This window comes from Cellulosimicrobium sp. 72-3 (assembly GCF_013127315.1).
In the GTDB taxonomy this organism is placed as follows: domain Bacteria; phylum Actinomycetota; class Actinomycetes; order Actinomycetales; family Cellulomonadaceae; genus Cellulosimicrobium; species Cellulosimicrobium funkei.
In genome coordinates this window covers 3,269,905-3,327,325 of record NZ_CP053419.1, presented here as the reverse complement: position 1 = coordinate 3,327,325, position 57,421 = coordinate 3,269,905, and the positions used below count along the sequence as shown (strand labels likewise).

Here is a 57,421-nt window from a genome sequence, read left to right as displayed (position 1 = left end):
ACGAGGTCCGCGGGGAGAAGGGCGGCGTGGTGCGCAACCTCGCGACGACGCACCTGCTCGACCGGCTCGCGGCGCACTTCGGCGAGGAGTCGCGCGAGGTCAAGGTCGGGTTCAAGCACGTCACCGCGGGCATGGCGGAGATCGGCGCCGTGCTCGGCGGCGAGTCGTCCGGCGGCCTGACGATCCGCGGCTGGATCCTCGGCAAGGACGGCATCTTCGCGTGCGCCCTCGTGGCGGAGATGCTGGCGCGCACGGGCAAGCGGATCTCCGAGCTGCGCGCGATGCTCTACGAGATCACCGGTCGCCTGTACACGCTCGAGGCGGGCGTGCCGGCCACCCCGGAGATGCGCGTCGAGGTGCCGCGCCGGCTCGAGGCGCAGCCCCTCACGCACGTCGGGCCGTACCCGGTCGTCTCGGTCTCCCACCTCGACGGCACCAAGATCCTCCTCGAGAACGACAACTGGGCGCTCCTGCGGTTCTCCGGGACCGAGCCCGTCCTGCGCATGTTCGTCGAGGCGGACACCCCCGAGAAGGCCGCCGAGCTCCTCGAGTGGCTGCAGGGGTTCGTCACCGCGGGCGTCTGACGCCCGCGCCCCCACCCGGCACCCCGCCGCACCCAGCCCCACCCCAGGACAGGAACCAGAGCAACGATGCGCTACGGCCACTTCGACACCGCGCACGACGAGTACGTCGTCGAGCGCCCCGACGTCCCCGTCTCGTGGACGAACTACCTCGGCACCCGGGACATGTGCACGGTCCTGTCGCACCACGGCGGCGGGTACTCGTACTACAAGAGCTCGCAGTACGGGCGCATCTCGCGCTTCCGCCAGAACGGGGTGCCGCTCGACCGCCCCGGGCACTACGTCTACCTGCGCGACGACGCGGACGGCGACTACTGGTCGGTGTCCTGGCAGCCGGTCGGCAAGCCGTTCGTCGGGCCGGACGAGGAGCTCGACCCGGCCGGCGGCGCGGGGCGCTGGACCACGCGCCACGGCCTGAGCTACACGACCTTCCGCTCCGAGTACAAGGGCATCGACGCCGAGCAGACGGTCTTCATCCCGCTCGACGACGACGTCGAGCTGTGGGACGTGCGCGTCACCAACACGACGGACGAGGTGCGCGAGCTCACCGTCGGGTCGTACGTGGAGTTCTCGTTCCACACGATCACGATCGACAACCAGAACCTGCAGATGTCGCTCTACGCGTCCGGCTCCTCGTACGAGGACGGGATCATCGAGTACGACTTCTACTACGAGCCCTGGACGTACCACTACTTCGCGTCGAGCGAGACGCCGTCGTCGTACGACTCGCTGCGCGACAGCTTCATCGGCCCGTACCGCACCGAGAGCAACCCGGTCGCGATCGAGCGGGGCGAGGGCTCCAACGCGAGCGCGACGACGCAGAACCACTGCGGCGCGCTGCTGCACAAGGTGACGCTCGCGCCGGGCGAGACCAAGCGCCTCGTCTTCATGCTCGGCTACGGCTCGCGCGACGCGGCCGGTCGCGCGATCCAGGCGAAGTACTCGGACGTCGCGGCCGTCGACCACGAGCGCGAGCGCCTGCGCGACTACTGGCGCGCCAAGCAGGACAAGCTGCGCATCCGCACGCCCCACGAGGGCATGAACACGATGATCAACGCGTGGACGCTGCTCCAGGCGGAGACGTGCGTCGTGTGGTCGCGGTTCGCGTCGTTCGTCGAGGTGGGCGGACGCGCCGGGCTCGGCTACCGGGACACGGCGCAGGACGTCATGAGCGTCATCCACTCGAACCCGACGAAGACGCGGCAGCGCATCGTCGAGCTCCTGCGGGCCCAGACGGAGGCCGGCTACGGCCTGCACCTGTTCGACCCCAAGGCGTTCGACCCCGACGCGGAGAAGCTGCCCGACGTCCCGTCGCCGACGATCGTCCCGACGGTCGACCCGAAGGACCTCATCCACGGCCTCGAGGACACGTGCTCCGACGACCACCTGTGGCTCGTGCCGTCGGTCGTGGAGTACGTCAAGGAGACGGGCGACCGCGCGTTCCTCGACCTGGAGATCCCGTTCGCCGAGGGCACGCCCGCGACCGTCTACGACCACCTCGTCCGCGCGCTCGAGTTCTCCGCCGAGCAGGTGGGCCAGAACGGCGTCGCGCTTGGCCTGCGCGCCGACTGGAACGACTGCCTCAACCTCGGCGGCGGCGAGACGTCGCTCGTGACGTTCCTCCACGCGTGGGCGATCGGCGCGTTCCTCGAGGTCGCGGAGCCGCTCGCGGCGGCGGGCGACGAGCGCGCCGAGGCGGACGTCGTGCGGTTCACGGCGGAGCGCGAGCGCATCGCGAAGGTCGCGGACTCGCAGCTCTGGGACGGGCGCTGGTGGATCCGCGGGTACACGCGCGACGGCGTGAAGATCGGCTCGGCGCAGAACGACGAGGGCAAGATCTTCCTCGAGCACCAGGCGTGGCCCGTCATCGCGGGCATCACGAGCCAGGAGCGCGGCGAGGCGTCGATGGACGCGGTGCGCGAGCTCCTCGGTTCCGAGTACGGCAACCACCTCAACTGGCCGGCGTTCACGAAGGTCGACGACACGGTCGGCTTCGTGACGCGCGTGTACCCGGGCATCAAGGAGAACGCCGCGATCTTCTCCCACCCGAACGCGTGGCCGATCATCGCCGAGGCGATGCTGGGCCGCGGCGACGAGGCGGTGCAGTTCTACGACGCGATCCTGCCGTACCACCAGAACGACAACATCGAGATCCGCGGGGCGGAGCCCTACGCGTACGTCCAGTTCCTCTACGGCCGCGACCACGAGTGGTTCGGCAAGGCGCAGAACCCGTGGCTCACGGGCACGGCCGGCTGGATGTACACCGCCGTGACCAAGTACGTGCTCGGCGTCCGCCTCGCGCTCGACGGCCTGGTCGTCGACCCGTCGATCCCGAAGGACTGGGACGGGTTCGAGGTGCGTCGCGAGTGGCGCGGCGCCGTCTACGACATCGAGGTCCGCAACCCGGACCACGTGTCGAAGGGCGTGCGCTCGGTGACGGTCGACGGCGTCGAGCACGACCCGGCGACCCCGATCCCGGCGCTGCCCGCGGGCACGGAGGCGAAGGTCGTCGTCACGCTGGGCTGAGGACGGGCCGAGCAGGGGTCTGAGCAGGGGGACACCACCGGATGCCCGCGTCACCGGTCGGTGGCGCGCGGGCGCCCGGTGGTGTCACCCTGTGCACCGAGGGCCGGGCGCACCGCCGGTCCTCGTCGCCAAGCCCACCGACAGGCCGAGGACGGTACACCGCCGCATGACCCACAAGATCGCGCGCGGCTGGACCGTCGCCAAGCCGTGGCCCGTGACGCTGCGGGACGACACCCTGGGCGGGTCCGTGGTCCTGCGTCCGCTGCGGCGCCGGGACGCGAACGCGTGGATGCGCCTGCGCGCGCGCAACGCGGACTGGCTGGAGCGCTGGGAGGGCACGTCACCGCGCCCCGGCACGCCGGGCGGGCCCCCGACGTTCGCGGAGTACGTCCGGGTCCTCTCGGCGCAGGCGCGCGCGGGGTCCTCGCTGCCGTTCGCCGTCGAGCTGGACGACGAGCTCGTCGGCCAGCTCACCGTGTCGTCCATCACGTACGGCTCGCTGTGCGGCGCGAGCATCGGCTACTGGGTGAGCGAGCACGTCGCGGGCCGCGGCGTCATCCCGACCGCCGTCGCGATGGCCACGGACTACTGCTTCACGATCCTCGGCCTGCACCGGATCGAGATCAACATCCGCCCGGAGAACGGCCCGAGCCTGCGCGTCGTGGAGAAGCTGGGGCTGCGCGACGAGGGGGTCCGCGAGCGCTACCTGCACATCCAGGGGGAGTGGCGCGACCACCGGACGTTCGCCGTCACGAGCGAGGAGGTCCCGGACGGCCTCCTCGCGCGCTGGCAGGCGACACGCCGCGAGAGCATCTGAGCCGCCCGACACGCCGGGGCGCGTGCGGAGCGTGGCCGCAGGCCTCGCCTACGGTCGTGATGTGGAATCGGCCTCGGGGATCGTCGCGCTCGCGGTGTTCCTGCTGTGGGTCGGCTTCTACGTCCCGCACCGGGTGCGTCACCGGCAGCAGCTGCTGGACGCGCGCACGGACGACCGCTTCTCCGGCTCCCTGCGCGTCCTGGCCGTCGCCGGCCCGGGCGGCGGGGGGTTCGACCGCTGGGACGCCCGGCTCGACGGCGTCACGACCGTCGCGGCGATCGCCTCCGGTCCCGCCGGAGCCGGCGGGCGCCCCCTGCTCGGGGCAGCCGGGACGCAGAGCCGGCCCGAGGGCCGGACGCACGACGAGGAGGGAACGCACGCCATGGGGAGCACCGTCAGCGCGTCACCCTCGCGCGGGGCACCGCCGCGCCGTCAGCCGGCCTCCGAGCAGTCCCGCCTCGAGCTCCTCGAGCGGCGCGCCGCCGCCGCGCGCCGTCGTCTCGCGCTCACGGTCGTGCTGCTCCTCGCGACCGTCGGGGTGTGGGTCGTCGTCGCGCTCGGGCTCGTCCCGTGGTGGGCGGGCGTGGTCCCGACGGCGTTCCTCGGGCTCGTGCTCGTGCTCGGCCGTCGTGCGGTGCTCGCCGCCCAGCGGTCCGACGCCGCGTGGCTGGCCGAGCGTCGTGCCGCGGCCCGCGCGGCGCGCGGCGCCGTGCTCGGCGCACCGCCCGCCCCCCGGGGTGCGCGCCCGCGCGTCACCGGGCGCGCCGTGCACGGGTCGCAGGTGAGCACGCAGATGATCCCGCGCGTCACGCCGCAGGACCTCGCGCGGGCGAACGCCGCGGCCTCCGCGGACGCCGGCGCGCCGACCACGACGGGCGCGTCGTCCCGCGAGCGGGCCACCGCGTCCGGTCCGGCCGAGGGTCCCGCGTCCGAGGAGCCCGCCCCAGCGGCCGACGACCCGACCACCGTTCGCGAGACGACCCCGGTCGTCGAGGTCGAGGCCGTCGACGCGGAGCGCGTCCCGACGGGCCGCGCGTGGGACCCCGTGCCCGTGCCCCCGCCGACGTACACCATGAAGCCCACGGCGCCCCGCCGCGAGCCCGCCCCGCTCACGGACGACGACGTCGTCTCGCCCACGGTGCCGGCCCGCGTCGAGCCGGTGGTGGCCGCCGACGCCCGGTCCGGCGCCCCGACCCCGGCCGCGGGCGACGAGCGCAAGCCGTCCACGGAGACGCTCGGCCTGGACCTCAACGAGATCCTGGCGCGCCGTCGGGCGGCAGGGCAGTAGACCCCCTGGGGGCGGCCGGTTTGCGAGACCCCGCCCTCGGGGTGCTAATCTGTTCCTCGCTTGAGGGGCTATGGCGCAGTTGGTAGCGCGTCTCGTTCGCAATGAGAAGGTCGGGGGTTCGAATCCCCCTAGCTCCACCGGAGAGACCCTCGCCAGACCAGGTCGACGACCTGAGACGGCGAGGGTCTCGTCTTTTTCTCGGGGCCCCCTGCCCTGATCGCGGCCCTCGCGCTGCCGCCGACGTCGAGTGGACCTCGCGGCGCGCGAGCGAGGCGAGCGCGGTGGCCGCCGTGCCGCCGGTGCGCGCCGCACCTATCCTGGCGACGTGACCCTCACCGTGCTGGTCCCGGTCCCCGGCGGGACGTTCCGCATGGGCTCGGACCGGCACTACCCGGAGGAGGGTCCGGCCCACGACCGGCAGGTGGAGCCGTTCCTCCTGGAGCGGCACGCGGTGACGAACGCGCAGTTCGCGGCGTTCGTCGCGGACACCGGGTACGTGACGGTCGCGGAGCGTCCGCTCGACCCGGCTGACTTCCCGGGGGCCGACCCGGCGGACCTGGTGCCCGGGGGTCTCGTGTTCACCCCGACGGCGGGCCCGGTCGACCTGCGCGACTGGCGGCAGTGGTGGCGGTGGCAGCCCGGGGCGTCGTGGCGGTCGCCGCAGGGGCCGGGGTCGGGCGTCGACGACCGGCCGGACCACCCGGTGGTGCTCGTCGCGTTCGAGGACGCCTCGGCCTACGCGGAGTGGGCGGGGCGGCGTCTGCCCACCGAGGCCGAGTGGGAGCGCGCCGCACGGGGTGGTCTCGACGACGCGGAGTACGCGTGGGGCGACGAGCTCGCACCGGGCGGACGCCTGATGGCCAACACGTGGCAGGGCCGGTTCCCGTACGACGACGCGGGCTGGGGCGGGACGTCGCCCGTCGGCTCGTACGAGCCGAACGGGTACGGGCTCGTGGACCTGATCGGGAACACGTGGGAGTGGACGGCGGACACGTTCACGCCGCGCCACGCCGTCCCGGGCACGCGCGGGCCGGACGCCGGTGGGCGACCGAACCTGCTGGCCCCCACGACGTCGCCGGAGGTCCTGCGCGTGACGAAAGGCGGCTCGTACCTGTGCGCGCCCGAGTACTGTCGCCGCTACCGGCCCGCGGCGCGGTCCGCGCAGTCCGACGACAGCGCGACGACGCACCTCGGGTTCCGCTGCGCCGCGGACGTCCGCTGACCGCGGGTCGGTGACCCGCTGGCGCCCCGGGCACGACGAAGGCCCCCACCGAGCGGTGAGGGCCTTCGCGGAGCGGCGTGGCCGCGACGAGGTCAGGGGCAGGTGACGGGCTCGCCACGCACCTCGACGACCGTGCCCGAGGGCACGCCGGAGCACGCGTCGAGGACCTCCTGCGTCACGGCGCCGACGGTGCTGAAGAACACGATCGAGCCGATGATCGTCAGGACGAGCACGATCGCGCCGACGATGATGCCGGCGAGCGCGAGGCCGTTCTTGTAGCCCGCCTTCTTGGACTTGTTGAAGGCCACGATGCTGAGGATCAGGCCGACGATCGAGAGGCAGCCGAGGAACGACAGCACGAGGCCGACGATCCCCATCGTCTTGCCCGGGTCCTGGCCCGGGGCGGAGTACGACGGGGCGCCCGCCTGCGGTGCGCCGTACTGGGGCGCCTGCGGGGCGCCGTACTGCGGGGCCTGCGGGGCGCCGTACTGCGGGGCCTGCGGCGGCTGCTGCGGCTCGCCGGGCTGCGGCGCGCCGTAGGCGGGCGGGCCGGACGGCGTCCCGCCGGGCTGCTGCGGGTTCTGGTCGGGCTGGTCGGGGGTCGACATGCGATCTCCTCGGCGTTCGGTCAGGGCCTGCCCAGTATGCCGGTCGGGGGCGCCGCCCGCCCTGTGATTCCGCGGCGCGCCCGGCGGCTGGTCCGGGTGGCGGGGGTCACGCCACCCCGCGGCCGGTCGGGTCCGACCATCACGAGTCCCTCACATCCCTCGGTCGGCGAGCCGCGCCGGGTGCGCGATGATGGGGGCGTGAACACTCGGAAGGTCCGATTCGTCCCTGTCGCCCTCCCCGTCGTCCTCTCGCTCGGTGCCGTCGTGGCGCTGGGCGGCTGTGCCGCGGAGACGGCGAAGGCCGACGGGCCGTCCTCGGGTGAGACCGGGCTCGTCGCCCGTGCCGCCGAGCCGAGCGACGGCGTCCTCGTGCTCGGCTCGACCGAGCCGGCGGAGCTCGCGCTGACGAGCAGCCAGGCGTTCTTCACCAACGCGCCGGTCGTCGTGCTCGCCACGGCGGACGACGAGGCCGCGCGCGCGACCGCGGCCGCGGCCGCCGTCGAGCTCGCCGCGCCCGTGCTGCTCGTGGGTGGCGCCATCTCGGACGGCGGGCTGCGCACGGAGCTGGGCCGGCTCGGCACGGTCGCCGTCGTCGAGGTGGGCGAGCCGCCCGCGCCCCCCGGCCAGGAGGACGCGGGCGAGGAGCCCGCGCGCGCGACCCTGGGCGACGTCGACGGCGTCGAGCGCGTCCTGCTGGAGGTCGGGGCGCTCCTTCCCGACGGGACGCTCGACGAGCGCGACCTCGACGAGGTCCGCGCCGCGCTTCCCGATCGGGGCGAGCCGGAGACGCTGACCGAGGTCCTGGCCCTCACGGAGCCGGGCAGCCTCGCGGTGCCGGGCGGACCGCAGTCCGCCGCCATCGCGACCGCGCGCGCCGCGGGCGCCGTGCCGCTCGAGGTGCCGCAGGGCGACCCGCGGGCGTCCGCCGAGGTCGTGGACGCGATCTCGGCGGCGAAGGCGCTCGCCGTCGTCGGTATCGGCGCGAGCTTCGGCACGGCCGACGACCTCACGTGGCGGCTGCGGTCGGCCGAGGCGGGCGACCTGCTCCCCAGCGGTTCGCAGCTCGTCCTGGCCGACGGCGTCCGGTACGTCGCGGTGGAGGCCGACGCCGTGACGTCGGGCCTCGTCGCGGTGGGGGAGCGCTCGGCGACGGAGGCCGTCGAGCGTGCGCAGGAGGCGGCGGCGGCGTACGCGGAGGCCGCCCCGGGCGACGTGGTGGTCCCGGTGCTCGAGGTGCCGGCGACGAGGGCGTCGTCGAACCCGGGCGCGGACCGCGACTACTCGACCGAGATCCCGGCCGAGGAGCTCGTCCCGCTCGTCGACACCGCGGCGGCCGCGGGGGTGCTCGTCGTGCTGCGCCTGGAGCCCGGCCGCGCGAGCTTCGACGAGCAGGTCGCCGAGTACGCGGACCTGCTCGCACGCCCGGCCGTGGGCGTCGCGCTCGCGGTCGACGCGCGCCGCGCGGGCGAGGGGTCGCGGGCCGGCACGGTGGGCGCGGCGGAGCTCAGCGCCGCGATCGGCGCCGTCGGGGAGGTCGTGCGCACGCAGGGCCTGCCGCAGAAGCTCGTCGTCGTGCAGCGACCCGACGCCGAGGCGGTGCTCGACGCCGCCGCGCTCGACGTGGGCGCGGGCGAGGCGGCCGTCGTGCTGCAGCCGACGGGGCAGGCGGGGTTCGGCGCCCGCGCACGCGAGTGGGGCACGCTGCTCGACAATGTGCCGGCAGGCGTGGTGGGCGGCTGGACCACGGGTTCGGCGGACCCGGCGCGGGACGTCGAGGGCGTCCTGTCGCTCGACCCGAGCCCGCGCTACGTGGCGCCGTCGCGCTGACGATCCGCTCCGCAGGGCACTTGGTCGGTCCCGTGCGCGCGGGTTAGGGTGTGTCGCTCGCAAAAGCCGAATCGATTCGACCAGACCTAGACGACGAGGTACCTGATGGTCTCGATCATCCCCCAGCCCCTGCACGTCGAGCCCGGTGAGGGCCACGTGCCCGTCGGTGCCCTGGAGGTCCACGCGGTCGGTCTCGACGGCGCCGCCCCCTGGCTCGCCGACCTCGCCGCGAGCGTCCTCTCCGGCCTCGACGGCGTCACCGCGACCCATGACGACCCCGCCGCCGTCGCGGTTCCCGCCACGGACGGGGAGCGCACCGCGCTCGTCCTGCGCGTCGACGGGTCGGCCGGGCCGGAGGGCTCCACGAGCCCCGAGCGGTACAGCCTCGTCGTCGACGCCGCCGGCGTCACCGCGACGGCGCCCGAGCCGGCCGGGCTGCTCCACGCGGTGCAGACGCTGCGCCAGCTCGTCGTCGCGCCGGGTGACGGGGCGCCCGCGCGGGTGCCGCACGTCGTCGTGCACGACGCGCCGCGCTACCCCTGGCGCGGTCTCTCCGTGGACGTGGCGCGCACGTTCTTCGGGCTCGACGCGCTGCGGGCCGTGGTCGACGTCGCGGCGGCGTACAAGCTCAACGTGCTGCACCTGCACCTCACCGACGACCAGGGCTGGCGCATCGAGTCGCCGTCGCGGCCCGAGCTCGCCAAGCTCTCCTCGGGCGGCGACACCTCCGGCGGGACGGGCGGCCACCTGTCCCTCGCCGACTTCCGCGCCCTGCAGGACCACGCGGCCGAGCGCTTCGTGCGCGTCGTGCCGGAGATCGACGTGCCGGGCCACATCAACGCGGCGACCCACGTGTACGGCGACCTCATGCCCGACGGCGTCCCCACAGACGCCTACCACGGCATCGAGGTGGGCTTCTCGCGCCTGACGTTCGACCTCCCGGCCACCGAGCCCTTCCTGCGCGACGTCTTCACGGACCTCGCCCACGCGACCGACGGCGAGCACGTGCACCTCGGCGGCGACGAGGTGCTGAAGATGGAGCCCGCCGAGTACGCGCGCTTCGTCGAGCTGTGCGAGCGGCTGATCCTCGAGGCGGGCAAGAAGCCGGTCGCGTGGCAGGAGGCGGCGAAGGCGCCCCTGCGCCCGGGCACCCTCGTGCAGTACTGGGACACCCACCCCATGGACCTCACGTACCTCGTCGACGCGGCCAGGGCGGGAGCGCGCGTCATCATGTCGCCCGCGAACCGCGTCTACCTCGACATGAAGTACACGGCCGACTTCCCGCTCGGGCAGGAGTGGGCGGGGCTCGTCGAGGTCCGCGACGCGTACGACTGGGAGCCCGAGCAGGTGGTCCCCGGGCTCCCGGCCGACTCGATCGAGGGCGTGGAGGCCGCGGTCTGGACGGAGCGCATCCCCACGCTCGACGCGCTGTTCACGATGCTCCTGCCGCGCCTGAGCGCCGTCGCGGAGGTCGCCTGGACGGCCCCCGACCGCAAGGACTGGGACGACTACCGCCGACGCGTCGCCCGCGAGGCGCACGCGTGGCGCCGCTCGGGCACCCCCTTCCATCCCTCGGTGCAGGTCGACTGGTGACGCGGGCGGGCGACGCCCGCGGGGTGGTGGACGTCACCGGGGAAAACCCCTCCAGCTGTCGCGAGGCGGGCGGCCGCTGACGGACCATCGATCGATGGCCTTCGTGACCTTCTCCGCCGCCCGCCACGACGACCCGTCCGGAATTCCCTCCTCGACCCCACGCCCCGGCTCCCGCGCGCGCCGGAGCGGCCCGCGCCGTCGTGCGGCCGCGCTCGCCGTGACGCTGGCCCTGGCGACCGCGCTCGCCGCGTGCACGGGAGGCGACCCGGACCCCGCCGCGAGCAGCACGGGGCCCGCCGCCGCCGCCGAGGCCGAGCCCGACGGCGCCCGCGCCGCGACGCCCGAGGGCGTCCTCACCCTCACCGAGGAAGGCCCCGCCGCGCTCGCGCTCGCGGCGAGCCGCACGTTCTTCGCGACCGCGCCGGTCGCGGTCGTCGTGCCGGCCGACGCCGCCGAGGACGCGACCGCGGTCGGCGTCGCCACGGCGCTCGCCGAGCGGGTCGTCGCGCCCGTCCTGGTCGCGGGGGACGACGCGGCGCTCGCCGAGGAGCTGGCCCGCCTCGACGCCGCCGAGGCGGTCGTCGTCGCGCCGGAGGGGACGAGCGTCCCCGGCCTCGACGACGTGACCACGGTGCACGTCGACCCGGCGGCCGTCGCGCCCGACGGCGCCGTCGACGAGGAGTCGCTCGCGGGCGCCGCCGACCTCGCGGTCCAGGACCTCCCGGCGTCGGGCGACGCCGAGACGTCGACCGGCGTCCTCGCGCTGACGGACCCCGACGCCGGGGCCGCGGCCCGACCGGCGGCCGCGACGGCCCGCGCGTCGGGCGCGACGGTCGTCGACGCCCCCGGCGGCGACCCGCGCACCACGTCCGAGGCCGTCCAGGCGGTCGCGGGGGCCGAGGCGACGGCGACCGTGGGCCTCGGGGCGTCGTTCGGCAGCCCCGACGACCTCGGGTGGCGCGTCGAGGCGGCCGCGACGGGCACGGAGCTGCCCGGCGGCGGGCAGCTCGCCCTGCCCGGCAAGCGCTACGTCGCGCTCTACGGGTCGCCGGGGGCGCCGGTGCTCGGCGTGCTCGGCGAGCAGGACGTCGCCGCGAGTATCGCGCGCGCCCAGGAGCACGCGGCCTGGTACCAGGGCTTCACGGACGAGCCCGTGGTGCCGACGCTCGAGATCATCACGACGGTCGCGTCGGGGTCCGCGGGCTCCGACGGCAACTACTCGAACGAGCGCGCCGCCGACCTCGTGCGGCCCTACGTGGACGCCGCGCGCGAGGCGGGGGTGTACGTCGTGCTGGACTTCCAGCCGGGCCGCACGGACTTCCTCACGCAGGTGCGCGCGTACGAGGACCTCGTCGCGCAGCCGCACGTCGGCGTCGCGCTCGACCCGGAGTGGCGCCTCGGCCCCGACCAGGTGCACCTCGCCCAGATCGGCTCCGTCGGGGTCGACGAGGTGAACGCCGTCGGCGACTATCTCGCGGGCCTCGTGCGCGACCGCGACCTGCCGCAGAAGGTCTTCCTGCTGCACCAGTTCCGGACGTCGATGATCACCGACCGCGCCCGCCTCGACACCGCCCACCCCGAGCTCGCGACCGTCGTCCACGCCGACGGCCAGGGCGGCCAGGAGGCGAAGGCGGCCACCTGGTCGACGCTGCACCAGGACGCGCCGGCGGGGCTGTTCTGGGGCTGGAAGAACTTCTACGACGAGGACGCGCCCATGCTCACGCCCGAGCAGACGTGGGGCATCAGCCCGACCCCGGACTTCGTCAGCTACCAGTGACGCCGGCGCGGCTCGCTCCGGGGCGCCCGGTCGGCGCGCCGGGTCAGCGCGTCAGATCCACGTGGGCAGCCACATGTGCATCCGCCAGAACCAGTACGGGACCTGCCACGCCGTCCAGATCGGGTAGAAGAACACGCTCACGGCGCCGATCGTCGTGAGCAGCACCGTGATCCCGACGCGCACGCGGGCCCGGGCGACCGCCCGGCCCTCCGTGCGCTCGAGCGCGAGCGTGATCGCGTACACGAGCGTGAGCACGACCCACGGCAGGAACACGATCGAGTAGAACGTGAAGATCGTCCGCTCGGCGTAGAGGAACCACGGCGCCCACCCGGCGACGATCCCGCTGAGCACGGCGAGCGCGCGCCAGTCCTTGAGCCGCACGAGCGCGTAGAGCGCGACGAGGATCGCGAGCGCCGCCGCCCACCACAGGACGGGGTTCCCGAGCGACGTGATCGCCCGCGCGCACCGCTCGACCTCGCAGCCCGCCTCGCCGGCCTCGTACGAGCGCCAGTAGAAGGACGTGGGCCGCCACTGGAGGATCCAGCCGAGCGGGTGCGCCTCGTACGTGTGCTCGGACGTGAGCCCCGTGTGGAAGTCCCACATCTTCAGGTGGTACTCCCACAGCGACCGCAGCGCCGGGGGCAGCCACTGGACGCCCTCCCCGGGGTGCTCGACGGCCCACTGGCGCATGTACGCGCCGGGGGACCGGAACCACGACGTCCACGTCGCGACGTAGGTGAGCGCAGCGGTGGGGAGCATGACGAGCGCGGCCGGGATCGCGTCGCGCACGAGCGCGTCCTCCCACCAGCGCCCGACGCCCGCGGTGCGCCGCGCCGTCGCGTCCCAGAGCACGGAGACGACGGCGAGGACCGCGAGGAAGTACAGCCCGGACCACTTGACCCCGCACGCGAGCCCGAGCGCGACGGCGGCGGCGAACCGCCACCACCGCCACCCGAGCCCGGGGCCGTAGCGCCCGATGCGCCCGCCCGCGTCGAGGATCGCCCCGCAGCGCTCCGCGAGGCGTCGTCGGGCCTGCTCGCGGTCGAGCAGGAGGCACCCGAACGCGACGAGCACCCAGAGCATGAGCATGTTGTCGAGCAGGCCGGTGCGCGCGTGCACGATCGCCTCGCCGTCCACGGCCATGAGCGCGCCCGCGACGATCCCCATCGCCGTCGAGGCGAACAGCCGGCGCGCGATGCGCGCGACGAGCACGACCGCGACGACCCCGACGACGGCGGACGCGATCCGCCACGACCACGGGTTCTCGGCCCCGCCGAGCGCCTTCATGCCGAGCGCGATCATCCACTTGCCCAGCGGCGGGTGGACCACGTAGTCGGCCGTGGGCAGGAACGAGTTCACGTCCCCGGCCTCGAACGCCGGGTTCGGCTCCTCGGGCCAGTCGGCCTCGTACCCGACCTGGAGCAGCGTCCACGCGTGCTTGACGTAGTACGTCTCGTCGAACACGAGGGTGCCGGGCCGGCCGAGGTTCCACAGCCGCAGCACGGCCGCGACGACGGCGACGATCGCGACGCCGAGCCACCCCCACAGCCGGTCGTGCGCGGTCGCGCCGAGCGCGAGGCGCCGCGGGCCGAGCAGCGCGAGGAGGAGCCGATCGCGGTGGCTCGGCGCGGGGCCGTCGTCCGTCGTCACGTTCGACGGCGGTGCGCCGTCGTGACCCGCGGCCGGCTCGTCGACCGGCAGGTCGGGCGCCGGCCGGGGCCCGGCGTCGTCGCCCGGGCCGGGCGGCGCGTCGGTGGCGTCGGCCGGGGGGCGGGGGCCGGGGGTCGCGTCGGCGGGCGGCTGGGACACGCTGGCCATCGTAGGGCCGCGCACGTGTGGAACCCTGGGAGCCATGTCCTCCTCGACCGACGTGCCCGGCCCCGACGCGCCCACGACCCGGCGGGAGGCCGGGCACCTCGTGCTCGGCGGCACGCCCATCGGGAACGCGGAGGACGCGAGCCCGCGCCTGCGCCGCCTGCTCGCGGAGGCCGACGTCGTCGCGGCGGAGGACACGCGGCGCCTGCACGCGCTCGCGGGCCGCCTCGGCGTCCAGGTCGGGGGGCGGGTCGTGAGCTTCCACGAGCACAACGAGGCGGAGCGCGCCGACGACCTGCTCGACGTCGTCGACGGCGGCGGCACGGTGCTGGTCGTGTCGGACGCGGGGATGCCCAGCGTGTCCGACCCGGGCTTCCGCGTCGTGGGCCGCGCGGTCGAGCGCGGCCTCCCGGTGACGACGGCGCCCGGGCCGAGCGCGGTGCTCACCGCTCTCGCGCTCTCGGGGCTCCCGACGGACCGGTTCTGCTTCGAGGGCTTCCTGCCCCGCAAGGCGGGGGACCGCTCGCGTGCGCTCGCGGCGCTCGTCGACGAGCCGCGCACGCTCGTGTTCTTCGAGGCGCCCCACCGCGTGTCCGAGACGCTCGCCGCGATGGCGGGCGCGTTCGGCCCGGACCGGCCGGCCGCCGTCGCGCGCGAGCTCACCAAGACGTACGAGGAGGTGCTGCGCGGCCCCCTCGCCGAGCTCGCGGAGCGCGCCGCCGAGGAGCAGCTGCGCGGCGAGATCTGCGTCGTCGTCGGCGGGGCGCCGCCGCGCGGGCCCGTCCCGCTCGCCGAGCTCGTGCCCGCCGTCCTGGCGCGCGTCGACGGCGGGGAGCGGCTCAAGGACGTGGTCGCGGACGTCGCCCAAAGCGCCGGGGTGCCCAAGCGTGACCTCTACGCCGCCGCGCTGGACGCACGCCGCGGGTGACCGCGGTGCTCAGCGCCCGACGGCGTCGCTCGCCACGAGCGTGACGCCCGCCGCGGCGAGCTCCTCGCGCGCGGCGGCACCGAGCTCGGGCGTCACCGGCACGGTGAGGTCGGTGAGGACCCGCGTCGCGAGGCCGAGCGCGTGCGCGTCGAGCGCGGTCGCGCGCACGCAGTGGGACTCGGCGATGCCGACGACGTCGACCGCCTCGATCCCGGCGTCGCGCAGCAGGTCCGCGAGCGGTCGGCCCGCGACGTCCACGCCCTCGAAGCCCGAGTAGGCGGCCTGGTACTCGCCCTTCTTCACCCCGGCGTCGGGCGCGAGGTCGGCGAGCGCGGGGTGCAGCTCGGCGTTCGGGGTGCCCGCGATCCCGTGCGGCGGCCACGTGTCGACGAAGTCCGGGTCGGGGCTCCAGTGCTGTCCCGGGTCCACGTGCCAGTCCTGGGTCGTCACGACGAGGTCGTACGCGTCGCGGTGGTCGCGCGCGTGCTCGGCGATGCGCTCGGCGACGGCGTTCCCGCCCTCGACGCCCAGCTCGCCGCCCTCGCAGAACGTGGGCTGGACGTCGACGACGATCAGCGCGCGGCGCCGCGCGGGGGTGCTCTCGGTCATGCGCCCACTCTGCCACCCCGGCGGGCACCGGGGGAGCGCGGGTGCGAGAGTGGGGCCCAGCCGTGATCCGACCGGGAGGCAGCCATGACCGAGGACCAGGAAACGCCCACGACGACCTCCGGCACGGACGCCGGACGCCCCCTCGGGTACTGGCTCAAGCTCGTGGACCGGCTCATCGACGAGAGCCTCGACGCCGTGTTCCAGCACTCGGGCCTCACGCGCCGGCACTGGCAGGTGCTCAACACCATCCGTGACGGCGTGAGCGAGGAGACGAGCGTCGACGGCGTGCTGTCACCCTTCACGGGTGCCGGGGCGGGCGGCGCGAGCGCTGTGACGGCGGAGATCGACGACCTCGTGCGCCGCGGCTGGGTCGCGCGCGGCGACCAGGGCCTGTCCGTGACGGTCGCGGGCAACCATGCGTACCACGACCTGCTCGACGCGGTGTCGGTCGCGCGCGAGCGCGTCGCGGAGGGCGTGAGCCGCGAGGAGTACGCGCGGACGGTCGCGACGCTCGAGCGCATGGCGCGCAACCTCGGCTGGTCCGGCTGACCCGCGGCCGGTGAGCCGGTCGCGAGACGCGGTGTCACGTCGTCGGGCGGCAGGCGTACCCTGCGAGACCCGCGACCCGTGCGCACCCCCGCGCCCGGGAGCGCCGCACAGAGCTGGAGCACTGCGATGGAGTTCCGCCGGATCCCCGGTCTGCCGCCCTACGTCTTCACGATCATCGACGGGCTCAAGATCGAGGCACGCCGAGCGGGGCGCGACGTCGTGGACCTCGGGTTCGGCAACCCGGACCTCCCGAGCCCGCAGGTCGCCGTCGACAAGCTCGCCGAGGCCGCGCAGAACTCGCGCAACCACCGGTACTCCGCGTCGCGCGGCATCCCGAAGCTCCGCGAGGCCGTCGCGGGGCTGTACCAGCGCCGGTTCGGCGTGAGCCTCGACCCGGACACCGAGATCATCTCGACCATCGGCGCCAAGGAGGGCTTCAGCCACCTCATGTGGGTGCTGCTGCAGCCGGGCGACGTCGCGCTCGTCCCCACCCCGAGCTACCCGATCCACATCTGGGGCCCCTACTTCGCGGGCGCCGACGCGCGCCAGGTCCCCATCGGCGACGGGACCGACGCCGCCGGGTACATCGACCGCATCATCGAGGCGTGGGAGCTCGGCTGGCCCAAGCCGCGCGTCGTCGTGCTGTCGTTCCCGCACAACCCGACGACGACCGTGGCGACCAAGGAGGACCTCCAGCGCCTCGTCGACTGGGCGCGGGACAAGGACGTCGTGCTCGTGCACGACCTCGCGTACGCCGACATGACGTTCGACGGGTTCGAGCCGCCGTCGATCATGGAGTGCGAGGGCGCGCGCGAGGTCGCGGTCGAGCTGTACTCGATGACGAAGTCGTTCTCCATGGCGGGCTGGCGCGTCGCGTTCCTCGTGGGGCGCCGCGACGTCGTCGGGGCGCTCGCGAAGCTCAAGAGCTACCTCGACTACGGCACGTTCCAGCCCATCCAGATCGCCGCGACCGTCACGCTCAACGAGGCGACCGAGTTCCCGCAGGAGATCTCGTCCGTCTACGAGTCTCGTCGCGACGCCCTGTACGACGGCCTGCAGCGCATCGGCTGGGACATCCACAAGCCCGGCGGCACGATGTTCGCGTGGGCCCGGATCCCCGAGCCGTACCGCGACATGGGCTCGATCGAGTTCGCGACGCACCTCGTCGAGGAGTGCGACGTCGCGGTGTCCCCGGGCGTCGGGTTCGGCCCCGGCGGCGACGAGTTCGTGCGGTTCGCGCTCATCGAGAACGAGCACCGCATCGGTCAGGCCGTCCGGGGCCTGCGCCGCGGGCTCACGCGACTGGGCTAGGGACCGTCCCCGTCCACACGTCGTCGCCGCGCAGCACGGCGTCGGCGCCGCCGTCGTCGTAGATCGTCTGCCCCGTGACGTGCGTGTTCGCGACGTCGGTCAGCCACAGCAGGAGCGACGCGACCGACTCGGGAGACTGGTGCCCGTTGAGGGGCATCGGCACCGCGGCGTCGACCATCGCGACCGACTCCGGGGTCGACAGGAGCTGGGTCGTCATGGGCGTGAGCACCGTCCCGGGCGCGACGGCGTTGAGCGGGACGCCCCGCCCGGCCCATGCCGCCGTCACGCACTCGCGGCGCACCCAGCGCGACAGCGCGCGCTTGGACGACGGGTAGGCGAGGTACCCGACCTGCGGGCCCTGCTCGGCGAGCGTGCCGGCGACGCGCAGGGCCTCGTCCTCGTCGTCCGCGAGGCACGCGTCCACGATCGCCTCGGACACCGGCTGGAGCGTCGCCATCGACGACACGACGGCGACGCGCGGCGCCTGCGAGCGCTCGAGCGCGGGCAGGAGGCCCGTGAGGAACCGGGTGACGCCGAAGAAGTTCACCGCGACCGTCGTCGGGACGGGCGCGGAGATCCCGGCGCACGCGACGACGGCGTCGACCGTGCCGTCCGTCGCGGCGAGCACCTCCTCGACCGCACGCTCGCGGCCCTCGTCGGTGCTGAGGTCCGCCTGGACCTCGGCGTCGCGCAGGTCCACGCCGACGACCCGGTCGCCCCGCTCGCGCAGCAACCCGGCCACGCAGGCCCCCACGCCCGATGCCGATCCCGTCACCACGTACGTCCGCGACATGTGCACACGCCTCCTCGCCCACGTCCCCGGACCTCGGGGACACCTCCAGCATGCCTCGCCGTCCCGGCCCGGGTGGCCGCCGAAGGACCGGCGGCGCGGGCCGAAGGTCCGTCGTCCCCCGCCGGCGGTCACCCGGCGCGAGCCGCCGCCCCGGGTGACGATGGGCAGGTGCGACGCCACCACGGAACCCGGGCCGCCCGGCGAGGTCCCCCCGTGCCCGCGCGGGCCGGCGGGCCTGTGCTCGCCGTCGGGCTCGCCGTCGTGCTCGGCGCGTGCTCGGGCGGGGCGCCGGACGACGCGCCCGCCCCCGCGCCGTCGGTCACGACCGCCACGTCCGCGCCGGCCGACCCCGGCACGCCCGACGCGTCGGGCTCGTCGCAGGCACCGGCCGCCGACGGCCTGCTCGTCGTGCCGGAGGTGCGCGTCGACGTGGCGGAGGTCGCGACCGGGTTCCCGGCGCCGTGGGGGCTCGCGGCGCTCGCGGACGGCACGCTGCTCGTCTCGCTGCGCGACGAGCGCCGGCTGGTCGTCGTCGACCCGGCGACGGGAGCCGTCGAGCCGGTGACCGGGCCGGGGGCGGACGACCTGCGCGACGGCACGGTCGCGCGCGGGGAGTCGGGGCTCCTCGGCGTCGCGGTGGGCCCGGCAGGTGGCGCCGCGGCGGGGGAGGTGTTCGTGTACCGGACCGCGCCGGACGGCAACGAGGTGCTGCGGGGGACGCTCGCGGGGCGCGAGCTCTCCGCCCTGACGCCGGTCGTCGAGGGCGTCCCTGCGGCCTCCACGCACGACGGCGGACGGCTCGCGTTCGGACCCGACGGCCACCTCTACGTCACGACGGGCGACGCGCAGCAGCGCGGGGCGGCGCAGGACCCGGGTGCGCTCGCGGGCAAGATCCTGCGCGTCACGGCGGACGGCGACCCCGCCCCCGGCAATCCGGACCCGGTCTCGCCGGTGTGGAGCCTCGGGCACCGCAACGTCCAGGGGATCGCGTGGGACGCGACGGGCCGGATGCTCGCGTCCGAGTTCGGCCAGGACACGTTCGACGAGCTCAACGTCGTCGTGCCCGGCGGGAACTACGGCTGGCCCGACGTCGAGGGCACGGGCGGGGCGGACGCCGGGTTCGTCGACCCGGTGGCGACGTGGCCGACGTCGGACGCCTCGCCCAGCGGGATCGCCGTGACCCGTGAGGGTGTGTACCTCGCGGGGCTGCGCGGGGAGCGGCTCTGGCGCGTGCCGTTCGCCTCGCCCGACGGCGGCACCGACGCCGCGGCGTTCGGCGCGCCGCACGCGGTGCTCACGGACCGGGGGCGGCTGCGCGCGGTCCTCGTCGACCCGGCGACGCCGCCCGGCGACGACGGGAGCGCGGTGCTCTACGTGCTGACGAGCAACACCGACGGTCGGGGCGAGCCGCGCGACGGCGACGACCGGCTGCTCCGGGTCACGGTGACGCCGGCGGGGTGAGCGCCCGGGAGTGTGCGCGCCGGACGCGCGAGCTGACCAGGCGGTTTGGTGTGCGATAACGAATCGGTTACGGTCGAGTGTCTCGCGTAGCCGCTCACCGGGGACAGGTGTAATGGCCGGCCGTGGGACGCGGCCTCTCCCGGGCGCCCAGGGCGCCGAGGGCCGCAGGACGCCGGATCGGCTGGTCGAACCGGGTGCGCCCGCCACGCTGCGGAGCACCCCGCGGGCGCGTGCGCGCCGTCGACCCCCGTGCCCGGGAGCCCCCGACGACTTGGACCACTGTGCACAACCCCTTCCGTTCCCGCGCGCCCGAGACGGCCGACGTCACGGCGCACACCCCCCAGACCACGCCCGAGGCGGTGCCGACCGCCGAGAGCCCCGAGAGCCCCGAGAACCCCGAGAACGCCACCCGTCGGTCCGCCCGCGCGGCCCGGACCCTGCGCTCCACGCGCCGACGCCGCTGGTCGATCGTCACGGCGGCCACCGCCGTCGCGCTCGTCGGCTCCGGTGCCGTCGCCTACGGCGAGGCCAGCAAGACCGTGACGATCGACGTCGACGGCGAGACGACCACCGTCAGCACGCTCGCCGGCTCCGTCGGCGGCGCGCTCGACGCCGCGGGCGTCGAGGTCGGCGCGCGCGACCAGGTCGCTCCCGACCCCGGCTCCGCGCTCAGCGACGGCGACGACGTCGTGGTGCGCCTCGGCAAGAAGGTCACCGTCCAGACCGACGGCGCGCAGTCCGACGTCTGGCTCACCGCGCTCGACGCCGACGAGGCGCTCGACACCCTCGCCGAGCGCGGCGGCGACGTCCGCCTCGTCGCGTCGCGGTCCGGCGAGCGCGCGTCGCTCGACCTGCGCCTCGACGCCGACGGCCCCGTGAACGTGGTGGCCGACGGGCAGACGAAGGTCGCGCCCGACGGCAGCATCGGCGTCCCCGCGATCCTCGACCAGCAGGGCATCGAGCTCGGCGACCTGGACCGCGTGAGCGTCCAGCGCGTCGAGTCGCCCGAGCCGGGTGCGCCGGCGGTGTCGCTCGTCGTGCAGCGCGTCGTCGTCGAGCAGCAGCAGACCACGACCCCCGTGCCGCACGGGACCGTGCAGCAGCCCGACGATGCCAGGTACACGGACGAGTCGGCCGTCACCCAGGCGGGTGCCGACGGCGTCACCACGACGACGTTCGAGGTCACCCTCGTGGACGGCGTCGAGGAGTCGCGCGAGCAGCTCTCGCAGGAGGTGACGACCGCTCCGGTGGACGAGGTCGTCACGACCGGCACCAAGGAGCGCCCGAAGGACCCGCGCACGATCGGGCAGGCCATGGCCGCCGAGCGCGGCTGGACCGGCTCGCAGTGGACGTGCCTCGAGAAGCTGTGGACCAAGGAGTCCAACTGGAACCCGACGGCGGACAACCCGACGTCGAGCGCCTACGGCATCCCGCAGTCGCTGCCCGGCTCGAAGATGGCGAGCAAGGGCGCCGACTGGGCGACCAACCCCGCGACGCAGATCGCCTGGGGCCTCGACTACATCGCCGGCTCCTACGGCTCGCCGTGCGGCGCGTGGTCGCACTCGCAGGCCGTCAACTGGTACTGAGCACGCGCCTTCCCTCCGCCGAGCACGGGGTTGCCGACGTTCTGGAGCTGAGAACGTCGGCAACCCCGTGCTCGGCGGCGCTCGTTCTCCGCCGGTGGACGCCGCCGCAGGGCGCGGCGCTGCCCGACTAGGATCGGGCACCATGACCCACATCCTCTCGGCCGTGGCGTGGCCGTATGCCAACGGGCCGCGCCACATCGGCCACGTCGCAGGTTTCGGTGTCCCGTCGGACGTCTTCAGCCGGCACATGCGGATGGCGGGTCACGACGTCCTCATGGTCTCGGGCACCGACGAGCACGGCACGCCGATCCTCGTCCAGGCCGACAAGGAGGGCGTGAGCCCGCAGGAGCTCGCGGACCGGTACAACCGCGTCATCGTCGAGGACCTGCACCAGCTCGGCCTGTCGTACGACCTCTTCACGCGGACCACGACGCGCAACCACTACGCCGTCGTGCAGGAGATGTTCCGTACGGTCCACAAGAACGGGTACATGGTCGAGCAGACGACCATGGGCGCGATCTCGCCCTCCACGGGCCGCACGCTGCCCGACCGCTACATCGAGGGCACGTGCCCCATCTGCGGCTACGACGGCGCGCGCGGCGACCAGTGCGACAACTGCGGCAACCAGCTCGACGCGATCGACCTCATCAACCCGCACAGCCGCATCAACGGCGAGACGCCGAAGTTCGTCGAGTCGAACCACTTCTTCCTCGACCTGCCCGCGTTCGTCGACGCGCTGGGGGACTGGCTGCGCACGCGGACCGCGTGGCGCCCGAACGTCCTGAAGTTCTCGCTCAACCTGCTCGACGACGTGCGCCCGCGCGCCATGACGCGCGACATCGACTGGGGCATCCCGGTCCCGCTGCCCGGGTGGGAGGAGAACTCGAGCAAGCGCCTGTACGTGTGGTTCGACGCGGTGATCGGGTACCTCTCGGCGTCGATCGAGTGGGCGCGGCGCAGCGGCGACCCGGACGCGTGGCGCGCGTTCTGGAACGACCCGGAGGCGCGGTCGTACTACTTCATGGGCAAGGACAACATCACGTTCCACTCCCAGATCTGGCCGGCCGAGCTGCTCGGCTACGACGGCCGGGGGAGCAAGGGCGGGGCGCCGGGCCCGTACGGGAACCTCCAGCTCCCGACGGAGGTCGTGTCGAGCGAGTTCCTCAACGTCGAGGGCCAGAAGTTCTCGTCGTCGCGCGGCGTCGTCATCTACGTGCGCGACATGCTGGCCCGCTACCAGCCCGACGCGTTCCGGTACTACGTGGCGTCCGCCGGTCCGGAGACGCAGGACGTCGACTTCACGTGGGCCGACTTCCAGCGCCGCACGAACGACGAGCTCGTGGCCGGCTGGGGCAACCTCGTGAACCGCACGGCGAACCTCGTGCACAAGAACTTCGGGGCGATCCCGGAGCCGGGGCAGCGCCAGCCGATCGACGAGGGCGTCCTCGCGACGACGACGACCGCGTTCGGGCGCGTGGGCGAGCTCATCGCGACGCACCGCCAGCGCGCCGCCGTCGCCGAGGCCATGAAGACGGTCGGCGAGGTGAACAAGTACGTGTCGGACACCGAGCCGTGGAAGCTCAAGACCGACCCGGACCGGCTCGCGACCGTGCTGCACACCGTGACCCAGGCGGTGAGCGACCTCAACACGATCCTGTCGCCGTTCCTGCCGCACTCGGCGCAGCAGGTGCACGAGGCGTTCGGCGGCACGGGCACGTTCGCGGCCCAGCCGCGCATCGACGAGGTGACCGACCTCGACGACGACTCGCGCCACTACCCGGTCATCACGGGCGACTACCGCGCCGAGGGCCTGGCGACGTGGGAGCCGAAGGCCGTCGTGCCGGGCACCCCGGTCGGCAAGCCGACGCCGGTGTTCACCAAGCTCGACGACTCGATCGTCGAGGAGGAGCTCGACCGTCTGCGCGAGGGCGCCTGACGGTGGCCAAGCAGCGCGAGCGCGGCTGGCCGCCGGACCCGGAGCCGCTGCCGGTCCCGGTGGTGGACAACCACACGCACCTCGACTCGATCGCGCACGTCCTCCCCGAGGGCACCCCTGCCCCGACCGTCGCGGACCACCTGGCCCGGGCGGCGGCCGTCGGCGTGGACCGGGTCGTGCAGGTGGGCTGCGACCTCCCGGCGGCCCGCTGGACGGACGCCCTCCTGCGCGGCGACCAGGCGGTCTGGGGTCGCGAACAGGCGGATCCGGCGCGTGCTGAGGCGGGGACGAGCCAGGACCACCTGGTCGGCGGCGCGGGGGCGCCGGGGGTCGGGCGGCTGCTCGGGGCCGTGGCCATCCATCCGAACGAGGCCGTGCTGCACGGAGGGGTGCGGGAGGTCGGGCCGGACGGGCTCGATCCCGACCCGCGGCCGCACCACGACGTGCCGCTCGACGACGCGGTCGCGGAGATCGCGGCGATCGCGCGCGCGAACGACCGCGTGCGCGCGATCGGCGAGACCGGGATGGACCTGTTCCGGACCGGTGCCCGGGGCGAGGCCGTCCAGCGCGAGGCGTTCCGCGCGCACGTCGCGCTCGCGAAGGAGCTCGGCCTCGCGCTCCAGATCCACGACCGCGACGCCCACGCGCAGGTGCTCGACGTCCTCGCGCGCGACGGCGCCCCCGAGCGGACGGTCTTCCACTGCTACTCGGGCGACGCCGCGATGGCGAAGTTCTGCGCGGATCAGGGCTGGTACCTGTCCTTCGCGGGCCCGGTGACGTTCCGCGCGAACGACGAGCTGCGGGCCGCGCTGCGCGCCGTCCCGCTCGGGCAGGTCCTCGTCGAGACGGACGCGCCGTACCTCACGCCGCACCCGTACCGCGGGCGTCCCAACGCGCCGTACGTCCTGCCGACGACGGTCCGTACGGTCGCGGAGGTCGTGGACCGACCGCTCGCGGACGTGTGCGAGCGCCTGGCCGCGACCTCCGTCGCGGTGTACGGCCCCTGGTGACGACCGCGCACCCGGGCAGGACGACCGCGTCCGGTGCGCGAGGGCTGCGAGGTTTCGCCCCAGGTCACGTTTCGGCTACGGTCGGGTCCGTGCGTCGTGCGCCCCGCGCCGACGACGTCCCGCACCTCGCCCCCGGCGTTCGCCGGCGGGCGTCCTCCCGCAGAAGGGACCGCCCGCGTGCTCGCACCTGACGGAACCCGCCGGCGGCGCGTGCAGCGCCTCGCGGCCCAGGGCCTCGTCGTCGCGAGCCTCGTCGGGGTCACCGGCGCGTTCGCCACGCTCCACAAGGACGTCACGCTCGACGTGGACGGCGAGCTGCACCAGGTCTCCGCGTACGGGCGCACGGTCGCCGCGGTGCTCGACTACCAGGGCGTCGCGGTCGGCGAGCAGGACCTCGTCGAGCCCGCGCTCGCCGACCCGGCGCGCGACGGCGGCACGATCGTCGTGCGCACGAGCCACGACGTCACCGTCGAGATCGACGGCCAGGTGCAGACGATCCCGACGACGGCCCGCACCGTGGGCGAGCTGCTCACCTACCTCGGCCCGCGCGCCGAGGGCGCCGTGACCGAGGTGTCGCGCACGCAGGCCCTCGGGCGCGAGCCGATCCGGGTCTCCACGCTCAAGACGGTCCACGTCGCGGTCGACGGCGCGGTCATGCCCATCACGACGGCCGAGCCCACGGTGCGCGGGGTCCTCGCGACCGCGGGCATCGTGCTGGCCGAGGGTGACGGCACGTCCGCGCCGCTCGACGCCGCGGCGGTGGACGGGATGCTCGTGCTCGTGAGCCGCGCGGCGGCCACGGCGGACACGGTCACGGAGGTCCTGCCATTCGAGACGGAGGAGCGCGAGGACCCGACGCTCCCGCAGGGGCACCGCGTCGTCGTGCAGTCCGGTCGCGTCGGCGAGGCGGTCACGACCTACTCGGTGCAGACGCTCGGCGGGGCCGAGGTGTCGCGCACGGTCCTTACGCGCACGGTCACGACGGAGCCGCGGAACGAGGTCATCAAGGTCGGGACGATGGACGTCTCGGTCTCGGTGGACCCGGGCTCGGCGCGCGCCGTCGGCCGCTCCCTCGCCGCGCAGCGCGGCTGGGGCGACGACCAGTTCGTGTGCCTCGACAAGCTCTGGACCAAGGAGAGCAACTGGCGCGTCGACGCGGACAACCCGAGCTCGAGCGCGTACGGGATCCCGCAGGCGCTCCCCGGCTCCAAGATGGCGAGCGCGGGCTCCGACTGGCGCACCAACCCGGCGACGCAGATCACGTGGGGCCTCGGGTACATCGAGGGCCGCTACGGCACGCCGTGCTCCGCGTGGTCCCACTCCGTCGCCAAGGGCTGGTACTGACCGCTCCGCAGTCGCGCCGCTACCGCCCGAGCATCTCGAGGTAGTGCGGGTTCTGCATGATCCCGAGGACGTTGCCGAACGGGTCCACGACCGAGGCGGTGACGAAGCCCTCGCCCTGCCCGCGCTCGACGACGCCCTCGTACTCCGTCGCGCCCAGGGCGAGGAGGCGGGCGAACGCGGCCCGCACGTCGTCGACGTGCCAGTTCACGATCGCGCCGCCCGGCGTGCCCGGCTGAGGGCGCGGCGACCACGACCGGGCGATGATGCCCAGCTCGTCCTGCCGGTCGCCGACGCGGAACTCCACGTACCCGCCCGGCACCACGTAGTAGGGCTCGGTCCCGAGCACCTCCGCGTACCACGCGCCCGCGGCCTCGAGGTCGTCGGCCCACAGGTTCAGCGTCGCCATCCCACGCAGCATCGTCGTCTCCTCCGTCGTCGGGCGGTGCCCGGTGCCGTCCTCCCGTCGCCCCCGGCGGGGCCGACACGTCGACCGTAGACCCCGCTGCGGAACGTGCGGTTCCGCATCGTGCGGCACGATGGGGACGTGCTCGACACCTCGGTCCGGCTCCTGCGCCTCCTGGCGCTCCTGCCGGCGCGCGCGTCCTGGTCCGGGCCCGAGCTCGCCGACCGCCTGGGCGTGACGACCCGCACGGTGCGCAACGACGTCGAGCGCCTGCGCCTGCTCGGCTACGAGGTGCGGTCGTCCCCGGGGGCGGCGGGCGGGTACCGGCTGGGCTCGGGCGCGGCGCTGCCGCCGCTCCTGCTGGACGACGAGGAGGCGACCGTCGTGGCGGTCGCGCTGCGCGCCGCGGCCGCCGGGTCGATCGCCGGGGTCGAGGAGGTCGCGGCGCGCGCGCTCGTCAAGCTCGACACGGTCCTGCCCGCCCGCCTGCGCGTCCGGGCGGACGCCCTGCGCGCCGCCGTCGCGAGCGCACCCGGCGGTGGTCCCGCCGTCGGGGCGCAGGTGCTGGCCGACGTCGCGGCGGCGGTCGCCGCGCGCACGGGGCTGCGCCTCGACTACCGCGCGCACGACGGCACGACGACGTCCCGCGCCGTCGAGCCCCACCGCCTCGTCCACGTGGGGCGCCGCTGGTACCTGCTCGCGTTCGACCTCGACCGGGACGACTGGCGCACCTTCCGCGTGGACCGGCTGACGCTGCGCACGCCCGGCGGCCCACGGTTCGTCCCGCGCCCCGTGCCGGGCGGCGACGCCGTCGCGCACGTCGTGCGGGGCGTCGGCTCCGCCGCGTGGGCGCGGCCCGTGCGGGTGCGGCTGCACGCCCCGGCGGGCGTCGTGGCGGAGCGGCTCTCCCCGGTCGCGGGCGCCCTCGCCGACGACGGCCCCGACGCGTGCGTGCTCGAGACCGGGGGCACGTCGCTCGCCCAGGTCGCGGGGTTCCTGCTGAGCCTGGACGTGGACGTCACCGTGCTGGACCCGCCCGAGCTCGCGACGGTCCTGGCGCGGCTCGGGGCGCGCGGCGCGCGCGCCGGGCGCGCGCACGGGCACGAGCACGGGGAGGGGGAGGGCGCGTGAGGCGGCGTGCGGGACTCGTGGAGAGCGCACGACATTCACGCCGAAATCCGGACAGAACTCGCCAGCGTATCCCCCCAGGGGTTGGACTTCGATAACAGATCGGTTACGGTCGATCGTCGCTCGCGCGTGAACGGCGTGCTCCGACGGTCCACCCGGACCGGCGGGACGTGCCCGGACCGACGCGAGCGGTGCGCCGTCGACGGGCCCTGGGGAAGGGGTGCCGAGGGTGGCGCCGGCAGCCGGATCGGCCGCTCGAGACCCGTGGTCGCACGTGTGCGCCCGCCGCGGAGGACGTCAGTCCGCCGTGGGCCACGGGTGGTGCCACGCGCCGTCGAGCCTCCGTGCCCGGGACGCACGACGACTGGACCCGAGTGAAGAACCCCTTCCACCGGACCGCTGACGCGGCCGGCGCCCCCGAGGGCGCCGACATCACCCCCGACACCACCGAGACCCTCGCGGAGAGCCCCCAGAGCCCCGCGACCACCACCGCGCACCGTCGCCGCCGCTGGCCGCTCGTCGCCGGCGCGACCACCGTCGTGCTCCTCGCGACCGGTGCCGTCGCCTACGGCCAGGCGCGCAAGACCGTCGAGCTCGATGTCGACGGCCAGATCACCACCGTCACGACCTTCGCCGGCTCGGTCGAGGGCCTGCTCGCCGAGCAGGACGTCGCCGTGGGCGACCGCGACCTCGTCGTCCCGGACGTCGACTCCGCCCTGCGCGGCGGCGGCGACGTCGTCGTGCGCTACGGGCGCGAGGTGCCCGTGCAGGTCGACGGCTCCCAGTCCTCCGTGTGGCTCACGTCGCTCGACGCGGACGAGGCGCTCACGACCCTCGCCTCGCGCGGCAGCGACGTGCGCCTCGTGGCGTCGCGCTCCGGCGAGCGCGCCTCCCTCCCGATCCGCCTCGACGCGGACGGCCCCGTGAACGTCGTCGTCGACGGCGAGACCAAGGTCGCCCCCGACGGCAGCATCGGCATCGACGCGATCCTCGACCAGCAGGGCGTCCAGCTCGGCGAGCTCGACCGCGTCCACGTCGAGAAGACCGAGCAGGTCGAGGCGGCCCAGGCCGCCGCGGCCCCGGCCGAGGAGGCGGCCGCCACCGAGGAGCCGGCCGCCGTCGCGACGTCCGAGGACACCGAGGCCGCGGCGGACGCCGCGCCCGTCTCGCTCGTCGTGCAGCGCGTCAAGGTCGAGGAGGTGGCCACCGACGCGGCCGTCCCGTTCGAGACGGTCACCGAGGAGGACGCCGACCGCTTCAAGGACCTCGACCCGGTCGTCAAGCAGGAGGGCGCCGAGGGCGTCCACACGACCGTGCACCGCGTCACGACGGTCGACGGCGTGGAGGAGTCCCGCGAGCTCGTCTCCGAGGGCGTCACGACGCCGCCGGTGAACAAGATCCTCGTGCAGGGCACCAAGGAGCGCCCCAAGCCGGAGCCCAAGCCGGCGGCGCCGCAGCGCTCGTCGTCCTCGTCGTCGGGCGGCTCCTCGTCGGGCGGTTCCTCCGCCCCGGCGCCCGCCCCGGCCGCCGACCTCGGGTCGGCCCCGGCAGGGGTCTGGTCCGCGCTCGCGCAGTGCGAGTCCGGCGGCAACCCCGCGACGAACACCGGTAACGGCTACTACGGCCTCTACCAGTTCTCGCTCCCCACGTGGCGGGCGATGGGCGGCTCCGGCCTCCCGTCGGAGGCCTCGGCGGCCGAGCAGACGCAGCGTGCCCAGGCGCTCCAGGCCCGTTCGGGCTGGGGCCAGTGGCCCGCGTGCGCGCGCAAGCTCGGGCTCCTCTGAGCCTGCACGGCACGCACCCGGCCGCCTGAGGGCGGACCGGTGGACGACGACGAAGGGCGGGGCGCACGGCGTCCCGCCCTTCGTCGTCCCCGGCGAGGGGCGGTCGGCGCCGGGTCGGTAGGCTTGCGTCCCATGAGCGATACCCGAGGCGCCCTGCTGGGTCCGGCCGAGATCCGTGACCTGGCAGGGCGTCTCGGCGTCCGCCCCACCAAGACCCTCGGCCAGAACTTCGTGCACGACGGCGGCACCGTCCGCAAGATCGTGCGCGCGGCGGACGTCCGCCCGGGCGAGCGCGTCGTCGAGGTCGGGCCCGGGCTCGGCTCGCTGACCCTCGGGCTGCTCGAGGCGGGCGCGAGCGTCGTCGCGGTCGAGATCGACCCCGTCCTCGCGCGGCAGCTCCCGGACACGGTCGCGACGCACGTTCCCGACGTCGGCGACCGGCTCGAGGTCGTGGGCGCCGACGCGCTCGAGGTCACGTCGCTGCCCGGCGAGCCGCCCACCGCGCTCGTCGCGAACCTCCCGTACAACGTCGCGGTGCCCGTGCTGCTCACGTTCCTCGAGCGCTTCGACTCGCTCGAGCGCGTGCTCGTCATGGTGCAGGCGGAGGTCGCGGACCGGCTCGCCGCGCCCCCCGGGTCGCGCACGTACGGCGTGCCGTCGGTCAAGGCCGCCTGGTACGCCGACGCGCGGCGCGCGGGCACGATCGGGCGCTCCGTGTTCTGGCCCGTCCCCAACGTCGACTCGGCCCTCGTCGCGCTCGACCGCCGCGAGCCGCCCGCCACCGCCGCGACCCGCGAGCAGGTCTTCGCCGTCGTGGACGCCGCGTTCGCGCAGCGCCGCAAGATGCTGCGCTCGGCGCTGTCCGGCCTCGCCGGCTCGGCGAGCGTCGCGGCCGAGGTGCTGGAGGCCGCGGACGTCGACCCGCAGGCGCGCGGCGAGGTGCTCGACGTCGCGGCCTTCGCGCGCGTCGCCGAGCAGCTCGTCCGTCGCGTCGGACTCGCCGACCGTCCGGCGCGCGGCGCCGCCCCCGCCGCGGGGCGGCCCACCGGCCGACCTGGCACAGTGGACGCGTGACACCCCCGCGCCCGCCGAGCATCTCCCTCGCGCCGCCCCCGTCCGTCCGCGTGCGCGCGCCCGGCAAGGTCAACCTCTCGCTGCGCGTCGGGGCGGTGCAGGACGACGGCTACCACCCGCTCGTGACGATCTTCCAGGCCGTCGGGCTCAGCGAGGACGTCGTCGCGCACCAGGTGCCGCCCGGCTCCGGGGTCTCGCTCAGCGTCTCGGGCCTCCAGGCGGACGCCGTGCCGACCGACGAGACGAACCTCGCGTGGCGCGCCGCCGTCGCGCTCGCGGAGCACGTGGGGCTCGACCCGGACGTGCGGCTGGAGATCCACAAGGAGGTCCCCGTCGCGGGCGGCATGGCCGGCGGGTCGGCCGACGCCGCCGCCGCGCTCGTCGCGTGCGACGCGCTGTGGGACGCGGGCGTGCCGCGCGCCGAGCTCGTCGCCCTCGCGGCGGGGCTCGGAGCCGACGTCGCGTTCGGGCTCGTCGGGCACACCGCCGTCGGGACGGGGCGCGGCGACGTGCTCACCCCCGCGATGACGCGCGGGGAGTTCCACTGGGTGTTCGCGGTCCAGGCCGAGGGCCTGTCGACCGCGCAGGTCTACCGCACCTTCGACGAGACCGTGGGCGGTCCCGCCGAGCTGGACCTCGCGGAGGACACCGCGCTCATGCAGGCCCTGCGCGCGGGCGACGCCGTCGGGCTCGGGCAGGTGCTGCGCAACGACCTCCAGGGCCCGGCGCTCGCGCTGCGGCCCGAGCTCCAGCGGACGATCGACGTCGCGACGGAGGCCGGTGCGCTCGGCGCGATCGTGTCCGGCTCCGGCCCGACCGTCGCCGCGCTGGCCCGCAGCCGCCAGCACGCGCTCGCGATCGCGGCCTCGTGGACCGCGAACGACGCGTGCGACACCGTGTGGTGCACCACGGCCCCCGCGGCGGGCGCGCGCGTCGTCGCGCACTGACCCGGCCTGCTGGCGGAAGGCCCCGGTCCGGCGCCGTCCGAGCGGTACCCGCGGGCGGCTACCGGATGTGCTCGCGCAGCCAGGCGAGCTGACGGGCGAAGCGGTAGCCCTGGCCGCCCTCGTGCTCGTTGTAGCGGTAGACGTCGATCGCGCGCTCGGCGCCGGGCGCCGCCCCGGCGGCCGCGCCCCAGCCGTTGTACGCCGCGTAGACGGTGGACGGCGGGCAGACCTGGTCCATGAGCGCGACGGAGAACAGCGCCGGCGCGGTGGCGCGACGGCCGAGCACCGCCCCGTCGAGGTAGGACAGCGTGCGGAACACGGTCTCCTCCGCGTCGCGGTGGACGGCGAGGTAGCGCGTGAGCTCGCGGTACGGGTCGCGGTCCGTGATCTCGACGGCGCGGCGGTAGTGGCACAGGAACGGGACGTCGGGCAGGGCCGCGACGAGCCCGTCGGCGAGGCCCGCGACGGCGATGGCGATGCCGCCGCCCTGGCTCACGCCGTGCACGGCGACGCGCTCGGGGTCGACGCCGGGCACCGAGCGCACGGCGTCGACCGCGCGCACGCCGTCGGTGAAGACGCGGCGGTAGTAGTGGTCGTGCGGGTCCTCGATGCCGCGCGTGAGGACGCCTGGGACGGCGGGCCCCGACCCGGCCGGGTCGGGCGTGCCGCCGCCGCTGCCCCACTGGCTGCCCTGCCCGCGCGTGTCGACGACGAGGTGCGCGTACCCGGCGTTCGCCCACGCGAGGTGCTCGTGGGGCAGCCCGCGACCGCCGCCGTACCCGAGGAACTCGACGACCGCGGGGAGCGGGGCGCCGTCGCCGGCCGCGGCGGCGCGGGCGGCCTCGGCGGGCCGCACGAGCCACGCCTTGACGGGCTGGCCGGCGAACCCGGGGAACGTCACGTCGTCGACGACGACCAGGTCGAGGCCGGTCTCCACGCGCTCCAGCCGCACCGTCCCGGCCGGGTCCCCGCCCGCCTCGCGCGACTCCGCGAGGGTCCGCGCCCAGAAGGCGTCGAGGTCGGCGGGCTCGTCGAGCGCGGGGGCGTAGGTCTCGAGCTCGGCGAGGGGCAGGTCGAAGAGCGGCACGGGGCGATCCTCCGGTCAATACGTCTGATGTCCGACGTTCAGGTGCGGTCGGGACGACTCTAGCGTCGCGGCCCGGCGCACCGTGAGCACGCTAATAATGCGCATCATCCCTTTGACCTGCGGCGTGCCCGTCCGGCGACACTGCCACCAGCCCACGTCTCGACGTGGCGCCCGGCGGCGACGACGCCGCCGACGAGGAACCGACGGAGGTCCCCTGTGAGAACCCGAGCAGCAGCACCACGCCGCAGACCGCGCGCCGTGGCGACGGCGGTCGCCACCCTGACGGCGGTCCTCGCCGCCGGGGCGGTCGTCCCCGCGACGGCCCTCGCCGCGGGACCGCCGCCCGCGGCCACGGCCGCCACCACGACCGGGGCGACGACCGGAGCGACGACCGACGGCCCGTCCGCGTCCGACCTGCCCGTGTTCGAGTACCGCGGCGTGGTCACCGACAAGGAGTCGATGCTGTACAACCCGACGGACGAGTTCATCTTCCCGAGCGTCTTCCACGCGGGCGCGCACCTCGACGACCCGCTGGGGGAGTGGTACCTCTACTACGCCCCGCACGACTCCCCGGGCGGCATCTCGGTCATGTACGCCGACTCGCTCGAGGGCCCGTGGACGGAGTACACGCACAACCCGATCGTCGCGGACGAGTGGCTGCCGTTCTACGAGCGCGTCTCGCACGTCTCGTCGCCCGACGTCCTGTGGGACGACGCGACGGACCAGGTGCTCCTGTACTTCCACGGCGAGAACTCCACGACGCGCTGGGCGACGTCGCCCGACGGGCTCGCGTTCGACGACTCCGGGGTCGCCGTGACGAACGCCGACAGCGGCGCGGGCACCACGGAGACGTCGTACGCGCGCGTCGTCGAGCACCCGGACCCGTCGTCCGGCTACCGGTTCGCCATGACGTACATGCAGAACCGGACCGACAACATCCGGCGGATCAAGCTGGCCGAGTCGGTCGACGGCAAGACCTGGGTCGTGCGGCCGGACCCGCTCGTCGTGCCCGACGCCGCGACCGGCACCAACGTGTCCGGCGGCAACCTGTGGGAGTGGGAGGGTCAGCTCTACGTGATCTACCACGGCTCCACGGGCATCACGTTCGCCCGCACGCTCGACCCGACGATGACGCAGGTCGGCCCGCGGTGGGAGCTGCACCGCGCGAGCGGCGTGGGCGACGACACGGGCCGGGTCGCGGCCCCCGAGATCGTCACCGACGGCGACGAGACGTACCTCTTCTACGAGTCCGGCGACCGCCTGGGCGCGACGATCGCGTGGGCGCAGCGCGACCCCGACGCCGTGCGGCCCCCCGAGCCGGGCCAGGACCCCGACCCGCTGCGCGAGCGGTGCAGCGGCGCGGCGTCCGACGAGTTCGACGGCACGACGCTCGACCCGGCGCGCTGGACCGTGGTCCGGCCGGGGACGGCCCGGCACGAGCTCGTCGACGGCGCGCTGCGCGTCCCGGCGTACCCGACCGGCGTCGCGGGCGCCGCGCTGCCGCTCCAGGCCGTGCCCGCCGGGTCGTGGGAGGTCACGACGGCCGTCTCCGTCTCCCCGACCGAGCGGTTCCAGCAGGGCGGCCTCCTGCTGTACCGCGACGACGCGAACTACGCGAAGCTCGACCTGGTGCACGGGTCGCTCGGCCCGCGGGTCGAGTTCATCTGGCGCCAGAACGGCACGGACCGCAACACCGGCTTCGACTCGGTCGTCCCGCCGGCGGGCCTCGGCGACACCTTCTGGCTGCGCCTGACGAGCGACGGGACCGCCGTGCAGGCGTCGGTGTCGGTCGACGGCGTCGAGTTCGCGCCGTGGGGCCGCACGGTGGACGTGGCGGCGCTCCGGGCGACGGGCGTCGGCCCGTTCGCGATGCGCGGCTCGGCGACGCCGCCGGAGATCGTCGCGTCGTTCGACTGGTTCCGCTGGACGCCGACCGCCCAGGAGGCGGCGGCGTGCGAGGGCGACGAGCCCGCCGTCGAAGTGGAGGCCGTCACGCGGTGCCTCGCGGGCCGCGCGTACGTGGCCGTGACGGCGCGCCCCGCGAGCGACGACGCGGTGGCGGTCCGGCTCGCGACGCCGTTCGGCGAGCGCACCGTGGCCGACGTCGCGCCCGGGCGCAGCGCGTACCAGTCGTTCGCGACGCGGGCCACGACGGTCGCGGCGGGGGAGGCGACGGTCGAGGTCGTGGGGGCGGACGGCGTCGGGCGGGGCACGACGACCGCGCCCTACGGCGCGCTGACCTGCGGGTAGCGCGCGGCGCAAGCAGGGGGCGACGGGCCCGGGGACGCACCACGGTGCGGCGCCGGGCCCGTCGTGCGTCCCGCGCCGCACGCCCGGCCACGGCGACGACCGGCGCATTATGCGGATCACCCGGCGCCCGCCCACCCGCGGAGCCGCGCGGGTCCCGGCGTAATAATGCGTATTACCTCGTTGACCGGCCGGGCCCGGCCTGGCGAGACTCCTTCCACGTCATCGACGACGTGATCGAGGAGGATCCATGCCGAGGCACCGCATCACCCAGGCCGACGTCGCCGCCATGGCGGGCGTCAGCCAGGCGACGGTCTCGTTCGTGCTGAACGACTCCACGCCCGCGGGGGTGCGGATCAGCGAGGAGACGCGCCAGCGCGTGCTCGACGCGATCCGGATCACGGGCTACTCGGCGAACCCCGTCGCGCAGCGTCTCGCGGGCGGGCGCAACCAGATCCTCGGCGTCTTCACCTACGAGGCGACGTTCCCGCGCTCCGGTCGCGACTTCTACGGGCCGTTCCTCGTCGGGATCGAGCACGCGGCCGAGAAGCTCGGCATCGACATCCTGCTGTTCACGAGCGCACGCGTCGTCGACGGGCGCCGCCGCCTCACGCGCGACGGCTGGCAGCGCCTCGGGATCGCCGACGGCTGCCTGCTGCTCGGCCAGCACGAGGACCGCGGCGAGCTCCAGCACCTGCTGGACACGAACTACCCCTTCGTCTTCATCGGCAAGCGCGGCAGCGACGGCGGACGCCTGCCGTACGTCGGCGCCGACTACGTCGCGGCCACCGCGCGCCAGGTCGAGCGGCTCGTCGAGCTCGGCCACGAGCGCATCGGGTACGTCGGTCCGCGCGGCACCGACCAGCCCACGCTCGACCGCGTCGACGCCTACCGCGCGACGATGAAGGCGCACGGCCTGACCGTCCGGTTCGTCGAGCTGGACGACGTCCCTGCGACGGCGGCCGAGATCGTCGACCAGCGGCTCACCGCCGTCGTCGTGGCGCCCGAGAACTCCCCGGAGGAGCTCGTCGACGAGCTCGAGGACCGGGGCGTGCGCGTGCCGGCGGACGTCTCCGTGCTCCTGCTCGGCCAGCCGCACCACGGGCGCCCGGGCGGGCGCCGCTGGTCGGGCTTCTCCATCCCGCGCGAGGAGATGGGCGCGCGCGCCCTCGTGCTGCTGTCCCGCCTCGTCGCGGCCGAGTCCGGCTCGGGGCGCTCGGACCGCCGCGCGTCGCGCGCCGTCGCCGTCCCGGAGGACGAGCTCCACCAGCTCCTCGAGTGCGTGGACGTCGACGGCGAGACCGTCGCCGCGCCGTCGGGCGTCGCGGCACCCGCCTGACCGACCTCAGACCGCACCACCGAGCACCAGAGAAACGGAAACCCCAGCGTGACCCATGCAGACCTCCAGGCAGACGTCCTCGTCGTCGGCGGCGGGCTCGGCGGCGTGGCCGCCGCGCTCGCGGCGGCGGAGCGCGGCGCCCGCGTCGTCCTCACCGAGGAGCACCCGTGGATCGGCGGCCAGCTCACGTCCCAGGCGGTACCGCCGGACGAGAGCCCGTGGGTCGAGCGGTTCGGCGTGACCGCGCGCTACCGCGCGCTGCGCGACGGCATCCGCGACGTCTACCGCCGCTCCTACCCGCTCACGGACGCCGCGCGCACGTGGGATGCCCTCAACCCCGGCGCGGGCTGGGTCTCCAAGCTGTGCCACGAGCCGCGCGTCGCGGTGGGCGTGCTCGAGGAGATGCTCGCCCCGTGGCGGTCCGCGGGCCGCATCCGCCTGCTCGAGCGCGTGCGCCCGACGGCGGCCACCACCGACGGCGACCGCGTCACCTCCGTGACGCTCACCCCGGTCACCGCCGACGCCGCGGGCGCGGCCGTGACGGTGCACGCGGCGTTCGTCGTCGACGCGACCGAGACGGGCGAGCTCCTGCCGCTGACGGGCACCGAGTACGTCACCGGGTTCGAGTCGAACCGCGAGACCGGGGAGCCGAGCGCGCCGGACGAGGCGCAGCCCGACAACGTGCAGGCCCTCAGCGTGTGCTTCGCCGTCGAGCACGTGGACGGCGACCACACGATCGACCGCCCCGAGCGCTACGACTTCTGGAGCACGTACACCCCCGGCCCGTGGAACGGGCGCCGGATGCTGTCGTGGGAGGCGCCCAACCCGCGCACGCTCGCGATGGACGTGCGGTCGTTCACCCCGAACCCGGGCGACGACCCGCGCGCCGTCGACGCCGACCAGTCGAAGAACCCCGGCGACGGGAACCTCTGGACGTTCCGGCGTATCGCGGCCCGCGACCTCTTCGCGCCGGGCCACTACGCGAGCGACCTGTGCCTCGTGAACTGGCCGAGCATCGACTACTTCCTCGAGCCCGTGCTCGACGTGCCGCGCGACGTGGAGGAGGCCCGGATCGCCGACGCCCGGCAGCTCAGCCTCTCGATGCTCTACTGGATGCAGACCGAGGCGCCGCGCGCCGACGGCGGGACCGGCTTCCCGGGCCTGCGCCTGCGGCCCGACGTCATGGGCTCGGCCGACGGCCTCGCCCAGGCGGCCTACCACCGCGAGTCCCGCCGCCTGCGCGCCGTGACGACGGTGACGGAGAACGATGTCTCGTACGCCGTGCGCGGCGACCGCGGCGCGACGCGCTACGACGACTCGGTCGGCGTCGGCATGTACCGGATCGACCTGCACCCCTCGACGGGCGGCGACACGTACATCGACGTCGCGTCGACGCCGTTCGAGATCCCGCTCGGCGCGCTGCTGCCGCAGCGCGTGACCAACCTGCTCGCCGCCAACAAGAACATCGGCACGACGCACATCACGAACGGGTGCTACCGCCTGCACCCCGTCGAGTGGAACGTCGGCGAGGCCGCCGGCCACCTCGCGGCCCACTGCCTCGCGACCGGGCGCACGCCGCACGCCGTCCAGTCGAAGGCCGACCTCCTCGCCGACTACCAGGACGAGCTCGTCCGGGCGGGCGTCGAGCTGCGCTGGCCCGCCGAGGCCCACCCCTACTGACCCGGGCTCCCCGCGCCCGGCACCCCCGCCCACCCTCAGTCCGAAGGAGAACTGATGCACCCCCTCACCCCACGGTCGGCCCCTCGGTCCGCCCCGCGCCGACGCCGCCTCGTCGGCGCACCCCTGGCCGCCGGCGGCGTCGCGCTCGCCCTCGTCCTCACCGCGTGCTCCGGCGGCGGCGACGACGTCGCGGGCGAGCCGAGCACCCCGAGCGAGCCGGTCGAGCTGCGCATGACGGTCTGGACGGCCGACGAGACGCAGCTCTCGCAGTTCCAGGAGATCGCCGACGCGTACGTCGCGGAGAACCCCGACCTCGTGTCCGGCGTGACGTTCGAGACCATCCCGTTCGAGGACTACACGACGTCCCTCACGACGCAGCTCGCGGGCGGCAACGCGCCGGACCTCGCGTGGATCCTCGAGAGCTACGCGCCCGAGTTCGTGGCGAGCGGCGCGCTCGTCGACGTCGGCCCGAAGCTGCAGGAGACCGAGGGGTACGCGTACGACGACCTGCTCGACTCGTCGCTCGCGCTGTGGGAGAAGGACGGCGGCCTCTACGCCTACCCGTTCTCCAACTCGCCGTTCGCGCTGTTCGTCAACACCGACCAGGTCGCCGCGGCGGGCCAGCCGAAACCGGCCGACCTCGTCGCGTCGGGCGACTGGACCTACGACCAGGTCCGCGAGATCGCGGCGGCGGCCGCCGCGACGTCGGGCAAGCAGGGCCTCGTGGTGCGCGACTTCGACTACAAGGTCTGGGAGAACCTGTCGACGATCTGGGACGGCTGGGACGCGGCGCCGTGGAGCGAGGACGGCACGCAGTGCACGTTCACCGACCCCGAGATGGTCGACGCGCTCACGTGGGTCCACGACGCGACGTTCGTCGACAAGGCGCTGCCCGGTCCCGGCACGACGGCCGACTTCTTCGCGGGCGACTCCGCCATGACGATCACGCAGATCAGCCGCGCGTCGTCGCTCGACGACTCGTTCGGGTGGGACGTCGTGCCGCTCCCGGCGGGCCCGGCGGGCCAGCAGAACGTCATCGGCCAGGCCGGCATCGGTGTCTTCGCGGCCGGGGAGCACCCCGACGTCGCGGCCGACTTCCTCGCGTGGTTCACCAACCCGGAGAACGCCGAGACGCTCGCCGCGTACTTCCCGCCGCCGCGCGAGTCGCTGCTCACCGCCGAGACGCTCGGGGCAGCCAACCCGAAGCTCAGCGAGGAGCAGCTCCAGGCGGTCGTCGTCGACGGCATCCAGGGCGCCGTGACGAAGCCGTCGCACCAGAACTTCGCCAAGCTGCAGGACACGGTGCGCGCCCAGCTCGACGCGCTGTGGACCGCCCACGCGGACGTCGAGGGCGTCCTCGCCGACACGTGCGCGGCGATCCAGCCCCTGCTCGGGGACTGAGCGTGGCGTCCTCCGCACTCGCACGACGGGACGCGGCCGTGGGCTACACCATGGTCGCGCCCGCCGTGCTCGGCGCGCTCGCGTTCGTCGTCGCGCCGCTGGTCGCCGTCGTCTGGTACTCGCTGCACGAGTGGAACGTCCTCGCGAACACGTTCACGTTCGCGGGCGGGGACAACTACGAGCGGATGCTCGCCGACCCCGGGCTGCGGGACTCGCTCCTCGCGAGCCTGTGGTTCTCCGTCGGGCTCGTCGTGCTCAACATCTCCCTCGCGCTCGTCCTCGCGGTGCTGCTCAACCAGCGGCTCCCCGGCACGACGACGTTCCGCACGTTCTTCTTCTCGCCCGTCGTCGTGTCCCTCGTGGCGTGGACGATCGTGTGGAGCTTCCTGCTCCAGGCGGACGGCGGCATCAACGGGTTCCTGTCGCTGCTCGGCGTCGACGGCCCGAACTGGCTGCGCGGCGAGACGACGGCGATGCTCTCGGTGATCGTCGTGCAGGTCTTCAAGAACGTGGGCCTCAACATGATCCTGTTCCTCGCGGCCCTGCAGGGGGTGCCCGAGGAGATCCAGGAGGCCGCGCGCATCGACGGCGCGGGCGCGTGGCGCCGGTTCCGGTCGATCACGCTCCCGCTCATCAGCCCGACCGTCCTGCTGGTCTCGATCCTCACGATCGTGGGCTCGCTCGAGGTGTTCGCGCAGATCGCCGTGCTCACGGGCGGGGGGCCGGGGAACTCGACCACCGTGCTCGTCTACTACCTGTACCAGCAGGCGTTCCGGTTCAACGACTTCGGCTACGCGAGCGCGATCTCCGTCCTGCTGTTCGTCATCGTCCTCGTCCTGACACTCGTGCAGTGGCAGACGCGCAAGAGGTGGGTCTTCCATGAAGTCTGACGTGATGCCCGGCCCGGCCACGCTCCCGGGCGCGGACGACGGCCCGGCCCGGCCCGCGGCGTCGGGCACGGGCGGCGCCGACGGCGCGGCGACCCGCGGCGGGCGGCCCGCGCGCCGCACGGGGAGCGCGCGCACGCGCCGCCGCTGGGGGCGCGCGGCGCTCGTGGCGCTCCTCGTGGTGCTCAGCGTGCCGTTCGTCTTCCCGACGTGGTGGATGGCGACGTCGAGCCTCAAGCCGATGAGCGAGATCCTGCGGGCCGTGCCGACGCTCTGGCCCCAGGACCCGTCGTTCGCGGCCTACGGCGAGGTGTTCCGGCTGCAGCCGTTCGCGCAGCAGTACTGGAACAGCCTCTACATCGCCGTGGTCGTGACGGTCGGGACGATCCTCGTGGCCTCGATGGCCGGGTACGCGTTCGCGCGCATTCGGTTCCCCGGGGCGAACGCGCTGTTCCTGCTCGTGCTCGTCGGGCTGCTCGTGCCGTCGGAGGTGACGATCGTCCCGCTGTTCCGGATGGTCAACTCGCTCGGGCTCATCGACACGCACTGGCCGCTCGTGGTCATCCCGATCCTCGGGGCGCCGAGCGTCCTCGCGACGTTCATCATGCGCCAGTTCTTCCTCGGGCTCCCCGGCGAGCTCGAGGAGGCGGGGCGCATGGACGGCCTCGGGCGGTGGGGGATCTTCTGGCGGATCGCGTTCCCGCTGTCGCGCTCGGCGATCTCGGCCGTCGCGATCTTCACGTTCCTCAAGTCGTGGAACCTGTACCTCGAGCCGATCGTGTACCTGTCCAGCAAGGACCGGTTCACGCTCCCGCAGGCGCTCACGCAGTACGTCGACGCCTACGGCGGCCCGATGTGGAACGTCCAGCTCGCCGCGACGACGCTCACGGTGCTGCCGGTCCTCGCGGTGTTCCTCGTCGCGCAGAAGCAGTTCGTCCAGGGCCTGGCGCACACGGGACTGAAGTAGGAGAGGCCGCCGATCAGCCCTGCTCGGGGTACTCGGTGCGGGTGCGCGACCCTCCGACCGAGACGCTCCCGCCGCCGACCACGGGCAGCGGCGTCCCGGCGGAGAACCCGGCACCCTGCTCCTTCACGACCGTCCCGCCGGGGGGCGTCGTGATGAGCGAGCTCGGCGGGTTGGGCACGACGTTGCCGCTCGCGTCGTACGTGATCGCGTACACGCCGGGCCCGCCGAGGTCCGTGCTGCCCGGGACGATCCCCGTGCCCTCGATGCCTGCGCCGGCGTCGCCGCGGACGTAGACCGTCGTGGTGCCCGTGTTGTTGTCCACTCGGGTGCCGACCAGGCCCTCGACCTCGACCTCGGCCCTGCCTCCGGCGAGCGGGACGACCGCACCCCCGGCGGACCCGGTCGCGTAGGCGCCCGCCTCGACGATCGTGGCGTCGGGCCTCGGCGGCACGTACGACCCGAGCTCCGGCCCCATGTAGTGCATCGTCTGGCGCTGCTGGTAAGCGAGGAAGGCGTCGACCTCCTCCTGGCTCGCGAAGGTGTACTCGCTCCCGACGTTCAGCACCGCCCCGCCCGAGGCGCCCGCCTGCGCGCCGAGGTTGACGCCGTGCTCGTTCACGTGCCCCTCGACGTAGGGGGTCGGGGTGCCCTCTCCGACCCCCAGGCTGCCCCCGGCGAGCTGGGTGACCCGGAACGTCCCGTCGGAGAGCTCGTCGATGCGGTACTCGAACCCGGCGCTCCCTTCCCCCGGGCCGGCCCCGATGCCCTGCTCGTACGTCACGTGCTCCGTCGCGACGATCGTCGGCGGCTCCTGCTGCTCGGTCATCGGCGGCAGGTCGGGCAGGGTGCGATCGCCCGGCAGACCAGGGATCCCGCCGCCACCGCCGCCGCCGCCAGCACCGCCGCCACTGCTCCCGCCGCCGTCGACGGCGCTCGCGCTGTCCTGTTGCTCGGCCTGCACGCGGAGCTTCTGCGCGCCGTCGTCGAGCAGGGTCGACGCCGCTCGCAGCGCCGCCTCCATCTCGCCGTGCCACCGTGCCCGCAGCGCCTCGGCGTCCGGACCTGCCCACGGGGTCGACGTGACGGCGGCGCGCAGCGCCGAGGTCGTCGCCTCGAGCTTCGCGGACTCGCCCTGGAACGTGTCGGCGAGCCCGCGCAGCGCGGCGACGTCGGCACCGTAGAAGGACATGGTGAACCTCTGCTGGCAGGGGGACGGTTGTCACGGTCACCCTTCGTCATGGCGCGGCCCGGCGCAAGGGGGAGGAGTCCCCATCGGGCCGAGACGCGCGGTCGGGCTGAGCGCCCGGCGCCCTGCACGAGGACGCCGCCGAGGTCGCTACGCTCGACGGTGTGGCTCATCTCCTCGGCGCCGACGGCATCTCGCTGACCGTCGGCACCCGCACCCTGCTCGACGACGTCTCGCTCGGCCTGGACGACGGCGACCGCGTCGGCATCGTCGGCCCCAACGGGGCCGGCAAGACCACGCTCCTGCGCCTCCTCGCGGGCACGCAGCAGCCCGACGGCGGCCGCGTCACCCGCGTGGGCGGCCTGCGGGTGGGCCTGCTCGACCAGCGCGACGACGTCGGCACCGGCGCGACGATCCGCGACCTCGTGCACGGCGACGCCGCGACCCACGCGTGGGCGTCGGACGCGAGCGTCCGCACCGTCCACGCGGGGCTGCTGGGCGACCTCGACCTCGACGCCCCGGCGGACACGCTGTCCGGCGGGCAGCGTCGCCGCGTCGCGCTCGCGGCCCTCCTCGTCGCCGACCACGACGTGCTGTTCCTCGACGAGCCCACGAACCACCTCGACGTCGAGGGCGTCGCGTGGCTCGCCGCGCACCTCGGCGACCGCTTCGCCCGCCCGGGCGCGAAGGGCGCCCTCGTGGTCGTCACGCACGACCGCTGGTTCCTCGACGCCGTGTGCTCGCGCATGTGGGAGGTGCGGGGCGACGGCTCGGGCCAGGTCGAGGGCTACGAGGGCGGGTACGCCGCGTACGTGCTCGCGCGTGCCGAGCGCCAGCGCACCGCGGCCGTCGCGGCGGAGAAGCGCGACAACCTGCTGCGCAAGGAGCTCGCGTGGCTCCGGCGGGGCGCGCCCGCGCGCACGTCCAAGCCCAAGTTCCGGCTCGACGCCGCCGCCGCGCTCATCGCCGACGTCCCGCCGCCGCGCGACACGCTCGAGCTCACGCGCACCGCGACGAAGCGCCTCGGCAAGGACGTGCTCGACCTCGAGGACGTGACGGTCGCGGTGCCGCGCCAGGACGGTCAGGGCGAGCGCGTGCTGCTCGACGACGTCACGTGGCACCTGGGGCCCGGCGACCGGTACGGGGTCGTCGGGGTCAACGGCGCCGGGAAGACGACGCTCCTCGCGCTCCTCGCCGGGCGGCGCGAGCCCGACTCCGGGCGGGTCAAGCGCGGCAAGACCGTCCACGTCGCGGAGCTGTCGCAGGACGTCGGCGAGCTCGACGACATCGCCGGCGCGCGCGTGATCCAGGTGATCGAGGACGAGAAGCGCTCGGTCGTCGTCGACGGCAAGGAGCTCTCCGCGTCCCAGCTCGTCGAGCGGCTCGGCTTCACGCGCGAGCGGTCGCAGACGCTCGTGCGCGACCTCTCGGGCGGCGAGCGGCGTCGCCTCCAGCTCCTGCGCCTGCTCGTCGCCGAGCCCAACGTGCTCCTGCTCGACGAGCCGACGAACGACCTCGACACCGACACGCTCGCCGCGCTCGAGGACCTGCTCGACGGCTGGCCCGGCACGCTCATCGTCGTCTCGCACGACCGCTACCTGCTGGAGCGCGTCGCGGACCGCCAGGTCGCGCTGCTCGGCGACGGCCAGGTGCGCGACCTGCCGGGCGGCGTCGAGCAGTACCTCGAGCTGCGGCGCTCGGCGCTCGCGGGCGCGGGCGCGGCCTCGACCGGGTTCGCGCCCACGGGCGGCACCGACGCGACGCCGGACGCGGGGCCGGCCGCGGCGGCCCCGGGCCCGAGCGCGGCCGAGGTGCGGGCGGCGAAGAAGGAGATCAACCGCATCGAGCGGCGCCTGAGCAAGATCGCGGAGGCCGAGGGCCGGCTGCACGAGAAGATCGCGGCGAACGCGACCGACTTCGCGGCGGTCGCGGAGCTCGACGCCGAGCTGCGCACCCTCGCGGCGGAGAAGGACGAGCTCGAGGCGGCGTGGCTCGAGGCGGCCGAGGTCGCCGGGTGACGGCCGACCGGATGCGCGTCGCGGTGTCCGCGCGGGGCGTCGAGGTCGACGACGGGCAGGGCGGCGTCCTCGCGCCGTGGGCGGACGTGCGCCGCGTCACCGCGTTCGCGCTCGGCGCCCCGGGCGGCACCGCCCGGTACGTGTCGTTCGACCTCGTGAACGGGCACAGCGTCGAGGTGGACGACGCCGCCCCGGAGTGGGACGACGTGCTCGCCGCCCTGCCCGGGCGGGTCGAGCTCGCGGTCGACGACCCGCTCGTCGCGCTCGGCGCGCTCGCGCCGGGCGAGCGGCTCGTCCTCGCGGGGCCCGTGCGGACCCGCTGACCCCGCGGGGACCCGGGTCCGGACGCCCGGGGCGTGTCGCCGGGGCCCAGCCGGGCGCGGGTGTGCGGCTCAGCGCCGCAGGAAGCCCATGCGGTCGTCGGGGTCGACGCGCTCGAGGATGGCGCCCGCGATGGCGTCCAGCTGCTCGACCTGCTCGTCGGTGAGCGCGTCGATCACGTGGTCGCGCACCGTCCCGACGTGCCCGGGCGCGGTCGCGACGACCTTCTCCCAGCCGGCGTCGGTGAGGTGCGCGTTCGTCGCGCGGCGGTCCTCGGGGCACGGCACGCGCTCGACCAGGCCACGCTTCTCGAGGCGCGCGACGACGTGGGAGAGCCGGGGGAGCGTGGCGTTGGTGGCGCCCGCGAGGTCGGTCATGCGCAGCGTGCGCCGCGGCGCCTCGGAGAGCATCGCGAGCACGTAGTACTCGAAGTGGCTGAGGTCGGCGTCGCGCCGGAGCTGGGAGTCGAGGACGCCCGGCAGCAGCTCCACGACCGCCACGAGCCGCTTCCACGCGTCGAGCTGCTGGTCGTCGAGCCAGCGGGGTTCCGTCGTCATCGTGCCTCCTCCGGTGCGGCGATCCGCATAGTTGACGGTACAACTTTAGCGGCGTACGGTGTTAGTTGTAGCAACAACTAATAGCCGACCGTCGGGCCGGCGGAGGAAGGGAAGCCACCATGAGCAGCATCACCATCGTCGGCGCCGGGAACATGGGCTCGGCCATCGCCGGTCTCGCGCTCGCCGCGGGCAGCCAGGTGCAGGTCCTGACCCGTGAGGCCACCGAGGTCGACCCGCGCGTCACGGCGGGCACCGTCGGCGACGAGATCACCGGCGACGTCGTCGTGCTCGCGCTCCCGTACGGGGCGCTCGACGACGTCCTCGGCGCCTACGAGGGCCGCCTCGACGGCAAGGTGCTCGTCGACATCACCAACCCGCTCGACTTCGCGACGTTCGACTCCCTCGTCGTGCCCGACGGCTCGTCGGCCGCGGCGCAGATCCAGGAGCGCGTCCCGGGCGCGCGGGTCCTCAAGGCGTTCAACACGAACTTCGCGGCGACGCTCGCCACCGGCCAGGTCGGGCCGCTCCCGACGACGGTCCTCGTCGCGGGCGACGACGCCGACGCGAAGGCCGCCCTCGCGGGCGCCGTGTCCGGGGTCCGCGTCGTCGACGCCGGCTCGCTGAAGCGCGCGCACGAGCTCGAGGCTCTCGGCTTCCTGCAGCTCACGCTCGCGGCGGGGGAGAAGACCTCCTGGACGACGGGCTTCGCGCTCGCCGAGTGACCCCGCCCGCTCACGCACGACGGCGGCCGGCCACCCCGCGGGGGTGACCGGCCGCCGTCGTGCGCGGAGCCTCAGCCGCGCGCCTTCTCGACGGCCGCGCGGGCCGCCTCGTGCTCCGCCTTCTGGGCGTCCCGCAGGGCCCTCTCGAGCTCGCGCACCTTCTTCTGGGCCTCGCGCACGCGCCGCTCCGCGTCGCGCCGCCGGAGCGTCGCCTTCTTGACCCGTGCGTCCTTGACGTGCACGGCGACCTCGACGGGCGCGACGGCGTCGCGCGGGTCCGTCGCCGGTGCGGGTTCCGTGACCGTGGTGGGCTGCCGCCCGGGCGCGCGGCCCGCGCCGGGCGCCCCGGCGGCCCGCGCGTCGACGTAGACGGCGATCCCGTCGAGCACCCGCTCCAGGCCCCACGCGGTGTCGTCGATCTCGCCCTCGCCCGCGTACGTGCCGGCCTCGACGAGCGGGCGCAGGTAGGGGAACCGCACCTCGTCCACGAGCCCGCGCAGCGCGTCGGCCCACGCGCCGCCCTGGACCGCCTCGTCGCCCCCGGCCGCCGCGACGGCGCGCGCGAGGTCGGTCTGCAGCCGCGCCGCGTTCCGGGCGTACCCGCTGACGAGGAGGATGACGGACATCTTCTCCTCGTCGTCGAGCGGCGTGGACCGCAGCGCGCGCAGCCCGGCGTCCGCGCCGCGCAGGTTGTTCGGCGTGAGCGGCGCGCCGGTCACGGGGATGTCGAGGAACCACGGGTGCGACGCGAACACCGCCATCGTGAACTGCGCCCACTCGCGCAGCTCGGTGCGCCAGTCGGCGGGCTCGTGCGCGGGCGGGTACTCGACGTCGAGCGCGGCCTCCTGCATGAGGAGCAGCAGGTCGTCCTTGCTCGTGACGTACCGGTAGAGCGACATCGTCGTGAAGCCGAGGCTCTGCGCGACCTTCGCCATGGACACGGCCCCGAGCCCGTCGGCGTCGGCGAGCTCGATGGCCGCGTCGACGATCCGCTCGATGCTCAGCTCGCGCTTGGGCGCGCGCTCGGGGCGTTCGGCCACGCCCCACGCGAGCGCGAGCCGGGGCGGGAGGTCGGGTGCGTCCGTCATGGCTTCATCCTCCCCGACGGCGCCGGGACCCGGGGCGCAGCCGTGCCGAGCAGGCACTCCCGGTGGCGCGAGCAGGTGGTCCTGGTGCGTCCTGCCGACCGGACGCACCAGGACCACCTGCTCGGCCGCGCGGGGGTGGGTGGGGGGAGAGGGGCGGGCGGGGTCAGCGGGCCGTCCGTCGGCGGTAGAGCAGGGAGCCGGCGGTGCAGCTCGCGACGAGGAAGCCGGCGAGCCACGCGACGGCCGTGAGGGCCGTCGACGCGTCGGGTGCGCCTGCGAGCAGCCCGCGGAACGTCTCGATGACCGGCGTGAACGGCTGGTTCTCGGCGAACCCGTGCAGCCACGACGGCATGGTGTCGATCGGGACGAACCCCGAGCTGAGGTAGGGCACGAACAGGAAGAGGAAGTTCACCGACTGCGACGCCTCGACGCTCAGCACGAGGCCGAGCGCCACGCTCAGCCACGTGAACGTCAGCACGGCGAGGACGGCGAAGGCGACGAGCCCCGCCCAGTCGGCGGGCCCGGCGTCGGGCCGGAAGCCGAGCGCGAGCGCGACCCCCACGACGACGACGGCGGACGCGAGGTTGCGCACGACGCTCGCCACGACGTGCCCCCACAGCGCGGACGGCCCGAAGATCGGCAGGGTCTTGAACCGGTCGATCGTGCCGGACGTCATGTCCTGCGCGACACCGACCGCGGCCGTCGCGGAGCCGAACCCCAGGCACATCACGAGCACGCCGGGCACGACGTAGTCGATGTAGTCGTCCCCGCCGATCGCCCCACCGAAGATGACGACGAAGACGAGCATGATCATCACCGGCAGCGCGAAGGCCGTGACGAGCCCGTCGACGCTGCGCAGCTGGCGGCGGGTCTCGCGGCCGACCATCGTGCGGACGTCGCGCGCCGCGGTGGCCGGGGTCTGCCGCACACGCGGCGGCGCGGTGCGGGGCGGCCGGGGCAGGGTGGTCATGGGTGCGGCGCTCATCGGGCGCCCTCCTTCCGGGTCAGGGCGAGGAACACGTCGTCGAGCGTGGGCCGCACGACACTGACCCCCACGACCGCGAGCGCGTGGGCGTCGGCGGCCGCGAGCACGTCGCGGATGGTGCGGACGGGGTCGTCGCTCGGTGCGGTGAGCGAGAGGTCCTTCGCGTCGGTGGTCGGGCGGGCCAGCCCGATCGAGGGCGCGAGCCCGACGGCGGCGGCCAGGCTCTCCGGGTCGTCGAACGCCACGCGCACGTGGTCGCCCGCGACGAGCGCCTTGAGCTCGGCGGCCGTGCCCCGCGCCGCGACGCGGCCGTCGTGCAGGACGGCGATCGTGTCGGCCAGGCGGTCGGCCTCCTCGAGGTACTGGGTCGTCAGCAGGACGGTCGTCCCGTCGGCGGCGAGGCCCCGCACGACCTCCCAAAGCTGCGCGCGCGACGCCGGGTCGAGGCCGGTCGTCGGCTCGTCGAGCACGAGCACCGCCGGGTCGGCCACGAGGCTGATCGCGAGGTCGAGGCGACGGCGCATGCCGCCCGAGTAGGTCCCGACCCGCCGGTCCGCGGCGTCGGCGAGGTCGAAGCGCTCGAGCAGTGCGGCAGCGCGCGGGCGCACCGCCCGGCGGGGGAGGTGCGCGAGCTCGCCCATCATCACGAGGTTCTCGCGGCCCGTCTGGAACTCGTCCACCGACGCGTACTGGCCCGTGAGCGCGATGGTCTCGCGCACCCGGGCGGCGTCGTGCACGACGTCGGCGCCTGCGACGCGGGCCGTGCCGCCGTCGGGCCGGACGAGGGTCGTGAGGATGTTGACGGTCGTCGTCTTGCCCGCGCCGTTGGGCCCCAGCAGCGCGAAGATCTCGCCGCGGCGCACGGTCAGGTCGACGTCGCGCAGCACGGCGTGGTCGCCGTAGGACTTCTCCAGCCCCTGCGCGGCGATCATCGGTCCGGTCATCGCCTTCTCCTTCTCCGTCGGCCGTTCGTGTGCGGCGCACACTGCTTGTGTGCGCCATAAACTGTGTGTACACCATAAACACCTGCGCGAGCGGGGGTCAAGGGTCGAGGAGGTGCTCCACGAGGGAGGGGCTGCCGCTCAGCCCGTGCGGCGACGGGGCGCGCCGGTGAGGACCAGCCCGATCCCGGTCATCACCACGAGCGCGCCCAGCACGACGGCGACCGGCGCCGTCCACGTCCCCGTCGCCGTCTGCAGGGCCCCGGCCGCGGTGGGCGCGACGGCGGCCAGGCAGTACCCGACGGACTGCACCGTCGCCGACGCCTGCCGGCCGCGCCGGACCGTCGGGTACCGCTGGGCGACGAGTGTGAAGATCACGACGAAGTTCGCCGCCTGGGCGACGCCGGCCGCGGACGCCCACACCGCCCAGAGCCCCGGCGCGACGAGCAGGCCCACCGGCAGCGTCAGCCACAGCACCGCGATCCCGACGAACGTCTGCCGCAGGCTGAGGCGGCGCGCGGCGAGCGGCACCGCGAGACCGCCGACGATCGCGAAGCCCTGGAACAGCGACGCCGCACCGCCCGACGCGGAGCGCGGGATGCCTGCGAGGTCCTCCAGGACGAGCGGCAGCCACGCCGTGAGCGCGTAGAAGCTCGACGACTGGAGCGCGAACATCGCGCACAGCCACCACGTGAACGGCGTCGCGAGCACGTGGCGCTCGCGGGCCGTCGTCGGGTCGGTGCCCGTGACGCCCTCCGCCGCGGACGCCGCCAGCGCGTCCGCCTCGGCCGCTTCCCCGGCCGCCCTGGCCTCCGTCTCCGATGCCGCCGGGCCGGGCACGGTCTCCGCCGGCACGTCCCGGGGCTCGCGCGCCTCGCGCGGCACCGCGCGCAGCCACCACACGAGCGCGACGACCGCGAGCACCGACCACGACGCGAGCGCCCAGCGCCACCCGACGGCGTCCGCCAGCGGCGCGGTGAGCGCCGTCGTCGCGACGGTGCCGACGTTGATCGCCGCCGTGTACAGGCCCGTCACCGTCGCGACGTGGCCGGGGAAGTCGCGCTGGGCGATCATCGGCACCGCGAGGTTCGCCGTCGTGATGCCCAGCCCGAGGAGCACCGTGCCCGCGAACGTCCCGGCCGCGCCGAGCGCCGCGAGGTCCGCCGAGCGCAGGACCGTCCCCGCGACGATCAGCGTGAGCGCGACGGCGATCGCCGTCCGGAGCGACGACCGCCCGAGCAGGCCCGCGACGGCGGGCGTCGCGAGCGCGAAGCACAGCACCGGGATGCCGGTGAGCAGGCCCGCCGCGGCGGCGGTGAGGTCGAGGTCGGCCGCGACGTCCGCGACGACGGGCGGGAGCGCCGTGAGCGGCGCCCGCAGGTTGACGGCCACGAGCAGCACGGCGACGAGCAGGACCCCGTCGATCCCGCCGCGGAACGTGCTCGGGCGGGGCGGCCGTGACGACGGCATCGGGCGGGGACCTCCGGGTGCGGGCGCGTGCGGCGACGCCCGCCCGGTCGTCCGGGCCGTCGGTCAGTCGTCGAACTGTCCTCCGACTGTACGCAGGAGCGCCGCGAGCGCAGGTCGCTCGCCCGGCTCGAGCGCGTCGAGGATGCGGGCCTCGACGGCGAGGAGGTCGGTCATCGCCGTGTCCACGCGCTCCAGGCCCTCGGGCGTGAGCTCGACGAGCACGCCGCGCCGGTCGTCGGGCGAGCGGCGGCGCACGACGAGCCCGCGCTCCTCGAGCCGGTCGATGCGGTTCGTCATGGTCCCGCTCGTCACGAGCGTCTGGGTGACGAGCGCCCCGGGGGAGAGGCGGTACGGCTCGCCCGCGCGGCGCAGCGCGGACAGGACGTCGAACTCCCACGTCTCCAGGTGCCCGCGCGCGAACGCCGTGCGCCGCGCCCGGTCCAGGTGCCGGGCGAGCCGGTCGACCCGGGAGAACACCGTGAGCGGCTCGACGTCGAGGTCCGGCCGCTCGCGCTGCCACGCCGCGACGATGCGGTCGACCTCGTCCTCGTGCTGCTGGTCCATGACGCGAGGGTACTCGACGTGTCTCGACGTCAAGACTCTTGACGGCTCGCCGGTCGTCGCGGCGCGCCGCAAGACCCGCCACCGCGAGGTAGAGCCCTGGCCCCGCGAGGTAGAGCCATGGTCCCGCGGGGTAGAGCCGTGGTCCCGCGGGGTAGAGCCGTGGTCCCGCGGGGTAGAGCCGTGGTCCCGCGGGGTAGAGCCGTGGTCCCGCGGGGTAGAGCCGTGGTTTCGCGAGGTAGAGGCGTGGTCCCGCGAGGTAGAGCCGTGGTCCCGCGAGGTAGAGCCGCTGTCCGCCGAGGTAGAGGCGTGGTCGTGCGGGCCGTGCCTGGGCGCGCACCTACCAGGGCGACATGAGCACAGGGTGGGGCGACCCACCGTCGTCGACCACCGGGCCTGGCCTCTACCTCGCCGAACCCGGGCTCTACCTCGCCGAACCCGGGCTCGATCTCGCCCGACCCGTCCTCTATCTCGGCGAACCACGCCTCTACCTCGGCGAACCGCGCCTCTACCTCGGCGGGGCGGGGGCTGCGCCCCGCCGTCAGGACGTGCGCAGGGCGTCCGTGAGCTTGACGCGGGCGCCGGTGCGCAGGACGGCGTTGGAGTAGATCTTCGCCGCGAGCCACACGAGGAGGGGGATGACGGCGACGGAGAGGCCGAGCGCGACGAGGGCCTCCCACGTCTCGGCGCTGCCGAGCGCGATGCGGACCGGCATGAGCAGCGGCGAGCACAGCGGCACGTACGACAGCCAGACGACGAGCGGGTTGTCCGGCGCCCACGGCGCGACGGAGACGCCCACGATGTACGGCACGATCATGAGGAACGTGACGGGCGTGGTCACCGCGCCGACGTCCTCCTGGCGCGACACCAGCGCGCCGAGGCCGGCCATGAGCAGCGCGTAGCTGACGAAGCCGACGACGAACCACACGAGCGCCCAGGCCGCGGCGGTCCCGAGGTCGATCGTCGAGGTGTCGACGAGGCCGAGGCCGAGCGCGGTCCCGACGCCCGCGAGCACGACGAGCGCGACCTGCCCGAGCCCGACGAGGCCGATGCCGAGGACCTTGCCCGCCATGAGCTGCCACGGTCGCACGGTCGAGAGCAGGAGCTCGACGACGCGGCTCGTCTTCTCCTCGACGACGCCCTGCGCGATGAGCTGGCCGCTGATCATGATGGCCATGAAGAGCAGGATGCCGGTGACCAGGCCGGTGACGTAGCGCGCCGGGTCGAACTCGCTGGGCTCGCCGATGGTGCGCACGTCCGGCGCGGCGGTCGCGACGTCGCCCGCGACCTGGGCGGGGTCGCCCCCGAGGCTCGCGACGGCGTCGGACAGCGCGGTCTGCTGGGCGAGGGTCGTGAAGACCGCGGTGAGGCCCGACGACAGCTCGGTGTCGACGACGACCGTGGGGGAGCCGACGCTCCCCGTGACGAGGGCGTCGAGGTCGCCGTCGCGCACCTGGGCCTCGCCCGCGGCGTCGTCCGCGACGTCGACGGTCTCGACGTCGGTCCCGAGCGTGCTCCCCGTGGTCTCGATCGCCTCGGCGAGCGCGGCGGTCTGCGGCGTGACCCCCACGCGCTCGGCGCTCGGGCCCGACCCGTTTGCGAGGTTGAGCACGACCCCGCCGAGCACGACGGCGCCCACGAGGATCACGGTCAGCCACACGAAGGACTTGGAGCGCAGCCGCGTCATGATCTCGCGGCCCGCGACGAGGCGGATCGCGCCCCAGGACGTCAACGAGGTCCCCGTGCTCATGCCCCCACCTCCACGGTCTCGGCGGCCGTCGCGGCCGGCTTCTCCTCGGCGCTCACGACGTCGCGGTACAGCTCGGTGAGCGACGGCCGGACGAGCGCGAACTCGTGCACGGGCCCGGCGGCGAGCGCCGCGCGCAGCACGGCCTGCTCGCGCCCGCCGGGGACGCCCCGGGTCCCGTCGCCGGTCGGTCCGGGCGCGAGCTCCACGACGGTGCGCGACCCCTCCAGGCTGACGGCCCGCGCGTCGGGCACGGCGCCGATCCACGTGGCGCCGGGCGGGCCGTCCACGACCCAGCGCTCCTGCTCGGTACGACGGAGCTCGTCGATCGTGCCGACCTCGACCATCGCGCCGTCCTTGATGATGCCGACGCGGTCGCACAGCCGTTCCACGAGGTCGAGCTGGTGCGAGGAGAACACGACGGGCACGCCCGCCTGGGCGCGGTCGCGCAGGACCCCGCTCATGACGTCGACGGCGACGGGGTCGAGCCCGCTGAACGGCTCGTCGAGCACGAGCAGCTCGGGGTCGTGGGTGAGCGCGGCGGCGAGCTGGACGCGCTGCTGGTTGCCGAGCGAGAGCTTCTGCACCTCGTCGCCGCGGCGCGCCTCGACGCCGAGCGTCGTGGTCCAGCGCTCCATCGCGTCCTTCGCCGCCGCGGCGGACAGCCCGTGCAGCCGGGCGAGGTAGACGAGCTGCTCGCCGACCTTCATGCGCGGGTAGAGGCCACGCTCCTCGGGCATGTAGCCGATGCGGCGGCGGGCGGCCAGGTCGAGGGGCCGGCCCTCCCACCGGACCTCGCCGCCGTCGGCGGCGAGGACGCCGAGGACGATGCGCATCGTCGTCGTCTTCCCGGCGCCGTTGGAGCCGACGAAGCCGAAGATCTCCCCGGCGCGGACGTCGAACGACGTGCCGCGCAGGGCGCGCACGTCGCCGTAGGACTTGGTCAGCGAGTCGATCTCGAGTGTCGCCATGCGCTCCACACAACCACGCGCGAACGCGTGCGGCACGGGACAGATGTCACGTCCTGACCGTGCGGAGGCAGGGGGTGCGCCCCTGCCGAGGTCGGGCCCGCCGGTCAGCCGAGGTGCTCGTCGCGCACCGTGGGCAGCGTCCGGGCGGCCCGCACGGCGAGGCGCAGCATCGTCCCGGTCGCCTCGTCGACGGCTGCGGCGTCGTCGCGCCGGACGGCGTCGAGCGAGACCCAGAGCAGCTCGCGGGCGAGCGCGGCGTCCTGCTCGTCGAGCCGCCCGGACACCGACTCGACGGCGCTCATCGCGACGAGCACGCGCATCACGGCCGACGTCGGGGGCGCGACCCGCACGCGCCGGATCTCCACGGCCCGGCGCAGCGCGCGACGCTCGACCCGCGTGAGGCGCGGGCCCGTCAGGTGCAGGAGCACGACGGTGAGGAGCGCCGCCACGAGCCCGAGGACGGCGGCGAGGAGCAGCGTCTCGGGCGCCGCCAGGTTCCGCCCGGCGACCAGGGCGGCGAGCGCGGTGGTCACGCCCGCGACGAGGCCGATCCGCACCACGTCGACCGACGCGCGCCACTCCGCGTGCCGGCGCACCCGGTCCAGCTCGTGGGGGGTGAGGCCCGGGACGAGCACGTCGGTGCGCTGGACGACGCGCGCGGGCGAGCCCGGGACGTCGCCCTGCAGACACCGTGCGGTCGTCCAGGTCACGTACCCCCAGACCGTGGGACGGATCTCGTCCCGTGGGTCGCCGTACCCCTGGTCGGCCGACCGGTCGTGCCCGTGCATCCGCTGCCCCGCTTCGTCGTTCTGCTCTGCCGCCAGAGAGACGGGCTGACCCCGCTGTCATGACGCGGGTTCGGAGGGCGGATCTGCGTCAGGACCTCGTGGTGATGAGGTGCGGCCGCTTTTCCATCTCCGCGAGGCCGTTCCAGGCGAGGTTGACGAGGTGCGCCGCGACCTCCGTCTTCTTGGGGGAGCGCGCGTCGAGCCAGTACTGACCGGTGAGGGCGACCATGCCGACGAGCATCTGCGCGTAGATGGGCGCGACCTTCGGGTCGAGGCCGCGCGTGCGGAACTGGTGCGCGAGGAGGTGCTCGACCTGCGTCGCGACGTCGCCGATGAGGCTCGAGAAGGTGCCCGTGGCCTGCGCGACGGGGGAGTCGCGCACGAGGATCCGGAAGCCGTCCTCGGACGCCTCGATGTAGGACAGGAGCGCGAGCGCGGTGCGCTCCAGCAGCACCTTCGGGTGGCCGCCCTCGTCGAGCGCGCCCGACAGCGCCGCGGTGAGCGCCTGCACCTCGCGGTCCACGACGACCGCGTAGATGCCCTCCTTGCCGCCGAAGTGCTCGTACACGACGGGCTTGGACACCTCGGCGCGCGCGGCGATCTCCTCGACGCTCGTCCCCTCGAACCCCTTCTCGGCGAACAGCTTGCGGCTGACGGCGAGCAGCTGCTCGCGCCGCTGGCTCGCGGTCATGCGGGATCGGGGGGTGCGTCTGGAGTCGGCCACGGGTCCATCATGCCGTGCGGGCGGTCGCCGCAGCCGGAGGGTCCGCGCCCGTCGGCGCGGGCGTCGTCGGGCGGGCGCGCGCACGGGTGTGGTGCGGGCCACGCCCCGCGTCCGGCGCGGATGGGGCGAGACGGGCACGCGCGGCGTCGGGCACGGGGACCGACCTGGCAGACTGTTCCCGGACCCGGCCCGCCCGCCGCGGCCCGGGTCGAACCGGGGGCGCGGCGACGGGCAGGCGACGAGCACGTGGCGAGCACGTGACGAGCACGGCGTCGCCGGGTCCGGTCCGCCTTGGTGTAATCGGCAGCACAAGGGTTTTTGGTGCCCTTGGTCCAGGTTCGAGTCCTGGGGGCGGAGCTCGTGCCACCGATCCCGAGGGGAACACCCATGGAAGCTCAGCAGGGCACCGACACCACCGTCGCCCCCGCTGCCGTGATCGTCCTCGCCGCAGGCGAGGGCACGCGGATGAAGTCGTCCACCCCCAAGATGCTGCACACGCTCGCGGGCCGCAGCCTGCTCGGGCACGTGCTCGTCGCCGCGCGCTCGCTCGACCCGGCGCTGCTCGCCGTGGTCGTGCGACACGAGCGCGACCGCGTCGCCGAGCACGCCGTGTCGGTCGACCCGGACGCGGTCGTTGTGGACCAGGACGAGATCCCGGGGACGGGCCGCGCCGTGCAGTGCGCGCTCGCCGCGCTCGACGCGAAGGCGCACGCGCAGGCGCTCGTCCACGGCCTGCCCGACGGCGAGGAGGGGCGCGGCGTCGGCGACGGCCTCGAGGGCCCCGTGGTCGTCACCGCGGGCGACACCCCGCTGCTCGACGGCGGCACCCTCGCCCAGCTCCTCGCGGCGCACGTCGCCGACGGCAACGCCGTGACGATGCTGACGACGCAGCTCGACGACGCGACGGGCTACGGCCGCGTCGTCCGCGACGAGACGACCGGCGACGTCCTGCGCATCGTCGAGCACAAGGACGCGTCGGCCGACGAGCTCGCGATCCGCGAGATCAACGCGTCGATCTACGTCTTCGACGCCGCCGTCCTGCGGCGCGGGCTCGGCACGCTCGGCCGCGACAACGCGCAGGGCGAGGTCTACCTGACGGACGTCGTCGCCGCGGCGCGCGCCGAGGGCGGCGTCGTGCGGGCGCTCGTCTCGGACGACCCGACGGTCGTCGAGGGCGTCAACGACCGCGTGCAGCTCGCGACGCTGCGCGCCGAGCTCAACCGCCGGATCCTCGAGGACTGGATGCGCGCGGGCGTGACGGTCGTCGACCCGGCCACGACGTGGGTCGACGTCGACGTCGAGCTCGCGCGCGACGTGACGCTCCTCCCCGGGACGCAGCTCCACGGCGCGACGGTCGTCGCCGAGGGCGCGACGGTCGGCCCGGACACCACGCTCACCGACACCGAGGTCGGCGCCGGCGCGACCGTGACCCGGACGCACGGCTCGCTCGCGGTCTTGGGCGCGGGGACGTCCGTCGGCCCGTTCGCGTACCTGCGGCCCGGCACCGTGCTCGGTGCGCAGGGCAAGATCGGCACGTTCGTCGAGACGAAGAACGCGGAGATCGGCGAGGGGTCGAAGATCCCGCACCTGTCCTACGTCGGCGACGCGACGATCGGCGACCACACGAACATCGGTGCCGCGTCGGTCACGGTCAACTACGACGGCGTGCACAAGCACCGCACCGTCATCGGCTCGCACGCCCGCACCGGCGCGGACAACATGTTCGTCGCGCCCGTGAGCGTCGGCGACGGCGCGTACACGGCCGCCGGGTCCGTCATCCGCCGCGACGTGCCCGCGGGCGCGCTCGGCGTGAGCGGTGGCCAGCAGCGCAACATCGAGGGCTGGGTCGAGCGCCGTCGCGCCGGCACGCCCGCCGCCGAGGCCGCGGCCGCCGCGCGCGCCGCGGACCCGGAGGCGCCCCCGCTCGGGGCGCAGGCGCAGGCCCAGCTCGCGGACCAGAGCGCCGCCGCGACGGCCGACCGCCCCACCCCGCCGCCGCCCGCGCCCGAGCTCGAGCACACCCTCGAGGCGCTGCGTGGCGGTCGTCCCGCCACCACGACAGACTGACCGCGACCGGCCAGCCGACCTCAGACCTACCCCGCACCCGGAAACCCCACCGAAGGAACCCACTGGTATGAGCAGCACGATCGCCGGCAACGGGGAGAAGTCCCTCGTCCTCGCCTCGGGGCGCGCGCACCCCGAGCTGGCTAACGACGTCGCGCGGGAGCTGGGCATCGACCTGCTGCCCACGACCGCGTACGACTTCGCGAACGGCGAGATCTACGTCCGGTTCGGCGAGTCGGTGCGCGGCTCGGACGTCTTCATCCTCCAGAGCCACACCGCGCCGATCAACCAGTGGATCATGGAGCAGCTGCTCATGGTCGACGCCGCGAAGCGCGCCTCGGCCCGCACGATCACGGTCGTGCAGCCGTTCTACGGGTACGCCCGCCAGGACAAGAAGCACCGCGGTCGCGAGCCGATCTCGGCGCGCCTCATGTCCGACCTGTTCACCGCCGCGGGCGCCGACCGTCTCATGAGCGTCGACCTGCACGCCGCGCAGACGCAGGGCTTCTTCGACGGGCCGGTCGACCACCTGTGGGCGATGCCGATCCTCACCGACTACGTGCGCTCGCGCGTCGACACGTCGAACGTCACGGTCGTCTCGCCCGACGCGGGCCGCATCCGCGTCGCCGAGCAGTGGGCCGCGAAGCTCGGGGGCGGGCCGCTCGCGTTCGTCCACAAGACGCGCGACGTCACGCGCCCGAACCAGGCCGTCGCGAACCGCGTCGTCGGTGACGTCGAGGGCCGCGACTGCGT

48 protein-coding genes and 2 tRNA genes (2 of these 50 running past the window's edge) are annotated in these 57,421 nt (G+C 74.7%); 33 read left to right on the top strand and 17 right to left on the bottom strand.

Annotated elements, in window-relative coordinates:
* The 6 genes from HKK73_RS14865 to HKK73_RS14840 form a co-directional block, all read left to right on the top strand.
* On the top strand, positions 1 to 584 hold the final stretch of the coding sequence (locus HKK73_RS14865; RefSeq protein ID WP_171468298.1) for an NTP transferase domain-containing protein. The gene continues 1,657 nt to the left of window position 1, outside the view; 584 of the gene's 2,241 nt are visible here — the last part of the coding sequence; the start codon falls outside the window, past its left edge; it ends in the stop codon at positions 582 to 584.
* 66 nt (positions 585 to 650) lie between these two features.
* On the top strand, positions 651 to 3,107 hold the full coding sequence (locus tag HKK73_RS14860) for a GH36-type glycosyl hydrolase domain-containing protein (RefSeq protein ID WP_171468297.1): 2,457 nt from the start codon (positions 651 to 653) through the stop codon (positions 3,105 to 3,107).
* 166 nt (positions 3,108 to 3,273) lie between these two features.
* Positions 3,274 to 3,924 (top strand): GNAT family N-acetyltransferase, encoded by a 651-nt coding sequence (locus tag HKK73_RS14855; RefSeq protein WP_043657664.1) that lies wholly within the window; start codon positions 3,274 to 3,276, stop codon positions 3,922 to 3,924.
* 61 nt (positions 3,925 to 3,985) lie between these two features.
* The gene (locus tag HKK73_RS14850) at positions 3,986 to 5,212 is read left to right on the top strand and encodes a hypothetical protein (RefSeq protein ID WP_171468296.1); all 1,227 of its coding nucleotides are present in this window, start codon (positions 3,986 to 3,988) and stop codon (positions 5,210 to 5,212) included.
* 64 nt (positions 5,213 to 5,276) lie between these two features.
* Positions 5,277 to 5,349: transfer RNA gene (locus HKK73_RS14845), tRNA-Ala, on the top strand.
* A 233-nt stretch (positions 5,350 to 5,582) separates the two neighbouring features.
* On the top strand, positions 5,583 to 6,434 hold the full coding sequence (locus tag HKK73_RS14840) for a formylglycine-generating enzyme family protein (protein WP_253705951.1): 852 nt from the start codon (positions 5,583 to 5,585) through the stop codon (positions 6,432 to 6,434).
* Between the two features lie 92 nt (positions 6,435 to 6,526).
* Here HKK73_RS14840 and HKK73_RS14835 read toward each other — a convergent pair whose 3' ends face one another.
* Positions 6,527 to 7,042 (bottom strand): DUF4190 domain-containing protein, encoded by a 516-nt coding sequence (locus tag HKK73_RS14835; protein ID WP_051028544.1) that lies wholly within the window; start codon positions 7,040 to 7,042, stop codon positions 6,527 to 6,529.
* A 198-nt stretch (positions 7,043 to 7,240) separates the two neighbouring features.
* Between HKK73_RS14835 and HKK73_RS14830 the strand changes: the two genes are divergently transcribed.
* The 3 genes from HKK73_RS14830 (at position 7,241) to HKK73_RS14820 (ending at position 12,239) form a co-directional block, all read left to right on the top strand.
* On the top strand, positions 7,241 to 8,869 hold the full coding sequence (locus HKK73_RS14830; RefSeq protein WP_171468294.1) for a hypothetical protein: 1,629 nt from the start codon (positions 7,241 to 7,243) through the stop codon (positions 8,867 to 8,869).
* A gap of 105 nt (positions 8,870 to 8,974) precedes the next feature.
* Positions 8,975 to 10,462, top strand: a complete 1,488-nt coding sequence (locus HKK73_RS14825) for a family 20 glycosylhydrolase (RefSeq protein WP_171468293.1) — start codon at positions 8,975 to 8,977, stop codon at positions 10,460 to 10,462.
* 94 nt (positions 10,463 to 10,556) lie between these two features.
* A complete protein-coding gene (locus HKK73_RS14820; RefSeq protein WP_253705663.1) occupies positions 10,557 to 12,239 on the top strand; it encodes a hypothetical protein in 1,683 nt (560 codons plus the stop codon).
* Positions 12,240 to 12,290: 51 nt separating this feature from the next.
* On the opposite strand, the gene HKK73_RS14815 is transcribed toward HKK73_RS14820, so the two are convergent.
* The gene (locus HKK73_RS14815) at positions 12,291 to 14,057 is read right to left on the bottom strand and encodes a phospholipid carrier-dependent glycosyltransferase (RefSeq protein ID WP_171468292.1); all 1,767 of its coding nucleotides are present in this window, start codon (positions 14,055 to 14,057) and stop codon (positions 12,291 to 12,293) included.
* A 34-nt stretch (positions 14,058 to 14,091) separates the two neighbouring features.
* On the opposite strand from HKK73_RS14815, the gene rsmI reads away from it, so the two are divergent.
* The gene (gene rsmI / locus HKK73_RS14810; RefSeq protein WP_171468291.1) at positions 14,092 to 14,982 is read left to right on the top strand and encodes a 16S rRNA (cytidine(1402)-2'-O)-methyltransferase; all 891 of its coding nucleotides are present in this window, start codon (positions 14,092 to 14,094) and stop codon (positions 14,980 to 14,982) included.
* Between the two features lie 9 nt (positions 14,983 to 14,991).
* On the opposite strand, the gene HKK73_RS14805 is transcribed toward rsmI, so the two are convergent.
* Positions 14,992 to 15,591, bottom strand: coding sequence for an isochorismatase family protein (locus HKK73_RS14805; RefSeq protein ID WP_085387427.1), 600 nt, complete (start codon positions 15,589 to 15,591; stop codon positions 14,992 to 14,994).
* Positions 15,592 to 15,675: 84 nt separating this feature from the next.
* Here HKK73_RS14805 and HKK73_RS14800 point away from each other — a divergent pair, with 84 nt between their 5' ends.
* A complete protein-coding gene (locus tag HKK73_RS14800) occupies positions 15,676 to 16,140 on the top strand; it encodes a MarR family winged helix-turn-helix transcriptional regulator (RefSeq protein WP_085387428.1) in 465 nt (154 codons plus the stop codon).
* 126 nt (positions 16,141 to 16,266) lie between these two features.
* Positions 16,267 to 17,451 (top strand): aminotransferase class I/II-fold pyridoxal phosphate-dependent enzyme, encoded by a 1,185-nt coding sequence (locus HKK73_RS14795; protein WP_043656102.1) that lies wholly within the window; start codon positions 16,267 to 16,269, stop codon positions 17,449 to 17,451.
* Here the strand turns inward: HKK73_RS14795 and HKK73_RS14790 are convergent.
* Positions 17,435 to 18,244 (bottom strand): SDR family oxidoreductase, encoded by an 810-nt coding sequence (locus HKK73_RS14790; protein WP_043656099.1) that lies wholly within the window; start codon positions 18,242 to 18,244, stop codon positions 17,435 to 17,437. The two genes, HKK73_RS14795 and HKK73_RS14790, sit on opposite strands and share 17 nt — an antisense overlap.
* A gap of 213 nt (positions 18,245 to 18,457) precedes the next feature.
* Here HKK73_RS14790 and HKK73_RS14785 point away from each other — a divergent pair, with 213 nt between their 5' ends.
* From HKK73_RS14785 to HKK73_RS14765, 5 genes are all read left to right on the top strand, one after another.
* Positions 18,458 to 19,705 carry a sorbosone dehydrogenase family protein gene (locus HKK73_RS14785; RefSeq protein ID WP_171468290.1) on the top strand — a complete coding sequence of 416 codons (1,248 nt, stop codon included), beginning with the start codon at positions 18,458 to 18,460 and terminating at the stop codon, positions 19,703 to 19,705.
* A gap of 281 nt (positions 19,706 to 19,986) precedes the next feature.
* The gene (locus HKK73_RS14780; RefSeq protein ID WP_253705661.1) at positions 19,987 to 21,291 is read left to right on the top strand and encodes a ubiquitin-like domain-containing protein; all 1,305 of its coding nucleotides are present in this window, start codon (positions 19,987 to 19,989) and stop codon (positions 21,289 to 21,291) included.
* Between the two features lie 142 nt (positions 21,292 to 21,433).
* Positions 21,434 to 23,227, top strand: coding sequence for a methionine--tRNA ligase (metG, locus tag HKK73_RS14775; RefSeq protein ID WP_171468289.1), 1,794 nt, complete (start codon positions 21,434 to 21,436; stop codon positions 23,225 to 23,227).
* 2 nt (positions 23,228 to 23,229) lie between these two features.
* Entirely contained in the window at positions 23,230 to 24,237 is a 1,008-nt protein-coding gene (locus tag HKK73_RS14770) for a TatD family hydrolase (protein ID WP_171468288.1), read from the top strand.
* A 177-nt stretch (positions 24,238 to 24,414) separates the two neighbouring features.
* Positions 24,415 to 25,581 (top strand): ubiquitin-like domain-containing protein, encoded by a 1,167-nt coding sequence (locus HKK73_RS14765; protein ID WP_171468287.1) that lies wholly within the window; start codon positions 24,415 to 24,417, stop codon positions 25,579 to 25,581.
* A gap of 19 nt (positions 25,582 to 25,600) precedes the next feature.
* Here the strand turns inward: HKK73_RS14765 and HKK73_RS14760 are convergent, their stop codons facing one another.
* Positions 25,601 to 25,987: a VOC family protein gene (locus tag HKK73_RS14760; protein ID WP_251176950.1), complete on the bottom strand. Its 387-nt coding sequence runs from the start codon at positions 25,985 to 25,987 to the stop codon at positions 25,601 to 25,603.
* Between the two features lie 138 nt (positions 25,988 to 26,125).
* Here HKK73_RS14760 and HKK73_RS14755 point away from each other — a divergent pair, with 138 nt between their 5' ends.
* The 4 genes from HKK73_RS14755 (at position 26,126) to HKK73_RS14740 (ending at position 30,917) form a co-directional block, all read left to right on the top strand.
* On the top strand, positions 26,126 to 27,115 hold the full coding sequence (locus HKK73_RS14755; protein ID WP_171468285.1) for a YafY family protein: 990 nt from the start codon (positions 26,126 to 26,128) through the stop codon (positions 27,113 to 27,115).
* A 341-nt stretch (positions 27,116 to 27,456) separates the two neighbouring features.
* Entirely contained in the window at positions 27,457 to 28,896 is a 1,440-nt protein-coding gene (locus HKK73_RS19375) for a resuscitation-promoting factor (RefSeq protein ID WP_305792568.1), read from the top strand.
* Positions 28,897 to 29,028: 132 nt separating this feature from the next.
* Complete coding sequence (gene rsmA, locus HKK73_RS14745; RefSeq protein ID WP_085387433.1) at positions 29,029 to 29,970, top strand: 16S rRNA (adenine(1518)-N(6)/adenine(1519)-N(6))-dimethyltransferase RsmA; 942 nt, start codon at positions 29,029 to 29,031, stop codon at positions 29,968 to 29,970.
* Positions 29,967 to 30,917: a 4-(cytidine 5'-diphospho)-2-C-methyl-D-erythritol kinase gene (locus tag HKK73_RS14740; RefSeq protein ID WP_083711984.1), complete on the top strand. Its 951-nt coding sequence runs from the start codon at positions 29,967 to 29,969 to the stop codon at positions 30,915 to 30,917. Before rsmA ends, HKK73_RS14740 begins: the two co-directional genes overlap by 4 nt.
* A gap of 58 nt (positions 30,918 to 30,975) precedes the next feature.
* Here the strand turns inward: HKK73_RS14740 and HKK73_RS14735 are convergent, their stop codons facing one another.
* Positions 30,976 to 32,004 (bottom strand): acetylxylan esterase, encoded by a 1,029-nt coding sequence (locus HKK73_RS14735; RefSeq protein ID WP_085387434.1) that lies wholly within the window; start codon positions 32,002 to 32,004, stop codon positions 30,976 to 30,978.
* Between the two features lie 258 nt (positions 32,005 to 32,262).
* On the opposite strand from HKK73_RS14735, the gene HKK73_RS14730 reads away from it, so the two are divergent.
* The 6 genes from HKK73_RS14730 to HKK73_RS14705 all read left to right on the top strand — a co-directional run bounded on the left by HKK73_RS14730 (position 32,263) and on the right by HKK73_RS14705 (position 40,525).
* Positions 32,263 to 34,254 (top strand): DUF1349 domain-containing protein, encoded by a 1,992-nt coding sequence (locus tag HKK73_RS14730; RefSeq protein WP_171468284.1) that lies wholly within the window; start codon positions 32,263 to 32,265, stop codon positions 34,252 to 34,254.
* 247 nt (positions 34,255 to 34,501) lie between these two features.
* Positions 34,502 to 35,590, top strand: coding sequence for a LacI family DNA-binding transcriptional regulator (locus HKK73_RS14725; RefSeq protein ID WP_034650649.1), 1,089 nt, complete (start codon positions 34,502 to 34,504; stop codon positions 35,588 to 35,590).
* Positions 35,591 to 35,638: 48 nt separating this feature from the next.
* Positions 35,639 to 37,270, top strand: coding sequence for an FAD-dependent oxidoreductase (locus HKK73_RS14720; RefSeq protein WP_034650647.1), 1,632 nt, complete (start codon positions 35,639 to 35,641; stop codon positions 37,268 to 37,270).
* 54 nt (positions 37,271 to 37,324) lie between these two features.
* Positions 37,325 to 38,671: an ABC transporter substrate-binding protein gene (locus tag HKK73_RS14715; protein WP_171468283.1), complete on the top strand. Its 1,347-nt coding sequence runs from the start codon at positions 37,325 to 37,327 to the stop codon at positions 38,669 to 38,671.
* A 2-nt stretch (positions 38,672 to 38,673) separates the two neighbouring features.
* Positions 38,674 to 39,561 (top strand): carbohydrate ABC transporter permease, encoded by an 888-nt coding sequence (locus tag HKK73_RS14710; RefSeq protein ID WP_228485059.1) that lies wholly within the window; start codon positions 38,674 to 38,676, stop codon positions 39,559 to 39,561.
* Positions 39,551 to 40,525 (top strand): carbohydrate ABC transporter permease, encoded by a 975-nt coding sequence (locus HKK73_RS14705; protein WP_232322724.1) that lies wholly within the window; start codon positions 39,551 to 39,553, stop codon positions 40,523 to 40,525. Before HKK73_RS14710 ends, HKK73_RS14705 begins: the two co-directional genes overlap by 11 nt.
* A gap of 13 nt (positions 40,526 to 40,538) precedes the next feature.
* Here the strand turns inward: HKK73_RS14705 and HKK73_RS14700 are convergent, their stop codons facing one another.
* A complete protein-coding gene (locus HKK73_RS14700) occupies positions 40,539 to 41,714 on the bottom strand; it encodes a WXG100 family type VII secretion target (RefSeq protein ID WP_034654669.1) in 1,176 nt (391 codons plus the stop codon).
* A 161-nt stretch (positions 41,715 to 41,875) separates the two neighbouring features.
* On the opposite strand from HKK73_RS14700, the gene HKK73_RS14695 reads away from it, so the two are divergent.
* Positions 41,876 to 43,729: an ABC-F family ATP-binding cassette domain-containing protein gene (locus HKK73_RS14695; RefSeq protein WP_171468282.1), complete on the top strand. Its 1,854-nt coding sequence runs from the start codon at positions 41,876 to 41,878 to the stop codon at positions 43,727 to 43,729.
* Positions 43,726 to 44,052 carry a hypothetical protein gene (locus HKK73_RS14690; RefSeq protein WP_034654213.1) on the top strand — a complete coding sequence of 109 codons (327 nt, stop codon included), beginning with the start codon at positions 43,726 to 43,728 and terminating at the stop codon, positions 44,050 to 44,052. Before HKK73_RS14695 ends, HKK73_RS14690 begins: the two co-directional genes overlap by 4 nt.
* Before the next feature lie 69 nt (positions 44,053 to 44,121).
* Here HKK73_RS14690 and HKK73_RS14685 read toward each other — a convergent pair whose 3' ends face one another.
* Positions 44,122 to 44,607 carry a MarR family winged helix-turn-helix transcriptional regulator gene (locus tag HKK73_RS14685; protein WP_021483746.1) on the bottom strand — a complete coding sequence of 162 codons (486 nt, stop codon included), beginning with the start codon at positions 44,605 to 44,607 and terminating at the stop codon, positions 44,122 to 44,124.
* 119 nt (positions 44,608 to 44,726) lie between these two features.
* On the opposite strand from HKK73_RS14685, the gene HKK73_RS14680 reads away from it, so the two are divergent.
* On the top strand, positions 44,727 to 45,329 hold the full coding sequence (locus HKK73_RS14680) for an NADPH-dependent F420 reductase (protein WP_144723070.1): 603 nt from the start codon (positions 44,727 to 44,729) through the stop codon (positions 45,327 to 45,329).
* Between the two features lie 71 nt (positions 45,330 to 45,400).
* Here HKK73_RS14680 and HKK73_RS14675 read toward each other — a convergent pair whose 3' ends face one another.
* The 9 genes from HKK73_RS14675 to HKK73_RS14635 form a co-directional block, all read right to left on the bottom strand.
* Positions 45,401 to 46,417 carry a TetR/AcrR family transcriptional regulator gene (locus tag HKK73_RS14675; protein WP_171468281.1) on the bottom strand — a complete coding sequence of 339 codons (1,017 nt, stop codon included), beginning with the start codon at positions 46,415 to 46,417 and terminating at the stop codon, positions 45,401 to 45,403.
* Positions 46,418 to 46,580: 163 nt separating this feature from the next.
* Positions 46,581 to 47,402 (bottom strand): ABC transporter permease, encoded by an 822-nt coding sequence (locus tag HKK73_RS14670; RefSeq protein ID WP_253705660.1) that lies wholly within the window; start codon positions 47,400 to 47,402, stop codon positions 46,581 to 46,583.
* Positions 47,399 to 48,346, bottom strand: a complete 948-nt coding sequence (locus HKK73_RS14665; protein WP_171468280.1) for an ATP-binding cassette domain-containing protein — start codon at positions 48,344 to 48,346, stop codon at positions 47,399 to 47,401. The genes HKK73_RS14670 and HKK73_RS14665 overlap by 4 nt, the downstream gene beginning before the upstream one ends.
* A gap of 138 nt (positions 48,347 to 48,484) precedes the next feature.
* Positions 48,485 to 49,813, bottom strand: a complete 1,329-nt coding sequence (locus tag HKK73_RS14660; RefSeq protein WP_114553110.1) for a CynX/NimT family MFS transporter — start codon at positions 49,811 to 49,813, stop codon at positions 48,485 to 48,487.
* Positions 49,814 to 49,876: 63 nt separating this feature from the next.
* Positions 49,877 to 50,377 (bottom strand): MarR family winged helix-turn-helix transcriptional regulator, encoded by a 501-nt coding sequence (locus tag HKK73_RS14655; protein WP_021482856.1) that lies wholly within the window; start codon positions 50,375 to 50,377, stop codon positions 49,877 to 49,879.
* 538 nt (positions 50,378 to 50,915) lie between these two features.
* Complete coding sequence (locus HKK73_RS14650) at positions 50,916 to 52,124, bottom strand: ABC transporter permease (RefSeq protein ID WP_021482857.1); 1,209 nt, start codon at positions 52,122 to 52,124, stop codon at positions 50,916 to 50,918.
* A complete protein-coding gene (locus tag HKK73_RS14645) occupies positions 52,121 to 53,092 on the bottom strand; it encodes an ABC transporter ATP-binding protein (protein WP_137281445.1) in 972 nt (323 codons plus the stop codon). The genes HKK73_RS14650 and HKK73_RS14645 overlap by 4 nt, the downstream gene beginning before the upstream one ends.
* A 104-nt stretch (positions 53,093 to 53,196) precedes the next feature.
* Positions 53,197 to 53,802: a hypothetical protein gene (locus tag HKK73_RS14640; protein WP_144723075.1), complete on the bottom strand. Its 606-nt coding sequence runs from the start codon at positions 53,800 to 53,802 to the stop codon at positions 53,197 to 53,199.
* 166 nt (positions 53,803 to 53,968) lie between these two features.
* Positions 53,969 to 54,571 (bottom strand): TetR/AcrR family transcriptional regulator, encoded by a 603-nt coding sequence (locus tag HKK73_RS14635; protein ID WP_144681084.1) that lies wholly within the window; start codon positions 54,569 to 54,571, stop codon positions 53,969 to 53,971.
* Between the two features lie 318 nt (positions 54,572 to 54,889).
* Here HKK73_RS14635 and HKK73_RS14630 point away from each other — a divergent pair.
* The 3 genes from HKK73_RS14630 to HKK73_RS14620 form a co-directional block, all read left to right on the top strand.
* Positions 54,890 to 54,961, top strand: a tRNA-Gln gene (locus HKK73_RS14630).
* Between the two features lie 30 nt (positions 54,962 to 54,991).
* A complete protein-coding gene (gene glmU / locus HKK73_RS14625) occupies positions 54,992 to 56,671 on the top strand; it encodes a bifunctional UDP-N-acetylglucosamine diphosphorylase/glucosamine-1-phosphate N-acetyltransferase GlmU (RefSeq protein ID WP_085387446.1) in 1,680 nt (559 codons plus the stop codon).
* A gap of 67 nt (positions 56,672 to 56,738) precedes the next feature.
* Positions 56,739 to 57,421, top strand: partial view of a ribose-phosphate diphosphokinase gene (locus tag HKK73_RS14620; protein ID WP_024841193.1) — the 5' portion only. 301 nt of this gene lie beyond the right edge of the window; only the first 683 of its 984 coding nucleotides appear in the window; its start codon is at positions 56,739 to 56,741; the stop codon falls past the right edge of the window.

Coding starts and splice junctions, on each gene's coding strand:
- HKK73_RS14650 (WP_021482857.1), bottom strand. CDS start 52,124: ATGAGCACGGGGACCTCGTTGACGTCCTGGGGCGCGATCCGCCTCGTC.
- metG (WP_171468289.1), top strand. CDS start 21,434: ATGACCCACATCCTCTCGGCCGTGGCGTGGCCGTATGCCAACGGGCCG.
- rsmA (WP_085387433.1), top strand. CDS start 29,029: ATGAGCGATACCCGAGGCGCCCTGCTGGGTCCGGCCGAGATCCGTGAC.
- rsmI (WP_171468291.1), top strand. CDS start 14,092: ATGTCCTCCTCGACCGACGTGCCCGGCCCCGACGCGCCCACGACCCGG.
- HKK73_RS14705 (WP_232322724.1), top strand. CDS start 39,551: ATGAAGTCTGACGTGATGCCCGGCCCGGCCACGCTCCCGGGCGCGGAC.
- HKK73_RS14715 (WP_171468283.1), top strand. CDS start 37,325: ATGCACCCCCTCACCCCACGGTCGGCCCCTCGGTCCGCCCCGCGCCGA.
- HKK73_RS14840 (WP_253705951.1), top strand. CDS start 5,583: ATGGGCTCGGACCGGCACTACCCGGAGGAGGGTCCGGCCCACGACCGG.
- HKK73_RS14760 (WP_251176950.1), bottom strand. CDS start 25,987: ATGGCGACGCTGAACCTGTGGGCCGACGACCTCGAGGCCGCGGGCGCG.
- HKK73_RS14700 (WP_034654669.1), bottom strand. CDS start 41,714: ATGTCCTTCTACGGTGCCGACGTCGCCGCGCTGCGCGGGCTCGCCGAC.
- HKK73_RS14855 (WP_043657664.1), top strand. CDS start 3,274: ATGACCCACAAGATCGCGCGCGGCTGGACCGTCGCCAAGCCGTGGCCC.
- HKK73_RS14795 (WP_043656102.1), top strand. CDS start 16,267: ATGGAGTTCCGCCGGATCCCCGGTCTGCCGCCCTACGTCTTCACGATC.
- HKK73_RS14660 (WP_114553110.1), bottom strand. CDS start 49,813: ATGCCGTCGTCACGGCCGCCCCGCCCGAGCACGTTCCGCGGCGGGATC.
- HKK73_RS14680 (WP_144723070.1), top strand. CDS start 44,727: ATGAGCAGCATCACCATCGTCGGCGCCGGGAACATGGGCTCGGCCATC.
- HKK73_RS14835 (WP_051028544.1), bottom strand. CDS start 7,042: ATGTCGACCCCCGACCAGCCCGACCAGAACCCGCAGCAGCCCGGCGGG.
- HKK73_RS14675 (WP_171468281.1), bottom strand. CDS start 46,417: ATGACGGACGCACCCGACCTCCCGCCCCGGCTCGCGCTCGCGTGGGGC.
- HKK73_RS14635 (WP_144681084.1), bottom strand. CDS start 54,571: ATGACCGCGAGCCAGCGGCGCGAGCAGCTGCTCGCCGTCAGCCGCAAG.
- HKK73_RS14670 (WP_253705660.1), bottom strand. CDS start 47,402: ATGAGCGCCGCACCCATGACCACCCTGCCCCGGCCGCCCCGCACCGCG.
- HKK73_RS14860 (WP_171468297.1), top strand. CDS start 651: ATGCGCTACGGCCACTTCGACACCGCGCACGACGAGTACGTCGTCGAG.
- HKK73_RS14655 (WP_021482856.1), bottom strand. CDS start 50,377: ATGGACCAGCAGCACGAGGACGAGGTCGACCGCATCGTCGCGGCGTGG.
- HKK73_RS14645 (WP_137281445.1), bottom strand. CDS start 53,092: ATGGCGACACTCGAGATCGACTCGCTGACCAAGTCCTACGGCGACGTG.
- HKK73_RS14805 (WP_085387427.1), bottom strand. CDS start 15,591: ATGACCGAGAGCACCCCCGCGCGGCGCCGCGCGCTGATCGTCGTCGAC.
- HKK73_RS14665 (WP_171468280.1), bottom strand. CDS start 48,346: ATGACCGGACCGATGATCGCCGCGCAGGGGCTGGAGAAGTCCTACGGC.
- glmU (WP_085387446.1), top strand. CDS start 54,992: ATGGAAGCTCAGCAGGGCACCGACACCACCGTCGCCCCCGCTGCCGTG.
- HKK73_RS14725 (WP_034650649.1), top strand. CDS start 34,502: ATGCCGAGGCACCGCATCACCCAGGCCGACGTCGCCGCCATGGCGGGC.
- HKK73_RS14820 (WP_253705663.1), top strand. CDS start 10,557: ATGGCCTTCGTGACCTTCTCCGCCGCCCGCCACGACGACCCGTCCGGA.
- HKK73_RS14815 (WP_171468292.1), bottom strand. CDS start 14,057: ATGGCCAGCGTGTCCCAGCCGCCCGCCGACGCGACCCCCGGCCCCCGC.
- HKK73_RS14800 (WP_085387428.1), top strand. CDS start 15,676: ATGACCGAGGACCAGGAAACGCCCACGACGACCTCCGGCACGGACGCC.
- HKK73_RS14790 (WP_043656099.1), bottom strand. CDS start 18,244: ATGTCGCGGACGTACGTGGTGACGGGATCGGCATCGGGCGTGGGGGCC.
- HKK73_RS14825 (WP_171468293.1), top strand. CDS start 8,975: ATGGTCTCGATCATCCCCCAGCCCCTGCACGTCGAGCCCGGTGAGGGC.
- HKK73_RS14685 (WP_021483746.1), bottom strand. CDS start 44,607: ATGACGACGGAACCCCGCTGGCTCGACGACCAGCAGCTCGACGCGTGG.